This window comes from Streptomyces sp. NBC_00690, assembly GCF_036226685.1.
Lineage (GTDB): Bacteria > Actinomycetota > Actinomycetes > Streptomycetales > Streptomycetaceae > Streptomyces.
In genome coordinates this window covers 4542893-4600563 of sequence record NZ_CP109009.1, presented here as the reverse complement: position 1 = coordinate 4600563, position 57671 = coordinate 4542893, and the positions used below count along the sequence as shown (strand labels likewise).

Sequence of the window (57671 nt, the reverse complement as noted above, 5' to 3'; positions counted from 1 at the left end):
CTGTTCGTCAACGCGGGAATGGTCCCCTTCAAGCCCTATCTGACCGGAACGGCAGAGCCTCCCTGGCCGCGGGCGACGAGTGTGCAGAAGTGCATCCGCACCCTCGACATCGAGGAAGTCGGCAAGACCACCAGGCACGGTTCGTTCTTCCAGATGAACGGCAACTTCTCCTTCGGCGACTACTTCAAGGAACAGGCCATCGCCTACGCCTGGGAACTGTCGACGAAACCCCTCACCGACGGCGGGTACGGACTGGACCCCGACCGCATCTGGGTCACCGTGCACCACTCGGACGGCGATGCGCGCGGGCTGTGGCGGCAGCTCGCCGGGCTGCCCGACGAGCGGATCGTGGCCCGTGGCGACGAGGACAACTTCTGGTCCATGGGCGTCCCCGGCCCCTGCGGTCCCTGCTCGGAGCTGTACTACGACCGCGGCCCCGCACTCGGCCGTGAGGGCGGTCCTGAGGTCGACGAGGACCGGTACATGGAGTTCTGGAACCTTGTCTTCATGCAGTACGAACGCGGCGAGGGCCCCGGCAAGTCCGGCTATCCCATCCTCGGCGAACTGCCGCGCCGCAACATCGACACCGGCATGGGCCTGGAACGGATGGCGACCCTCCTCCAGGGCGTCGACAACCTCTACGAGATCGACGAGACCCGCCCGATCCTGAACCGGGCGGCGGAACTCGCGGGCGTACGGTACGGGGCCGATGAACAGGCCGATGTACGGCTGCGCGTGGTCGCCGATCACGTCCGCACCGCCCTGATGCTCCTCACCGACGGCACCACCCCAGGCAACGAGGGCCGGGGCTATGTCCTGCGCCGCATCCTGCGGCGGGCGGTGCGTTCGATGCGTCAGCTGGGTTACGAGGACCGGGCGCTGCCGGAACTGCTGCCGGCGGCCCGGGACTGCATGGCGGCGAGCTATCCCGAGGTCGCCGAGGTGTACGAGCGCAGCGCGGACCAGGCAGACGCGGAGGAGGACGCGTTCCGGGCCACCCTGCGACAGGGCACGACGGTGCTGGACACGGCGGTGGCGGCGGTGAAGGACAGCGGCGGGCGCTCACTGCCCGGCGCACAGGCGTTCCTGCTGCACGACACCTACGGGTTCCCCATCGACCTCACCCTGGAGATGGCGGCCGAGCAGGGCATCGAAGTCGACCGCGAGGGCTTCACGGCCTTGATGGCGGCCCAACGCGAACGGGCCCGCGCGGACGCCCGCGCCCGCAAGGGCGCCGCCCCGCTGGACACGGCGGCCCTCCGCGCCGTCCTGGACGAACACGGCCCCACCGACTGGCAGGCGTGGTCCACGCTGACCACGGACTCCCGGGTGCTGGCGGTGCTGGGGCCCGACGGCCCGGTGAAGGCGGCCAGGGCCGGTGCGGTGGTGACCGTACTCCTCGACCGCACCCCCTTCTACGCCGAGTCGGGCGGGCAGGAGAGCGACGCCGGCCGGCTGACGGGGGCCTCGGTCGAGGCGGACGTGCTGGACGTCCAACGTCCGTTGCCCGGTCTGGTCGCCCACCAGGTCCGAGTCACCGCGGGCGACCTCGCCCCGGGCGACACCCTGCGCGCGGCCGTCGACGCCGATTGGCGCCTGGGCGCCCGCCAAGCCCACTCGGGTACGCACGTGCTGCACGCCGCACTGCGCGAAGTCCTCGGCCCGACCGCGCTCCAGTCCGGCTCGTACAACCGCCCCGGCTATCTCCGTCTCGACTTCCCCTGGCGCGGCGGGCTGTCACCCCTCGTACGCGGTGACATCGAGGAGGCGGCCAACCGAGCGCTCAGGCGCGACCTGCCGGTGGGCGTGGAGTGGATGACCCTGCCGGAGGCCAAACGAAAGGGCGCGCTGGCGCTGTTCGACGAGACGTACGGGGAGAAGGTGCGGGTCGTCGAGATCGGCGGCGAGTGGTCGCGGGAGCTGTGCGGCGGTACCCATGTGGAACGGTCGTCACAGATCGGGGTGGTGTCGCTGACCGCGGAATCGTCGGTGGGGGCGGGGATGCGCCGGCTGGAAGCGGTGGTGGGCTTGGAGGGCTTCGACTATCTGGCCCGCGAACGCGACCTGGTCAGCCGCATCGCCGAACAGGTCCCGGGCCCGCGCGCCGAACTCCCGGACCGGATCGAGGCCATCCTGTCCCGTCTCAAGGCAGCGGACCGTGAGAACGCCCGCCTGAAGCGGGAGGCGGCACTGTCCCGCGCAACCGACCTGGCCGCATCCGCCGAGAACCTCTCCGGCACCCTGCTCGCCACCACCTTCATCGACGGCACGGCCTCGGACGCCCGCGACCTGTCGCAGGCGATCCGCGATGCCCTGCCGCGCACCGAACCGTCAGTGGCGGCGGTGGCGGCCCGTACGGAGGGCAAGGGCATCCTGGCGGTGGCTCTCAACACCCGCGCCCGCGAACTGGGCCTCTCGGCGGGCACTCTGGTGAAGGCGGCACTACGGGGTCGGGGCGGCGGCTCGGCGGAATCCGCCCAGGGGGGCGGGGTGCGGGCGGACGAACTGGACGCGGTGCTGGCGGTGTTGCGCACGGCGGTGACGGAGGGCACCTCGACGGACGAGTAAGGCGGGGCACCGGCTCTGGCCTCGCCGTCAAGGGTGAGGCCGGGGCCCGGGGCCGACTGCGCGCGGTGTGCGGGGGTCCAGCTGGACCGCGCAGGATGGTGGCGGGTCCCGGGTCAGTCCGTGTGGACGATGGAGACGACCGTGACCGTCAGGACCGTGACGCTCACCCAGTAGTCCGTCACCGTCCCCGCCAGTACCGCCCGGCGTTTGTCCAACAGGTCGTCCACCGGTCTGCCGTGGATGTACGGGGTGCCGGCGAGGTGGCTGATCTCCTGGCCGAAGCGGGCGCGGCGGTCGCAGCTCATCTTCTTCAGGGCGTCGAACGCCACATCCGTGTACGCGACGCGAAGTGTGCTCACTCGGTACCCACCCCACCCGGGCCGAAATACTCGGACACCTCTTCTGCGGAGATGAGGCCGGAGTGGTCGCCCCGGGCCAGGCGCTTGAAGATGGCTTCCTTGGCTGCGAGCAGGTCGGGGCGGGTCTTCTGGGCCCACTCGGCCATCAGTACGAACAGGTCCTCGGCGGCGGCGTCGCCGAGTTCGGTGTCGAACGTGATGCGCAGATCGGGCGGGAGTGCCGCCCGTACGCCGTTGATGGTCGCGGGCAGTTCGACCGGACTGCCGTCCAGGTAGGTGCTGAAGGTCCGACCCGACTTGATCTCGGCCATCTGTTCCTCGTTTCCATATGTCCTTGTGAAACTACCCCTCCTGCAACGTGCGTTACCGCGGACATCTCCACACATGGAGAAGAGGTTCGATCCCCAACAGCGGTTGCAGAGGGGGACGGTCAGTACCTCCAGCTCCGTGAGGGGCCGGACGTATGGGGCCGCGGCTCGCCGTTCGGACGGATCAGCGCGCACATGCCGTGCCGGAGTCGGCGAGCCGCCGCGGTGCTCGGTCCACGAGCCGGTGCAGATCCTCCACTCAGCCCCTGGGGTTTCCAGGGAGCGGGGCCAAGGTGAGCAGGCCGCAGCCGTACGCCTTCGATGGGCCGATGCCTCCGAGGAGTCGGGCCGTGAAGAGATCGGGGTCGACAACGCGTAGACGGCCCTCGAAGGTCGCCGTGTGGAAGGTGACCCGTGGGCCGCGGCCGTTCTTGGCGAAGGAGTGGCGGCTGCGGTCGGTGATGCGGACCTCCCGGGCCGAGGGGGCCGACTCGGGCCGGGCGTGGGCGTCGTCGGGCGGTGGTGGGAGGGTTCCGGGCGCCGGTGGGTCGGTACGGGCCTCGGGGACGGCGAAGCCCCAGCGCTCGGTGCGCGTCAGGAACCAGTCGAGTTGGGCCGCGGCCGTGCGGTGGGCCAGCCGGAAGCCACGTACCCGCTGATCGTCGGTCGCCGCTTCCAGGCGGGAGCGTTGCGCCGCGGTGGGATTCACCGGGGACGCGGAGTTCTGTACGGGGTTGGCCGTCAGGCGGAACGCGAACTCCCGGCCCGTCGCGATCTGGTCGAGCAGCGGTGCATAGTCGCGTACGGCCGCGTGTTCACCGTCGGCGTCCGGCCATCCCGCCTGTTCGACGATATGGGTCCAGTCGGGCTTGGAGCGGGTGAGGACGAAGAGGTACGGCCGGTGCGGGTCGTCGGCGTCGAGCCGCCACAGCAGTCGTTCCGCATCGGCGGCGCCCGGCACTCCTCCCATCACCGCGCCGTGCAGGGCGCGCGGGTTCGAGAGCAGTCGGCGGCTCTCCGCCCGGAGGGGATTGATCCTGATACGGGATAGATAGGTCATGGCAGGTCACCAGCCCAGCAGGGCGAACGGGTCATGGCCGGCGCTTGTGGCGCCGTCGTCCGTGGCGCCCTCGGGGTCGAGGTCGTCGGTGCGCGGGAAGCCGGTGGGGATGCTGAGCCAGCCATGCCGTACACGACGGCTGGTGAAGCGGCGGGCGCGAGGGTCGAAGGAGACGGGTGCGTCGTGCAGTACGTCATCGCCGTCCGGGTCTTCGACGGTGACCGAGCGGTCGACGCGTGCCGGGTAGAGGGAGCCACTGCTGCCCCGGTCTCGACCCCACTGCTTGGCGTACTGCTCACGGGCTCGCCGGGACGCCTGCCAAGGCTCCGCCCGAAGCGCTTCCTCCAACTCGGCCGCGCGCAATCCGAGGGAGATGGGCTGCGTCGGCGGGCAGGAGCGGCGGCCGAGGGCAAGGGGGAAGGCGGGCGCGCGCACCGCACCGTCCAGGCCGGTCAGTAGTTCGCGCGGGCCGGCGACGGCGGCGAGGAAGACGGCGTCCTGGAGGTAGTAGCGGGTGGTGACATGGGTGTTCTTCGCCGGTGCCGTCGGCTTCTGGATCCCCTTGGCGGTGACCCCGGCCTGGGGCAACGGGCGGCCCCGGTAGTCGCTGACCGTGTGGTAGTCGCGCAGCAGAGTGCCCGGCTGGTCCACGCGGACGCCGAGACGCAGCGGCAGCAGTTCGTCCAGAGGGTCTTCACGGGCGTATCCAGCGGCGGCGGCGAGTAGTCCGATCACACCGGACTTGGTGGGCTCGGCGCCCGTCTCCCGACGGTTGAAGGCGCTGCGTGAGCCCCACGCTTGAAGGGGCCCGGCCAATCTGAGGAGCAGGACCGCCGGGCGCTCGTGAGGACCGCTCATCGTGCGGCCCGCTGGGGGACTTGGGCGAGGTGGGACCGGACCCGGGACAGGAGTTCGGGGAAGGCGATCGCTTCGCCGAAGGCGCTCTCCAGCAGCTTCGCCGTGTCGTCGGACTCGTCGAAGGTGTGGCAGAGGGCGGTGAGCGCGGGGGTGTCGCCCCAGGCCCTGACGGCTCTGGCGTGCTCCTGGGCAAGGCTGCGAGCGGAGGCGGCGGCGATGCCCGAGGGGACGGCGATGGGCTCCTCGAAGGCGGAAACCAGGTTGACCGGCTGGTCGGTGCGTACGACGACGGCGACCAGGCTGGGCAGTGTGCGGTGGGCGAAGGAGTTGCCGTAGCCGGTGGGCATGGAGCGGGCGAAGGAGGTGAGGAACTCCCCCACGGCATTGATCGTCGCTTCCTCGTCGGAGAGGTTCGCGCGGAGCTGGTGGAGCCCCACCGACGCATAGCGGTAGAGGGTCGCGGAGTTGAAGCCGATGGTGCCGATCATGCCGGCGCCGGTCTCCTCCCCCTTCTTCTGCTCGTCGTCGACGGCGGTGAAGTAGTCGAACTCCAGCTCCACCGCATGGGTCGACAGGGCATGTGCCACCTGGGTCGCGGCGTCGACGTTCAGGGCGGGGATGTCGGCGACCATCCGACCGAAGAGGGCGACGTCCACGGGGTGCCCGGAGCTGAACTTCTCCTGCACCGGGAGCTTCTTGATCTCCTCGGCCAACGCGGTGTCGTCCAGCACTGCGAGTTTCGCGACCCGGTCGCGTACGAGGGAGGCCACGGCGGCGAGTTGGCGGCGGCCGTAGAAGAAGAGATAGGCGGTGTCGCCCTCCTTCTTGCCCGCGCTGATCTTCAGCGGTGCGAGCAGGGCGTTCGCGAGACGGGCCGCAGTCTGGGCATCGCAGGTGTCGCCGTCGGCGATCTGCTCGGCCAGCGCGGCGGCCACCCGACGGGTACGGGTCGCCAGGTCCTGCCGGGGCAGTCGCTCGGTGAAGTGGGTGCGGGTGGCACGCTTCCACGCCTGGGAGGAGACCCGGGAGCGACGGACCCCGCCGAAGTACGCCTCCTTCGGATTGCCCTGGTCATCACGGTTGAGATTGGCGGGCGGGACGGTCTGAAGGATGTGAATGTCGATGTAGGTACGGGACGCGGGGAGCGCCATGGGGTCCTCCGGGGTGTTCTCGGCTCGCATCACAGGGTCGATGGCGCGGATGTGGTGGCGACGCCCTCGCCGTTGCGTCCGGCGCCAGGTTGGTCCTGTGAGGAGGGACCCCAGGCGTGGTAGGCCAGCCCCCATTCGCGGCGCACGCGCTGCCGGTGTTCGGGGTGGCTCCAGCGCCAGACGTCCGACATCAACTGGTCGTAGTCGATGGGCTGTTGTACGGACCTGAGCTGGGTGATCAGTCCGCGCAGTCGATAGAGCAGGGCCGGGACGGCAGTGGTGTGCACGGCGGCGGCGACACGGCGGTCCACCGCCTCTTCGCTGAACCGGCCACTGCGATGGAGGGCGCGCAGTGCGGCACCTATGGTGATGCCTCGCCGGTGCATGGGGACGCTCTGACTCTGCTGGTGAAGACCGTAGAGGGCGAGTGCCGCGTGTTCCGCCTCCAGTTCGCGGGTGACCCGGCCGTCGACGGGTGAGGTGTAGTACCGCCAGAGGGCGGGGACGGTTGCGGCCGGGCGCCCCAGCCCGGAGCGGAGGGCGGCGAGGTCCTCACCGGCGGCGCGGAGCTCGGACCCGGTGAAGGCGTCCCTGCGCCAGTTGCCGTCTCCGGTCACATGCTGGTTCCAGTAGCGGCGGGCGACCCGGGCGGTTGTATCGGTATCGGCGCGGGCATTGGTGGGCACTGCGGTCGGTCCCCCTTCGATCGGTCTGACTTGTGGGTGGTTCTGGTTGTTCGGGAAGGTGTTGTTCGGGCACAGGTCGGTTGGCGGTCATGCCGGCTGGTCATGCCGGCTGGCTGTGCTGACACCGGGCCGGCGCTGGCCAGCTCTGGTGCACGGGTACGGGTACGAGTACAGGTACGGGCTTGGGCGGGGCGCCCGAGGCATGGCCGGGATTCAGACCCCCACCGCTGCCATCCCTGTCGAGCGCCCGGAAGGCGTTGGGGTCATTCGACACGGGGACGCGGATGACGTCCTTGCGCCGCTCTCCGCGGAAGGATCTTGTTCAGCTTGATGCGGAACGCCCGTTCAGCCGTGCTGAGACGGTGCACGATCTCCTTGCCCTCCTTGCCCTCCTTGCCTGCCTTCCGACCGGTGAAGAGTCCGGGGGAGGCGGTGGCGAAGACCTGCTCTGCGACTGTCCAGGTGAGCTGTCCGGCCTTCTGTTCCCATGCCGACCAGCCCGGCTCGAACCGGCCGGCCCCACCGTCTCCGAGTCCCGGTCCCTGCCCGTCGTACACGTCACCCTCGTTGTCACCCCCCTGCGCGGCGCGATCCGCGGCTTCGTCGGCCTTCCGTAGACCGACCAGTAGTCGGCGCACCACGGGATCGAGGGCGTGCAGCAAGGTGTCGCCTGGGCGCTGTCCCTTGTCCCAGGGGATCGGATCGCTACCGGCCGCACGCCGTAGATCAGCGGAGAGGTGGTTGACGGCTGTCGCAAGCTCCTCCGCTTGGTTCACGACCTGGAGCAGGACCTCACAGACCTCACCCTCCGGGTCCAGTGCGGCAAGCGGCAGGGGGAGTTCATCGAAGAAGACGTCCTCGATGACCGCCGACTGGTTGCCGTAGACGATCCCCGTCAGCTCGACCTGGAGGGGGTACGCGTTCGACATACGGTCCGCGGTCTCGGCGAGGTTGCCGAGGAGAGCGCTGGTACGGAACCCGGCGGTCTTGGTGGTCGCGTCCCGGTGCTCGGTGACACTGCCGAGGGCCAGCAGTGCGCCGAGACCACGCCAGGCGGCCTGCCCTGGGCGGTGCTGGCGTGGCCGTTCGAGCGCGGGGGACTTGGTGCTCTTCGGTGAGGCCGCCGCCTTCTTGGGTCGGGCCGGGATGCGCGGTGTGGTCCAGGTGGTGTGCGGCTCGATGTCAGGGGTCACGGTCAGTCGGTCGCCAGCGGCGACGATCACCCTGGTGACCCTGGTCCCATCAGGGGTCTCCTCCGGGACCAGCCTGATCCTGCGCGACTGCCACGTCCATAGATCCAGCAGCCCACGGGCCGGGCGGGTGTGCCACACGGCCGTGGCACAGGAGTCCTCCGCCCGGACGTCCCGGGACCGTCCGCGCCACTGCGGCTGATCGGTGGAGAGGAGCGCCTGCCCGAACGGGATGTTCAACAGCAGCGTTTCGTAGACCGTCCTTCCCCGGGGCAGTACGACACCGAGTTGTCCCAGCGGCCCCGTTGGATTGCCCGTCGTCTTGCCGGCCTTCATCAGCGGGTCGCCGACCGCGCCGGTCTTGATGGCCGCGGTGTCCCAGCAGTGGGTGTGCAGCAGCCAGCGGGCGGCCTGCGCCGGGGTCAACTCCAGTGGATCGCCCTCCGTGCGCGAGGAGAACAGCGGCACGTTGTTGCCCGTGGCCGCCGTCGCCACCAGCAGCGCCGAACCCTTGGTCTCGTCCTTGCCGGTCCTGAGGTCGGCGACCTGGCCGAAGGGGTGCTGGGCGTCGAAGAGGTCGAAGAGGTGCCGGTGTTCGTCGAGGTAGTCGTTCAGTTTGGCGCGCTGTACCGGGGTGAAGGCCGCCGCCTCGAACAAGGCGGCCCATTCGCCCGCCTTCGTGGGCCTGCCCAACGCGTCGACAACGATGGGCAGAAGCACTTGCCGGTAGAGCGCAGGCTTCTGTGTGGGCAGGTCGACGACGAGGTCCTGGAACCGATCGGCCTCCAGCAGCAGCCGGCGTACTCCGATGTCCTCGACCGCCTCGGAGCCGCCGCACACGGCTCCATCACCATGGCGCACGGGCAGCCATGGCTCATCCAGCAGATTGAACAACTTGGTTCCCCCCAAGCACTGCCTCTCCCTGTGAGGCGGCAGTAACTCTACTCATTCACAAGGGATTTGGCAGGAAGTTTGCATATTGTCGTAAAGTCCCGCTCACCGTGCGGGTGTACCCGCTATGGGCCGTTCCTCGACCAGGCCCAGCATGTGGTCGTAGCGGAGTATTCGGTCGGCGAGGGGTGCCGAGCGGTGTTCCGCGTCAAGGACGAGGGCGGGGCTATAGCGCAGGCGGGGATGGCTGAGCCAGCCGGGCAGCGGGGGCAGTCGTACGGCCGCGTCCGTGTAGCGGGGCGGCAGACGGACCGTACCGCCGAGGACATCGTCGAGTTGTTCGTCGGACACCTCGCCGTTCACGGTCAGGGCGCGGCCGGAAAGCGTGCGGTAGGTCTCGCCGTCCCGGACGACGAGGATCACCTCCGTACTGGGTGCACCGTCGCGGACCACGGCATCGAGATCGGTGTCCCGGCCGCCCCCGGGTACCGATGCGTAGTGCAGGCCCGCGAGGGTCTCGCCCTCGCGGTCACCGGCCCGGGTGAGGAGGAAGCCCGCGGCCTTCGCGGCCCGCTTGCGCTGCTCGGTCTCCCACTCCGCCCGGAACTCCTGTGCCGCGGTCCGCCATGAAGGCAGGATCAGGGAATCGTCCGGCCCTGACTCGATGCTCGTGGTGTCCGCTGCCGCTTCGGCGTTCTGCACGTCTTGGATGAGCCTCGGAGGGAGGTCGTAACAGTCGGCGACGAGCGTGGGCACCTGCGAAGGGATGCTCCAAGGAACGGCACGGCCGACAGCATCGAAGACCTGGGCGGCCGTGCGGAGCAGCAGATGCCGTCCGTAGATGAACTCGGACCCGCCATGGAACCGCGGCAAGGACTCCTTACTACTCAGGTCGTGTTCAAACCCGGTGATCACCACACGCGGATCGCTGAGGCGTTCGGGTCGACTGGTGCCGTTGTGTCGGTGGAGGCGGCCGATGCGCTGTAGAAGGAGGTCCATGGGGGCGAGATCGCTGATGAGCAGATCGGCATCCACATCGAAGGACTGCTCGGCGAGCTGGGTCGCCACGACGATCAACCGCCGAGGACGTGAGGTCTCGACGGCCGAGTCACCGGGCGCACCGAGCAGCCGCAGACAGGCCGCGGTGCGATCGGCTCGGGCGTCGACGGCGAGTCGTGCGTGCAGCAACAGCACATCGTCACCGAAGTGGTCGCGCAGTGCGGTGTGAAGGGTTTGGGCGCGCTCGACGGTGTTGCGGATGACAAGCGCACAGCCTCCGGCTCCGACCTCACTCCGGAGGAGTTCCACGACGGCGGCGTTGGCGTCCGCCAGCGCAGCCTGGCGGTCCTCGACGGAGGTCTGTGGGGTGGGGATGCGCTCGGGCAGCAGCTCTACGGCAACCTTCAGATCGTCGCGCCAACCCGTCCCGCTGTCCACGTCATAGCGCGGTCCCGAACCGTCCGGGGCCGTCCAGACCGCGGTGACGGATGGATAGCCGAGCGGGTCGGGCAGAGCCTCGGCGGTGAACTCCTCGCGGGTCGACGCCCCGGCGAGATAGGCGTCGACGAGCTCACGGCGCTGCGCAGGCGGGAGGGTCGCCGACAGCAGGACGACGGGGGTGCCGGCCTGCCCGAGCCACCGCAGCCCCTCCCTGAGGAACTGGGACATATAGACATCGGCGGCATGGACCTCGTCCAGGACGACGACCTTGCCGGCCAGTCCGGCCATGCGCAGCATCACATGCTTGGTGCGGGTGGCGGCGAACAGCAACTGGTCGATGGTGCCCACGACGAAGGGGCAGAGCAGTCCGCGTTTGGCCCCGAGGAACCACTCGGCAGGACCGCGTGGCCGGGGACATCCCTCGGCCGTCGGGGTGCGGCCGTCCGGGTCGTCGTCATGACAGTCGCCGTACTCGTCGACCCCGAAACGGGCGTCCGGGTCGCCCGAAGCGCCCTCCAACAGCTCGCGCCACTCCTTGTTGAACATCCGCTTGCCGTGCAGCAGCGCAACCCGGTCGGCGAGATCGGCGTCGATGGCCCTGGTCCAGGCGCGTACGTTGCTGAACATCGGGTCGCTGGTGGCCTGGGTGGGCATCCCGACAAAGACGCCGTCAGCGCCGAACCTGGCGGCGAGGATCTCGGCGGCCATCAGCGCCGCCTTCGTCTTGCCCTCCCCCATGGGCGCCTCAACGATCAGCAGCCCCGGAGCCTCCATACGACGGGCCGCATCCATGACGAGGATCTGCGACGGTCGGGCACCATGGCCGAACCGTTCGGCAAACACCTCGGGCCCGGGAAGGGTGAGTTGGCCCCAGCCACCGGACAGGCGCAACGACTTCCAGGCATCGGCCGCTCGCTGCCGCGCATGGTCAAAGGTCAGGCGCTCAAAGTCGTCAACGCCCTGGAAGTGGTGTTCGTCGCTGGCGATCCAATCGGCCATGACGATCAGGCCGCTGAGGTGGAGCTGATCGGCACGTGATGGCATGTGCTGCGGTTGCACCGCGGCGAGATCCTGGAACCCCAACTGCTCGGTGAAGTGCCGTAGTAACGCGGACTGCACCGCGGGCCAGGGATCGCGCCCCACGAGGTCGCGGGAGTTCGGCTTGGTGGCGTGCAGCCCGGGGAACGCGCCGTGATGTCCTGCGACGAGCGGCCACACCCACTCGATGTGCTCCTCCTGCCACCCACCGACGGGCAACAGCCGCCACAACAGATGTGCTCCGGCCCGGTCGTGTCGCCAGCGGCTGCTGTCGACCACATGCCTGTTCCACTGGAGCCCCGCAGCCCGAACAGCCTGCGCGCCCTTGGGCCACAGTCGCTGGAACGCGGGAGTGGCCTTACCGATGTCATGAACCCCGCAGAGCCAACTGAAGAACGCCCGTCCACTGCCCTTCCCGCCGCCGCTCGCGGTGTGATCGAGCATGCGCCGGGTGGCGGGGGCGAGATAGGTGTCCCAGAGCTGTTCGGCAACGGCAGCGGTGTCAAGAAGGTGCGACAGCAGAGGATTGGCCGTCCCCCCGGCCTTCTCCTCGGACTTGCCCCAGAGGAGGTGGAGGTAGCGGTCGGGGTCGGGGACGATCGCGCCAACGGGAAGGGTGTGCGCGGCGCTGGGGCGACTACCGGGTAGGACGGGGTCGCTGCCTTCCGTGCCCTTGAAGTTCGATCCAGACATGTCGCCCCCTTCACCCTCGGTAGGTTGATTCCGGAGCCTAAGACGCAACACTGACAGCCGACGGGAGTTGACCGTTCTTGTTCACTTGGATGCCAGGTGAGATCGATGGGGACGGATGGACCCTGTCTTGAGCTGGCAGGCATGGAAGGGAAAAGCGACGATGAGCGGGGCCGGGGCAGCTGGGATACCGACCGAATGAAATGCTCCGAGATCGCTAGAATCACCGCAGGTCAGAAAGTGTGGTCCCCGTAGGCGCGGGGGTGGCCCCCGCAGTACGTCCGGTCACGGTGGCGCGCTCCCGTGGTCCCCGTAGGCGCGGGGGTGGCCCGGAGCCCTGGTGATCTGCTCCCACACTCCCGCAGTGGTCCCCGCAGGCGCGGGGGTGGTCCCATCGGCGCGATAACCCACACCATGTGCCAAGGGTGGTCCCCGCGATGCGGGGTTGATTCCGACCTCGGGGAGATGAGCGACGTCGACGCACCGTGGTCCCCGCGATCGCGGGGCTTGTGTCGGGCGGGCCGGCGGCAAGCTTCATCGGCGGGTCGAAATGCCCCTACACGAGGGCGAGTTCACCGCACCCTGCTCGCGTACCGGGCCGGTAACAAATCCCCATAGGCCCACCTCCGCGTCCCGTAGCACCGATATGTTCACCATCCCCCCATATTCTGAACACACCACCCGTACGAGGGGATCGGCGGATGAGCCAGCAGTACCCGGAGCCCGAGCGGACGCAGCCGGGCGGGCCTCAAGCGCCGTATCCGTATCCGTACCCGTATCAGCCACCGCCTCCCGTCAGGAAGCGCATGTCCCTGTGGGCGATCGTGGGCATCAGCGGGGGCAGTCTGTTCGCTTTTGTGACGCTTCTTGCGATCATCGGCTCCACGGCCGACGACGACAAGGGGACCGTGGCCAGTGAGGCCAAGGTCGTTGAGGCCACGGTGACGGTCACGGCCGCGGGGCCGACGGCGACCGTGACCGTCACCGCGAAGCCGGCCGAGCCGAAGAAGGCCGTGGCGCCCAAGCCCACGCCGTCCTCAGCTCCGCCCAAGCCGACCCCGCCGAAGCCGGCCGAGGCGCCGAAGAAGAAGTCGGCGCCCAAGGCCAAGCAGTACGGCGACGGCGACTACATCGTCGGCGAGGACATCCCTCCCGGCACCTACACCAGCAAGGGCGCGGCGCCCGGGCTGTTCGAGCTGTGCACGATCACGACCGAGCCCACATCGGACGCCAAGTTCCCGCAGTTCAAGACCGCGAACGCCAAGGAGCGGGTCATCATCATGCTGACCAAGGCGGATGGGGTCGTCACCGTTCAGGGCTGCGAACCGCTGACGCGACGCTGAGCCCGTAGCCGGGACAGGGGTCAAAGCCGGCACCGGGGCCCGGGGCAGCGCCCCCGGCTCACCTCGTCCAGACGTCCTCCACATAGCGGTTCGACGTCATCAGAGCGCTCAGCCACTCCTCCGCATCGGACGGACTCGCACCCGTACGGTCCTGATAGATCGTGCGGAAGGCGTCCCGTACCCCCGGGGCCATCGCGCGGCCGTCCCCGCAGACGCGGATGTGGGCGCCCGCTTCGAGCAGGGTCCAGATCTCGTCAGCCTCGCACGCGATGCGGTCCTGGACGAAGCGCATGCCGTCGCGTGGGGTTCCCGAGTGGACTGGGCGCATGCTGACCGCTCCCATGCTTTCGGCCGCTTCGAGTTCATCGCGGTGGAGGTAGTCGACGTCCGGGTGGTCGCAGCCGAAGTAGCAGAGCAGCGGCGCCCGATAGAGGGGGACGGCCGGTACGTTCGCACTGCCGGAGACCGCCAGCGCCCGGTCTGCGATCAGCGCGCGGAAGGGGGCCAGGCCCGTACCGGCGGCGATGGCGATCACCGGGGTCGTCGGGTCGGACGGTGGGCGGAAGGGCTCCTGGCAAGGGGCGATCCTGCCGTCCACGACATCCCCTGGTTCCTGGGCGGCCAGATAGGCGGCGCCTGCGCCGAGCCAAGTGCCCTGCCCGCCGCGGTGCGGTACGGGCGCCGCCGCCACCATCAACTCCACCGTGTCCGGGGCCTGCGCCGCGGACGAGGAGATGGAGTAGTGGCGCATCCGCATGAGGGCGAGGACGTCGAGCAGTTCGGGGAGCGTGGGACGGCAGGAGACGAAGCGTTCCAGCAGGTCAGGGATGGTTGCGGTGGACCCTTCGGGCAGGTGCTCCAGACCGATCCGATCGGGCGGGCAGGGGGTGAGCGCTGCCAGGGCCCTGATCTGGCGTCGGGTGGCGGGCTGGCCGAGTTCGACGAAGTGGGTGAGCAGCGCCCGTACGCTCAGGGGTTGGTCCACCGGTAGCGGTGGGTTCTCGATGGCCGATGACAGTTGGACGACGCGGTCGGGGTCGAGTCCCAGAAGTGCGGTCGTACGGTCCACCAGGGCGGCCGGATTGACCGGGCGTACCAGTAGGTGATCGCCGCTGCGGTACTCCGCGCCCTCCGGGAGGCGCAGGCGCAGAAAGCGCTTCGAGCGGCCCGTCGGGTGTGTCAGATCGCAGAGTTCGCCCGTGGCCAGGACCAGTAGTGGTTGGAGGTCGTCGGTCGGCGGGAGCGGGCCTTCCGGGCCGGACATGACCTCGATGGTGTAGCGCGTACCGGCCGGTGTGTCGTCCACTTCGCCGGGCAGGCCGTAGCGGTCGAGCAGGGTCGACCACACGTGCTCGCTCCAGCGGTCGGTTTCCGCTGCGACATCGGCCGAGACGTCGACGGCCGCCCGTGGTGCGATGGCGGTTCCACCTGCGGCGGCGAGGTGTTCGTCGATCAGGGTGGGGATGCGTTGGTAGGTCGCGGGCCAGTTGCGGTCGCCCACTCCGAGGACTGCGTACGGTACGGCGGGGAGCCCGGTCGGATCGTTGTTCTCCAGCCAGTTGACGAAGCGTGCCGCGTCATCGGTGGGGCGTCCGTTGTAGGAGGCGGCGACGATCAGCACCGGGGCTTCGGGGTCGAGTCGGCCGACGGCGTCGTCGAGTTTCTGCACGGTGGTGGTGAAGCCGTGGCGGGTGCCCTGCTGCGCGAGCCCGTCGGCAAGGCTCCGGCAGGTGCCGAGGTTGGAGCCGTAGAGCACGGTCAGGGTGGTGCCGCGCGCCCGCAACCCCGTCGTGGTGGGTGGCGCTTCCGGGGTCGTCGGGGCCTGGGTGGTGGTCGTCGCGGGTCGGCGTTCGTCGTTGGTCCGTCGTACCGGGGTCAAGGAGAAGCCGTCCGGCTTGAGCGTCAGCGTTTCCTTGATCTTGAGCTGGTAGTCGTCGTGGTCGCGCAGCCGATAGCGGTGGACGATCAGCCCGAGGATCAGTGTGGCCTCGTGGAGGGCGAATTGGCGTCCGATGCAGGAGCGTTCGCCGTTGCCGAAGGGCTTGTAGAGGTGGGCCGGGCGCTGTTCCATGCGTTCCGGTGTGAAGCGGCTCGGGTCGAAGAGTTCGGGGTTGTCCCCCCAGGCCGGGTCGCGGTGCAGCATCGGTGTGATCACGACCGCGTTCTGTCCGCGCCGCAGTGGATATCCCCGGCCGATGTGGGTGTCCTCCAGGGGTTCGAGGGAGAACGCGGGGGCGGTGGGCCATAGGCGCAGGCTCTCGTTCAGCACCTGGCGCAGATAGGTGAGCCGTCCGACGTCCTCGTACGAAGGGTGGGGGCCGGGGTCGTCGCCCCACAGCGCATCGGTTTCGGCCTGGGCCGCGGCGAGGACTTCGGGGTGTTTGAGCAGGTAATAGAGGGCGAAGGAGAGTGCACCGCTGGTGGTTTCGTGGCCGGCGATCAGAAAGGTGATCACCTGGTAGCGGATGTTGGTGTCGTCGAGGGTCTCGCCGGTGTCCTTGTCCGTCGCTTGGAGCATGAGGGACAGGAGGTCATCGGGTGCCGAGTCGTCGAGCGTCCGGCCGGTGAGCTCCCCGCGGCGGCGGCGCACGATGTCGTCGACGAGTTCGTTCATGGCGGTGATGTCGGCCTGGTGGCGCTTCTCGGATTTCGCGTAGAGGAAGTCGAGTCCGGGGATGTGTCCGAGTTTCTTCTGTGCGTGGGCGAGGGCACGGACCATCGTGGAGATGAAGGGGTGTTCCTCGTCGCCGCCGAAGCAGTCGAAGTCGTAGCCGAATCCGCACAGGCCGATGGTGTCCAGGGTCAGTCGGGTCATGTCATCGGCGACGTCGACCGGAGTGCCGGTACGTGCGTCCCAGTTGGCCAGAAGACGTTGTGCCGCGAGCAGCATCGTGGGGTGGTACGCCCGGAGGGCGTTGAAGGAGAACGCGGGCATCAGGATGTTGTGTGCCTTGCGCCAGTTCGGCTCGTGGTCGAGGGCGGTGAAGAGGCCGTCCCCGCCGAACTCCCGGACGGTCGCGAGGTCGTCCACCGACTTGCGGAACCTGGTCTCGTCACACAGTTCGGCGACGAGGTCGACGCCGGACACCATGAGGCTTTCGCGGCTGAATATCCGCAGGTTGTAGATCGGTCCGAGGGCTCGTGCCTCGTCCATGGCGAACTGGGTGAAGGAGTCGGTCGGCACCCGCAGCGCATGGCCGATGACCGGGATGGCCCCGCGTTCGGGTGCCGCTACCGGGGTCGTGGTCGGTCGGCGGAGTGTCGTCGAATTCATCGGTCTCTGCCCCTCGTGGTCCTCGTTGGTCCTCAGTGGTGGCAATGCGTGGCACGCACAGCGGCTCACGGCGGTTCACCACCCGCCCCGCATTCACCATACAACCGACTTTGTCAGGTGACAATGTCGAGTGACATGAACACTTGACCGTGTCGATATAGTGGCTGGTATGGCACATGTGACCGCCGCGGAACGGCGCCCTCAGCTCATCGCCGCCGCCATCGAACTCATGGCGCGGGAAGGCGTCGCGGCGGGCAGTACACGCGCCATCGCCGCCGAACTGGGCGTGGCACAGGCGACCGTGCACTACACCTTCGGCACCAAGGCGGACCTCTATCGCGCAGTGCTGGAGTCGCTGACCGAGGGGCTGATCAGCGGGGTGCAGGAGGGCGTGCGGAATGCCACCAGCCTGGAGGAGGCCCTCGGGGCCACGGCCGAGGTGTTCTGGGCGGACGTGTGCGAGCGGCCCGAGCTCAATCTGCTCTGGTTGGAGCTGATCGCCTTCGCGCTGCGGCGGCCGGAGCTATGCGAAGTGGTGCACAAGTACCAGCAGGACATCACGAACATCGCCGTCACCGCGCTCGTGGACACGGCACAGCGCACGGGGCTTCAGTACGCGACGCCGCCGAAGGAGTTGACCCGCTTCCTTCTGGCCGGGCTCGATGGACTGTGCATGGGTGTGCTGATGGAGGGCGGCAGCGGGGCGCCCGGCGCGCACACCCGCAGGGCGCTGGACCAACTGATCGCGGCAACCGTGGACCTGGCCCACGAGGGCACCGGCCGCGGGGCTTGATCAGGGCTGACGCCCTCGAACGGACTCCATGCCGACGGCCCGCTCTCAGCAGCAGAGCGGGCCGTCGGCCTTCAGGATTCACCGGCGGTGGAGCCGCGCGGCGAGGGACCAGTGATCTCAGGCGTCCACCGAACCGTCCGCCGCGCCTGCGGTGGTGGGGGTGGCGGAAGTGCTGCCGGACGGACCGGCGGGGTTTCCGCCGGACGGCTCCTTGGCCGCCCCGCCCGTCTCCTTGGCCGCCCCGCCCGTCGCGGACTCCGGGAGATCCTGCTGCCTGCCCGCATTGATCATGGTCAGGGTGATCACCAGGGCCACCACGAAGAGTGCGGCCCCCACCGTGAAGGCCGTGGTGTAACCGTGGGTCAGCGCATCGGCCGCCCGCGCCAACAGCGCCTGGTCACCTGCTGCCGCGCCCCGGTACAGCGATCCGGCCGCATCGGGCAGCCGGTCGTCGGCGGCGACCGTCGACACGGTGGTCAGTACGGCCAGCCCCAGCGCGCCGCCGACCTGCTGTGCGGTGTTCAGCAGCGCGGACGCGATGCCGGTGTCCTGCGGACGTACGCCACTGACCGCCCCGAGCGTCATGGGCACGAAGCCGGAGCCCAGTCCCAGACCGGTGATGAACATCGCCGGAGCGAGATGCGTCGCGTACGACGAGCCCGGCTCCAGGGCGCTGAACCAGAGCATGCCGACCGCGGCGACCAGGAGACCGGGGGCGGCTATCTGCCGTGCCGAGAAGCGGCTGATCAGCTTGGAGCCGAGGCCCGCTGCGATGGCCATGCCCATGCTGAACGCCAGATAGGCGAAGCCGGTCTTGACCGGGCTGTAGCCGAGGATCTGCTGCATGTAGAGGGTGAGGAAGTAGAAGGTGGCGAACATGCCGGAGCCCATGAACAGCATGGTCAGGAAGGCACCCGAGCGGCTGCGGTCCTTGAACAGGCGCAGCGGCATCATCGGGTACTCGGTCCGGGCCTGGAGCATCAGGAAGACCACGAGCAGCACGGCGGCAGCGGCGAAGGAACCCAGGGTGAGGGAGTCCGACCAGCCGTGCTCACCGCTGCGGGTGATGGCGTAGACGAGGGCGATCAACCCGCCGGTGCCGGTGATCGCGCCGGGGACGTCCAGGCTTCCGCGGTTGCGCTCGCCCTCGGCGAGGACACGGGTGCCGGCCAGGATCGCGATACCGATGGGGATGTTGACGAAGAAGACCCAGCGCCAGTCGAGATAGTCGGTGAGGATGCCGCCGAGCAGCAGACCCACCGTGGAGCCAAGACCGGCCATGGCGGCATAGACGCCCATGGCCTTGTTGCGGGGCTTGCCCTCGGGGAAGTTCGTCGCGATCAGGGAGAGCGCGGTGGGCGCTGCGATGGCCGCACCGACGCCCTGGAGGACGCGCGCCCCGATCAGCAGTTCTTCATTGGGTGCCACTCCTCCCAGGAGGGAGGCGAGGGTGAAGACGACGATGCCGACCTGGAACATCCTGCGGCGCCCGAAGAGATCACCGGCTCGGCCGCCGAGGAGCAGCAGACCGCCGAAGGCGAGGGCGTACGAGTTCACGATCCAGGCGAGCGTGGAGGCCGAGACGTCGAGATCGGCCTGGATGCTGGGCAGGGCGATGTTGGTGATGGTGCCGTCGAGGACGACCATCAGCTGCGCCGCGGCGATGACGATGAGCGCGAGCCCTAGGTGTGGATGGACGCCGGAGGGCGGTGCGGCCTTGTGGCCCGCGGCCGTGCTGTCGCTGGACATGGTTCTCCCGGTGGGTTCAGGGGGCGCCGCTGAAGCGCCACCAGGTAAAAGTAGACAGGTGTTTAGTTTTATTTCTCACCAGACGTTGAGAAAAGGTCACGACAGGACCTCGGGACGAGTACGGGAGGGATGCGGGAGGGCCCCGGGCAGCACGGAGGCCCACTACAGGGGTCTGTAGCGGGCCTCGATGGCGAAGGGGAACCAGGCCGCGGACGGTAGACGACGGACCGCGGACACGAGACGGAGCTCAGTTCTTGGTGTCGGGCCGTTCGCCCGATGTCTCGCCCGGATCGATCAGCGCCCGGAGCACCGGCACCGCCAACCGCAGCACGTCCTCCAGGTCCGCCCCGTCCAGGTCCGGCATCCGCAGCAGATGGCGATGGGTGGCGATGCCCATCATCATCGCGCCGATCAGGGCCGCACGGAGGCGGGAGTCCGGATCGTCGATTTGCGCCGCGATCGGGTCGATCGCCTGCGCGGTCACGCGCTCCCGCAGCAGTTCAGCGGCGTCCTCGCTGGTCAGACTGGTGCGCAGCAGTGCGGTCATCGGACTGTTGGGGTCCTTGGACCAGGCACCCAGCATGGTGCGTAGATAGTTCTCGACCGACTGCCCGGGGTCATCGGTGGTCAGCTCGGCCACCGGGATCTCCCAGTCGACGGTCTCCCGGAACAGTTCCTGCTTGGTGCCGAAGTACTGGATGACGGACGCCTTGTCGACGCCCGCCTGTTCGGCGATGGCCCGGATGGTGGCGCGCTCATAGCCGACCTCGGCGAACCGTCGACGGGCCGCCTGGAGGATGCGTCGCCGGGTGCGTTCGCCCTTGCTCTCTCCCGCCCGGGCGGGCACCGGCCCGTCGGTGGGGCTCTGCGACGCATCGGCGCTGGTCACACCGGTCTCCTCACGGTCCACGAACACACCTGTACTCCGGCCGAATGCTACAAGCGCCGCCTGTTCGGCTCGGTCGGCGATCAACCGGCGATCAGTCCGCGATCAGTCGGCTGGTGCCTCCGGCCCTGCGGTCACCGCGCTCGCGTTGGCGCCGGACCACGTACTTTCCGGGAGCGATGCCCGTAGCGCCGTGTTCGGGGTGGATGAGGTAGGCGACGGCCGTGGTCTCCAGCATGCCGATCGCCAGACCCCGCTCGTCCCTGATCTGGGAGGTCCACCGGCAGGTGCCGGGATCGGCCGTGAGGGTGTGCGGATTGCCGCCACCCGCGCTGCGCAGCAGTTCGATCCCGGTCCTTGGCACGTCCCGCCAGGTGATCCAGGAGTGTTCGGCCACGCTCGCCTCGACGAGAGCGTACGGAACGACGATCAGGTCGCCCTGGGCCTGGAGGCCGACGACGACGGGGATGGTGATCTCTCGTTCCAGATGGCCGAGGACATCGAGACCGGTGCGTGCGGTGAGTTCGGCGAGGGTCATGGTCATGTGCATCACCTTGGGTGTGTGGGTCAGTGGGTGTGGGGATCGGTGGGGGGCAGGCAACGGCCCGACGCAGCCCGACGGCTCGCGAACCGGGTGTCGTTGACGGCTCGCGAGGACGTCGCAGTGGTACACCAGCGGGCGGGCGTCAGGTGCGTCGTGCGAGTTGGGCGTACTGGGCCCCGGTGAGCCCGTACGACCAGCCCGCCGCGGCCACCGGATCGTCGAAGTAGGACGGCACGCCGAGTCCGTAGCGCCGTTGTCGACCATCGGGTTCCACCGAACCGTTGACGGCCAGCAGCACGCGCGAACGTCCCCAGACCTCGGGCGGTGCGTCGTAGAGCTGGAGTTGGGCGCCCGGGTTGCCCGGGTCGGGTGCGGTGGCGACCAACCGCAGCCCGGCCTGTTCGATGTAGTCGTCCCAGCCGAGGCGCTCGATGGCCGAGCGGCGGACCTCGATGCTGCGCGCACCGTGGATCAGCTCGACGGTGGGCCCGGTGATCACCCATTGCGGCACCACCGTGCCGTGGAGTACGTGGATGCCGGTGCCGTCCGCGAACCGTAGGGCGGGGCCGTCGTCGTGGTGGAGGCGTTGTTCACCGCGGGCACTGTTGGGCAGGGCTTCGAGGTGGATGCCGGTGGGGCGTTCCGCCATCACGCACAGCCCGGCGCGGGGCCACCACCATCCGGTGGACATGGCCAGATCCGTCCAGAGCGCCAGTTCGGCGGCGTCGTCGGGGAGGTAGACCGTGTGGCCGGCCCGCGCGTGCAGTGCGAAGCGGGCGACCCAGTGGGCGTCGTGCTGTCCGTGCCAGTTCAGTCCGGGGGTGCTGCCGGTGGGCGGCAGTAGGGCCATGCGCAAGGGCGCGCGGATCGAGGTGTGCACGGTGGTGCGCAGCGCTTCCCATTCGGCTCGGAAGGACCAGCGGGGGAGGATGCGCGCCTCCAGCCGTTCGCGGAGGTCGGCTTGGAGTGAGGCGAGACGGTTGGCGACCGGCGGGCGGCTGTCAGTGGTGGACGTCCGAGCCGTGTGTGCGGCGGGGGTGGACGGGTCGTCCCGGCGCCGGGGCAGGAGGGGGAGCGCCGCGGTGGGGGACGGCACCCAGACGAATCGCGGCGGTGGTGCGTCGATGAGGCGGTAGAGGGCGGTCACGGCCGCCTCTGCGCGGGGGCGGTCGGACGGCTGGGTGGAGACTCCGTGCGCGAGCCATTCCCGGCACAGGGTGTCGACGAGCGTCAAACGTTCTTCTGGGGTGAGGGGCGGCCGGTGCGGGCCGCGGGTCCGGGTGACGGACGGGGGTCGGGACATCGTCCCGTGGGCATGTGACACGGCGCTCACCGGAGGGTGGCGGTGTCCGCCTTTCCATGGGTCATGGGAGGGATCGTGGCAGCCCGGTCGGCGATCCGCAAGACTGTTCTACGGCTCCGTGGGGCGAACGGCAGGTGGCACACCGGCCGTCGCTCGTTGTGAGCGGCGGATGGGCACACCCACTGTCGCCCGGTGTCAGCCGGTGTGAGTCACTGGCGGGAGAGAAGCCGACCGGACGAGGTCGAGTCGAGGCAGTGGGAGAAGGTGGCAAGGGCATGGCAGCGTCCGAAGCGGCGGTTTCGCCTCTGATGTACGTCGCTCCGGTCTTGGCGATCGGAGTGATCGTCATGTTGTGGGCCTGGGCCAAGCGTTGGCGGCGGAAGGCGATGGCGGCGCAGCGGGAGAACGACTCGCTCAGCTGAGGCCGTCGTGCCGCGATCGGGTCTGCTCGGCTCGGTCAGTCGTGGTTGTGCGTCGATGTGGTGTCCGCGGGGGGTTCGGCGCGCCCGCCGTCCCGTCCGGTGATCACCACCGCGAGCAGCACGACGACCACCGCGACCGCAGCCGCCCGCCCCGCGAACCGTAGGCTCCAGCCGGTCGCCGACCCCTTGCGGTCCCCGAGGCCGCGGAGCCGCTCCGAGCGACGGGCCGGGCGGAGCAGTCGCATCAGGAAGAGTGCGGCGATGGGGAGTTGCAGCAGCCAGATCGTGGTGCGGAACCAGCCGTCGTACCAGACGTTCGTGCCGTAGAGCAGGGTGTGCCACACGCTCAGGACGTAGACGACCAGGACGAATCGGTGCATGACCCGCCAGGTCTTGGGGCCGATCCGGTGCCGGACGTAGAAGAGCAGGCCGAGCGGGATGGCGAGGTAGAGGGCTCCTTGGCCCACCGGGATCGCGATCCGGCCGGTGCCCGAGTCATAGCCGCCGGGTACGAACACCTCGACGAAGGCCGTACCCATGGCGCCGAGCAGGCCGTCCTTGTTGTGATTGACCAACTCTGCCCCGAACAACAGGGCGTGGGCGAAGATCAGGGCGATGGTGTTGAGGCTCGTGGTGCGGTGGAGTCGTTCCAGGGTGGGTGCGGAGAGGGGCAGTCGCCCTGGGCGGGGGCCGGACAGGAGTAGTCCGAGTACGACCGTCCCCCACGCCCAGAGCAACGCGGACCAGCCGAACGCCTGGCTGAGGAAGTACATCCAGAAGGCGCCCGCATCGGCCATGAACGGCATGACCGTCACCGTGGACGACGTCTTCGCCTCGATGCGTGCGTAGAGGATCGCGAAGACTGCGGCGGTGACGACCAGGGCGATCACACCGTCGACGAGACCGGCTCGGAGGTCGGAACGCAGGGTCACCGGTGCCGGGCGGCTGCGGTCGGCCGCACCGCTCGTCCGCCGGTCCGGCTCCTCGGGGTGGGATTCCGCTGGGGGAGCAGCATGTTCCGCACCTGCCTCGTTCGCCTGCATGCGCTGGGCTCCGCTCTCGTGGGCTGCTCGTCGGCTGCTCGTCGGCTGGTTTTCGCTGGAGCAGTCGGTGGTGCGCACGGAAAAGTTCCCCACCCGCGCATGTGACGTGCATCACTCGATATCGGTGTCCGGGTAAACCCATTGATCGTCCGATGTATCCGCATCGGTTGGGCTTCCCCGAGGCCCGGGGGGCACTGGCACGATGACCGCCATGGCAGCCGGACGCCTCCTCCGCCTCACACACACCGCGGTGCTGGCCGCTGTGTGCGTCGTGGTGTCCGGGCTCGGCCACGATCTGTCGTCCGGTGTCCCACCCTCCGTGGCCGGATATGCGTTAGCCCTGCCCCCGGTGTGCGCGGCGGCCTGGTGGCTGACCGGCAAGGCGCGCGGGGCAGCGTTCGTGATGGGCGCGAGCGCGGCCGGGCAGGCGTTCCTGCATGTGCTGTTCGGGATGGTGTCCCACGGCGGCGGGGGTCGGGGAGCCGACCACGGGCCTTCGAATGCGGTTGCCCATCACGCGGGGCACGGCTCGATGCACCCCGCCCACCACGGACCCGGTATGGCGCACCACACAGGCCATGGGGGATCCGCCCTCCCGGTCGAGCAGCCGCCCCATGGGCCGCTCTCGATGGAACTGGACTTCCTGAGCCGAGCTTTGGAGGGTTCGGCGCTGACGGGCGGGATGGCCCTGGCGCACTTGTTCGCCGGGGCCGTGTTCGGCTGGTGGTTGTGGCGCGGGGAACGGGCCCTGGTCCAACTCGCCTTCGCTCTCTCCCTGTTCGGCGCCCGCGGGCTGCGGTTCCTCCGGGCCGCGCTGTTGGGCGTACGACCCCCGCCCCCGCTGCCGCCCGCACACCCGGCCGACCGCCGCCCGATCCAGCTATCGGTCTCGGTGGAACTGCTGCGCACGCTCCCCCGGCGCGGTCCACCGCTCCTTCCGTCCTGAACTCGTCACCTCAACACCCTTACGGGCGCCACCTGTGCGGTTCCGCCCGGACGTGAAGGACGTTTTGTCATGCTTTCTCAATATCCTCGAACGGATAGCGCTGCCCTGAACCGGGACGCGGAGATCACTCGTTGGGCCCTGGCAGCGGGCCAAGGCGACCGTGAGGCCGCCGAACTCTTCGTCCAGGCCACCTATGACGACGTACGCCGGTTCGTCGCCCATCTCACGGCGGACGGGCGGGCGGCGGAGGACCTCACCCAGGAGACCTTCGAGCGGGCGCTGCCCAGTCTGCCGAGATTCGCCGGGCGGGCCTGTGCGCGCTCCTGGCTCCTCGCAATCGCCCGACGCGTGGTCGTCGACCGCTACCGCAGGGCTGCCGCACGACCCCGGATCGCGGACACCGACGACTGGCTCGGCGCCGCCGACCGTGCCCAACCGCGCCATCTGCCCGGCTTCGAGGAGTCGGTGGCGTTCAGGGATGCCCTGCGTGTGCTGGAGCCGGGCAGACGGCAGGCGTTCGTCCTGACGCGCTTACTCGGTCTGTCGTACGTCGAGGCCGCTGATCTGCTGGGCTGCCCGGTGGGGACCATACGGTCACGGGTGGCGCGAGCCCGTCGCGATCTGGCCCGGGTGTGGCTAGAGCAGCCAGGACCGGCCGTCCTGGCTGCGGCGTAGGAGATGCGCCGACAGGGGTGAGCCACCCCACCGGTTTCCTGCCGGATGACCTGTCTGACCAGGAGCGTCAGGCTGCGTCAGCCAGGCCCTCAGGGGGCGGCACTCGAAGACCTTCGCGAGTGCCGCCCCCCTCGGTCGTCCTCGACCCGACCCGGTCGGTGCGGCACCCGCGAGGGAGGAGTGCACGGATGCCGCAACCGCCCATCCGGCCAGCGTCTTTCCGGAGAAGGATGCTAGGGACCGAGGACCGTCTTCAGTACCGCGCGGACCGTCGTCGCGGCGCTCCACGCCCGGTGTTGTGCCAGTTCGGCCGTGGGCGCCTCGGCCAGCACCATGCCCGTGCAGCCGCGCTGGTCCGCCACGCTGGGCACCTCGTCGCCCGGCACGCGCACCGGGTACCACCGTGGTGGGCCGGGAAACGTCCGCAGTCCGTCCAGCCCGCTGAAGCCCTCCACCACACCGGGTCGGTCGGCGTAGACCAGGACGAAGGCGACCGCAGGGCCGGGCCGTGGCCCAGGCAGTGTGTCCATCAGCTTCGGCCGACGGCCCAACACCGCATCGACCAGTGCCTCATAGACATTGGTGCCCAGCGCGAGACAGAGAGCCTCACCGATCAGTGCGCCCCCGATGCGGCGGTTGATCTCCACGAGTTCCGGCCCCTGCGCGGTCTGGACGAACTCGATGTGCGCAAAGCCCTCCCGGTGTCCGACCGCGGCGAGCACGGCCGCCATCCGCTGTTCGACGGCGGCGAGCTCTGCGGTGGGTAGCGCCACGGGGAAGGCCGCGGCCTCCTCCCGGACGGCGGGAGTGCGCGAGGTGTGCCGGCTGGTGACACCGAGCAGCCGGGTTTCTCCGTCCCAGCTCAGGGTCTCCGCGCTGTACAGGGGCCCGGCGAGATACGGCTCGGCGAACAGTTCGCCGCGCAGCTCCATGGCGCCCGCCGCCACCAACGCCGCCCGTAGTTCCTGCTCGTCGTGGGCGATCCAGACGCCCCGCGACGAGGTGCCGGCGGAGTCCTTCAGCACCACGGGCGGCACGAGCGCCGGACACAGCGCGGCAAGGCCCGTCCGCCCGGCGCGGGCGGCGGCGATGACGGCATCGGGCACGGCGGTCGACGAACCGCGGCTCAATCCGACCCGGTGCAGTGCCTCCCGGACCCGGGCCTTGTTCCTCAGCAGCCGTACCGATGCCGGATCTGGCCCGGGGAGCCCCAGTTCGGCGGCGAGGTCGGCGGCCGGCACGCTCCAGGTATCCGTCGTGTTGATCAGCCCGGCGAGGTCGGGCAGTGCGGTCAGGACCTTGCGCACAGCATCCAGGTCGGTGGTGTCGACATCCACCACATCGAGTGCGGCGCCATCGGGGAGCGCGGTCAACTCATGGTGGTAGTAGCCGCGGTCTCCGGTGAGCAGACAGAGCCGGTGACCGGCGGCCGTGGCGGCCTCCACCGTTCTGGCCAGGCCGAAGGAGAGCGATTCGAGCGAGGCGATCGTCATCGTGCGTCCCCCGCGGTCCACAGGGTCTTCTCGGCCGTCCACGGGGCACCCGACCGGGTGCCCGCCGAGGTGGGTTTCGGTGCAGACCCATGGGGGTCGTGGGTCACCTGGGCACCAGACGGCGCCGGCCTGCCCGCCCATTCCATGACCGACCACGGCGGACGCAGTTGCTCCAGCGAGTCGATGCGTTCGGGTCGTAGCCCGGCCGGGTCCTGCGCCTCCTCATGGCGCCCGAAGACCCGTTCCGTATAGCGGTGGCCGGTGTCCGCGCCGAGCACCAGATATGTGGTGTTCCGCTCCTGTGCCTCTTCCCAACGCGCCACCAGGTGCGCGGCTCCGGTGGAGAGCCCGGCGAAGACCGCATGGCGACGCAGGAGTTCCACCGTGCCCGCCATCGCATGACGGAAGTCCAACCAGTGCACGGTGTCGTACAGCTCGTGCCGTACGTTCCCGAACGGGATGGAACTCCCGATCCCGGCGATGATCGCCTCGGGGTCGCTGAACCCCTCGCTGCCGAAGGTGACACTGCCGAAGGGCTGTACGCCCACCAGCCGTACGGTCCGCCCCCGCTCACGAAGTGCCGTGGTCAGCCCACCCGTGGAGGCACCGGTGCCGACCGCGCCGACGACCGTCAGATGCCCGTTCGGCAGTGCGGCGGACGCCCGCTGCGCGAACTCGCGATAGCCGGTGTGGTGCACGCCGTCGTGGTACTGCCGCATCCAGTGGACATCCGGCCGCCGCGCCAACAGGGCGTGCACCCGCCGCACCCGCCGTTCCTGGTCCAGTCGCAGGCTCTGCGACGGCGGCATCTGCTCCACCGTGGCCCCGAGCACTTCGAGTTGTGCGCGCATCACGGTGTCCACGGTCGTGGACGCCACGATGTGGCAGTGCAGTCCGTACCGGTGGCACGCCATCGCGAGCGCCAGGGCGTAGATCCCGCTGGAGCTGTCCACCAGGGTCTGGCCCGGTGTGATCCGCCCGGACTCCAGCAGGGCGCGCACCGCTCCGAGGGCCGCGTACACCTTCATGGTCTCGAAGCGCGCCAGGACGATCGATCCCGAGAGGCGGATGAACGCGGCGGATTTGAGTGCGTCCGTGATGTGCGCGTGCACTGGTACGGAGTCGAGCGGGACTGATTCGAGCGGTACGGCTGCGTCCGTCGCGACTGGGCCCGCATCGGCTGCGTCCGGCGGGGCCGGTCGGGGGATCGCCGGTGTCGTGGGGGGCATGCGGATGGGACCTCCTGGCTGTGAGTGTGGGGGGTCAGCGGGGGCGCTTGCCTTGGACGATCAGCCGACGGGCGCGTTGGTCGTAGGGCCCGCCGTCGAAGTCACCGAACACCTCCACCTCGGTGAATGCGGCTTCCCGGAAGTGCTGGTGCAGTTCGGCGGCGCTGTAGAGGGTGCAGTGGATGGACGCGGTGCGGGCGCGCTCTCCGCGGACGAGGGTCCAGTCGGTCCGCAGTCGCCGCCAGTCGTCGAGGACGGTGTCGCGCTGGACGACGTACGAGCCGTCCGGGAGGTCCACGACCTGGGGGCGTCCTATCCAGCCCGCGAGGACCTCCTTGCCCATGACGTCCACCAGCAGTCGCCCGCCGGGGGCGAGACTGCGCCGGGCGTTGTGCAGCACTCGCAGGTTGTCGGCCGGGTCGGCGAAGTAGCCGAAGGAGGTGAACAGGCTGAGGACGAGGTCGTACCCATCGGGTTCGACGTAGTCGAGCATGTCGGCCCTGACCAGCCGCACCGCGGCACCCGCCCGATCCACGGCCTCGCACGCCCTGGCCAGCATGGCGGCGCTGAGGTCGACACCGGTGACCTCGTAGCCGCGCTCGGCGAGCGGCCCCAGGAACAGTCCCGGACCGCAGCACAGATCCAGTACCCGGGTGCCGGGTGGATGGTCGAGCAGGGTGGATTCCCGTACGAGGGTGGCGGCGGACCGGCCGCGGTCCGGGGAGAACATGGCGGGCGCGAAGTCCACCCAGAGGGAGTCATCTCCGTACCACTCCCGGGCCGTGGCTCCTTGGCAGTCCGTACTCGTCATCGCATCGACCTCCCTGAGCGGAACGCATCACCCCAGTGGTCGTGCGATCACCGCCAGGAGTTCCCGACCACCCGCACAGCCGAAGTTCCCGACCCGTGAACGGCCTCGGCGATCCGCCGTCCGGCCCTTCGCACGTCACCCGTTCCCCCGCCCCGACGTGCCCCGCGCCAAGGACCGATCTTGAATGCGGAGTGTCCAAGGTGGTTTCTGTTGCGGACGCGCGAGCGTCGCCCCGGGCCGGGAGTACGCATGTCGATGCCGCACAGCCCCGACCGCGCGACCCCCACCGTGCACAAGGGCGTACTGCGTCGCGTCGGCGAGTGGTGCGCGCACCACGCCGTGGTGGTGATCGTGCTGTGGGTCGCGGCCCTCGCCGGGCTCCAGGTGCTCCACCACAGCTACGGCGGCGACTACTCGGACGACTTCTCGCTCCCCGGCACCCAGTCGCAGGACGGCGTCGACGTCCTCCAGGAGCACGAGCCGCAGGCCGGCGGATACAGCTCGCAGATCGTGCTGCACGACGAAGACCGGCCGCTGACCGCCGTGAGCAGCCAGATCGGCACGGTGGTGGCGAGCCTGTCGAAGCTGCCGGACGTGCTGTCCGCGCAGAATCCGCTGGCCGTACCGTCCACGGGCAGTGTCGGCCCCCTGTCGACCGACGGGAAGACCGCGTACATCACCATCCGCTTTGACGTGCAGCCGTCCACCCTGGGCGATTCCTATCTGCACGGGGTCGACTCCGCCGTTCAGCCGCTGCGGTCGGCGGGCGTCGATGTCGAGTACGGCGGGCCGCTCGGGGAACTCGCCCGTCCCGAACCCAACGACCGACTCAGCGAGGCCATCGGCTTCGGGGTGGCGATCGTCGTCCTGCTCATCGGGTTCGGCAGTGTGATCGCCGCCGCACTCCCGCTGGTCACCGCGTTGATCTGCGCCGTCTGCGGGTTGGCGCTGTTGGGACTGCTCGCCGCGACGACCACCTTCGCGACCGTCTCCCCCACCCTCGCCACCATGATCGGTATCGGGGTGGGCATCGACTACGCGTTGTTCCTGGTCACCCGGCACCGACAGAACCTGATGAACGGCGAGAATCCCGTCACCGCGGCCGGGATGGCCGCGGCGACCAGCGGCCATGCGGTGCTGCTCTCCGGCTGCACCGTGATCATCGCCCTGTCGGGGTTGTGGGTCTCCGGCATCAGCTTCATCGGCAAACTGGGACTGGCGGCGGCCGTCACCGTCGTCACCGCCGTGATCGGCGCGCTCACGCTCGTACCGGCGATCCTGGGCCTCGTCGGACGACACATCGACAAACTGCGCGTCCGCAGGCCCATCGCCGAAACGGACGCCGAGCCGGGCGAGCCGGCCCGCGGCGGCTGGCACCGGTACGCCCAGCGGGTGGAACGCCGGCCCTGGTGGTTCCTGACGGGCGGTGTGGTGCTGCTGCTGATCCTGTCGTTCCCCGTGTTCTTCATCCAACTCGGCCACATCGGCGACGGCGCCGACCCCAAGTCGTTCACGGACCGGCGCGCCTTCGATCTGATGTCGTCCGCCTTCGGCCCGGGCTCGAACGGCCCGCTGACGCTGGTGGTGGACCAGTCGGACGTGCCCCAGTCGGACCGGGCCGCGCTGGCGAGCCAACTGCAGAAGTCGCTGACGGGGGTGAAGGACGCAGCCACGATCACACCGCTCCAACCCACCGCGGACGGTGACGTACTGATCGGCACGGCCTACTCGGTCGCGGCACCGCAGGACGAGAAGACGACGGAGTTGACCAACCGGCTGGAGAGCGACGCCCTTCCGGCCGGGGTGTCGGGCACGGACGCCCAGACCTATGTGACCGGTACGACCGCGGCCCAGGTCGACTTCCTCGACATCGTCTCGGCCCGCCTCCCGCTGATCATCGCGGTCGTCGTGGGACTCGCGTTCCTGGTCATCCTGGTCGTCTTCCGAGGACTGTTGGTCGCGCTGAAGGCCGCGGTGCTCAATGTGCTGTCGATCGCCGCCTCCTACGGGGTGGTCGTGGCGGTGTTCCAGTGGGGTTGGGGCGGCCCGGCGCTGGGCGTCTCGGGCGATGTGCCCATCGAGAGCTATGTCCCGATGATGATGTTCGCCATCGTCTTCGGGCTGAGCATGGACTACGAGATCTTCCTGCTCTCCCGCATCCATGAAGCCTGGCTGGTCACGGGCGACCCCAAGGCAAGCGTGGCCCATGCTCTGGAAATCACCGCCCGGGTCATCACCTGCGCCGCACTGATCATGGTGAGTGTGTTCGCGGCATTCATCATCAGCGACAACATCGTCGTGAAGATGCTGGGTCTGGGGCTGGCGGCGAGCGTCCTGATCGACGCCACGGTCGTACGGCTGCTGCTGGTGCCCGCGGTGATGACCCTGTTCGGCAAAGCGGCCTGGTGGACGCCGCGCTGGCTGGATCGGATCATGCCGAACCTCCATGCGGAGGGGACGACGTCGGACAGCGAACGCACCGCGGCGGACACCGGGAAGTGATCGGCGGCTCGCCGGGCTCGGGCCCTCGTCGCCGGCTACGGCACTCGTTGCTGGCCAGGTCGTGTCTTCGAAGGCGTTCGGAGCTCAATCCGCAGGTGAGGCAGGCTGGGCCCGGAGCAGTTCGAAGACGCTGGAGAAGCTGTCCTGCCCATGGCCGTCGGCCGCCCGCCGGTCAAGCAGCGCTTTCAGCGGGGCGTGCACATCGGCAGCGATGCCCCGGCTGTCACTGAGGTCGACAAGGCCGTCGACCGCGGCCCGGTTCAAGTCGATCGTGGAGACGCCTTCCGCGTACGCCCCCGACCCGGCCTCCCGTGCCAACTCGGGCAGGAACTCGGCCATGCCGTGGAGCCATCGCGCGGCGAGCGGGGCGAGGACCTGCGGCGGGGTGCCCACCGAGTCAAGCACTGCCGCCGCGTGCAGGAAACCGGCCAGAGCCGCGTATCCGACACCGAGCACGGCGAGATCGTGGATCTCTGCCGTACCGGGATCCGCGCCGAAGTGGTGCGCGGGTGCCATCACCTCCAACTCGGTCCGGTAGGTGGCGAAGGCATCAGGGGAACCGCTGTAGAGGAAGAATCCGATCGGGGTCGCAACGGTCTGGGGAAGGGCCATCATGGCGCCGTCGAGATAGCTTGCGCCGTGTCCGACGGCCCAGGCCGACAGTTCCCGGGCCCGCTCCGGGGTGCTGTTGGCGAGGTTGACCAGGGTTCGACCGCGCAGCGCGGCGGTGGCCGGGCCGAGTGCCTGCCGTACCGCGTCGTGGTCGAGAAGCGGGGCGATCACCAACGGGCTGGCGGCCACGGCTTCCGTGACGGTGTCCGCGAGAACCGCGCCGCGGGCGACGAGCGGTTCGGCCCTCGCCGTCGTGCGGTTCCACACGGTCACCGTGTACCCGGCGTCGAGGAAGGCGACGGCGATCGGTGTGCCCATCCGGCCGAGCCCGATGACCGTCACGGCCGGCCCAGTCGGCCCCCCTGTCAGCCCAGTCAACTCATTCAGCTCGGTCGGCTCAGACATTTCGCTCTCCCGTCGCGATCGTTGCCACGACACTCGCAATGCCGCTCTGGCCATGCCCGCCCGCCGCGGCCCGGTTCAGCAGTGTTTGGAACAGTTCAGGCACATCGGTGCCGATGCCCTGCGCCCTGCTGGTGTGCAGAAGGTGTTCCATCGCCGCCCGGTGCACCTCAACGGTGCCGTCGTCGTCGGGGAAGCCACCGTCCTCGATCTGACGGGCGTGATCGACCATCAGCGAGGTGACGAACGGCATGTGCCCCTTCGCGACCGCCGCGAAGGCCGTGGGGTCGACATCGGCCGCACCCACCAGCGCAACGGAGTGGTAGAAACCGGCCAACGCGCCCCACACCAGACCGAACAGGGCAGTGTCGTACACGGGGGCCAGCGTCGGGTTGCTGCCGAGGTACACGGCGTTGCCCAGGCTCGCCAACACCTGTCGCTGGGTGGCAAAGGCTTCCTGCGAGCCGCTGAAGACGAACAGCGCCTCGGGGCGGCCGACCAGTCGGGTGCCGCTCATGGCTGCGCCGTCGAGATAGCCGGCACCGTGCGCAGCAGCCCAGTCGGCCGTCCTGGTTGCGTCCTCGGGAGTGCCGGAGGTGAGGTTCACCAACACTCGGTCGCGCAGGCCGTGCACCACCGGCCCGAGCAGGTCTTGGACGGTCGCGTAGTCCGGCAGGCAGACCACGACCAGTTCGCTCGCGGCCAGCGCCGCTGCCACGCTGTCCGCCCGGACCGCCCCCTGCTCGACGAGTGCGTCGGCCTTCGCCTCGGTGCGGTTCCACACGGTCGTGGTGTGGCCGGCGCCGAGGAACGCCTGGGCGAGCCGGGTTCCCAACTGCCCCAGACCGATCACGGACACCGTGGAACGCTCGTGGTTTTCGTTCTCCAGCACGGTCATCTCTGACTCCTGGTTCCTTCTTCGGCTGACTGCACCGAGCCGGTCCTTCCGGCTGACATCACCTTCGCCGCCCGTACTGTCGGACCCCTGTCGGACCGCTGTCGGTCCGCGGACGACCGATGAAACGTCTGCGGGCGGCGTACGGGCGGTCGGTGGACGGCGTACGGACGAGCTGCGGGCGGACTGCGCACGTTCGCGCTTCCGCAGGGCCCGGCTACCGTTCCGGCATGCGCTTCTCCGTGCTCGGTCCACTCACCGTCTCCACGACGGCCGGCGATCCGGTCGACATCCCCGAGGCCAAGGTCCGCGCACTGCTGGCGGCCCTGCTCATCCATGCGGGACGGACGGTCTCGACCGACCGACTGGTGGACGACCTATGGGGCGAGCGGGTGCCCCGCAACCCGGTGGGCGCCCTCCAGACCAAGGTCTCCCGACTGCGCAGCGCCCTTGCACAGGGCGAGCCTGGCGCGGGAAGGCTGGTGGAATCGAGAGCACCGGGATATCTGCTGCGGACGGGCCCGGGCGAGGTGGACTCCCACCGTTTCATCGAGCTGACCGCAGCCGCCTATGCCATCGAGGATCCCCGGACCCGGGCGGACCTGCTGACGGATGCCCTGGCCCTATGGCGGGGTGACCCCTTCGCCGACCTGAAGGATGTCGGGTTCCTCGACGCTGCGGTCAGCAATCTGGAGGAGCAGCGGCTCACCGGGTGGGAAGCGCTCGCCGAGGCCCGGTTGGAGCTGGGCGAACACCATGCGCTCGCGGATGAGCTCGGTGAGCTGGCGCTCCGGCACCCCCTGCGGGAGCGGCTGCGCGCCGTACACATCAGGGCGCTCTACCAATCGGGCCGGCAGTCCGAAGCACTGGCCGCCTACGCCGGGGTGCGGAAGTTACTAGCCGATGAGTTGGGCGTGGATCCCGGTCCGGAGCTGGTCGCCCTCCACCAGGCGATCCTCGAACACGATGGGGCACTGGAGACGGCGGCCGTCGCCCGCAGACGGAACGAAAACGCCCTGCCGGCCCCGCTCACGGCGCTCATCGGCAGGGAAGGAGCGGTGCCAGCGATCTGCCAACTGCTCGCCGCGCACAGGCTGGTGACGCTCATCGGCCCCGGTGGGGTCGGCAAGACGCGGCTGGCCGAAGCCGTCGCCGGCCAACTCGCCGACAGCTATCCCGACGGTGTACGGATGGTCGGCCTCGCCGGTTCCCTGGAGGTGGCCGAGCAACTGAGTGCGGCCCTCGGGGTGCGTGAGGAGGGTGCGGCAGGGCTGGAGGACGCCTTGCGACCCCGCCGGATGCTGTTGCTGCTCGACAACTGCGAACACGTCATCGACTCGGCCGCGGACGTCATACGGAGAATCCTGACCGCAGCTCCCGGGCTGACCGTACTCGCCACCAGCAGGGAACCGATCGGGCTGGCCGGAGAGGCCGTGTGGACGGTGCCGCCGCTGGCACAGACCGACGCCGAGCGGCTGTTCGTCCAGCGCGCCACGGCCGCCACACCCGGATTCGCCCTGGCCGAGCACGACGCCGATGCCGTTGCGGAGATCTGCCGCCGCCTCGACCGCATCCCTCTCGCACTGGAACTGGCCGCGACCCGGGTCCGTGCACTGGGCGTTCATGAGCTGGCCGCCCGGCTGGACGACAGGTTCCGACTGCTGGCCGGTGGCCACCGCGGCACACCCGCGCGGCAACGAACACTGCGCGCGGTGATCGACTGGAGTTGGGAGCTGCTGGGCGACGACGAGCGGATCGTCCTGCGCCGGATGTCCGTCTTCGCCGACGGTTGCACCCTCGAAGCGGCCGAAGCAGTGTGCGGTGATCAACAGGACGTGCTGACCCCGCTGATCCGGCTGGTGGACCGTTCCCTGGTCACGGTGGCGGACGGGCCCCGCTATCGACTACCGGAGTCCATCGCCGCGTACGCCCTGGAACGGCTGACGGAAGCCGGCGAGTTCGAGGCGGTCGGACAACGCCACCACTGCGTCTACGCCGAACTGATCGAGCGGGCCGCGCCCCGGCTCCACGGCGCGGAACAGCGGCGCTGGCTGTCGAGCCTCGACCGGGAGAGCGCCAATCTGCGCACCGCACTGGAGTGGGCGGTGCGTCGGAAGGACACGGCCGGAGCAGCGCGCATCTCCCTCGCCTCGACCTGGTACTGGTTTCTGCGCGGCCGGCTGAGCGAGGCCGTTCGTTCGCTCGGTGAGACGCTGCGGATCACCGGGAGGGGCCAGGACAACGTACGGTCGCGAGCCGCCCTGTGGCACGCGGGCTTCGCCCTGCTGGCCGGAGGGGTCCGCAGCGAACGGGCACCCCTGCCAGCGGCGAGCGCCGACGGCGGGGCACGGGCCGTGTGGTTCCTCGGCTACGCCTCCCTCACCGCGGGGGAGGACCTGGCCCGCAGCGAGGTGCTGGTGGACCGTGCGCTGACCGACTTGATTCCGTCGGACGACCGTTGGGGCATCGCCGCCGCGCTCAGCACCCGGGCCACTCATGCGCTGCTGAGGGGTGATCTCACTGCGTCCCGGAGCAGCGCGGCGAAGGCCCACGCGATCTTCGAGGATTGCGCAGACGCCTGGGGGCGGCTTCAGACCGCGTACCCGCTGGCGGCGCTGGCCGCGATCAGTGGTGACTACGCCAGGGCCGCGCAGTTGCATGAACAGGGGCTGCATCTGGCCCAGGAGTTGGAGTTCTGGCCGGAGGCCGCGGACCGGCTCACCGGGCTCGGTCGGGTGGCCCTTCTGACGGGGGACTTCCCCCGCGCGGCCGAACTCCATCACGAGGCCATGGCTCTCGCCGCGGAACATGGCTACGCGGCCGGCGAGATCCACGGCGAGATCGGCCTTGCCCTCGGGGCCCGCAGGACGGGCGACTTCGAACTCGCCGAGACGCACCTTCGCCGGACACTCGCCTGGCATCGCGAAGTCGAGTTCGGGCCCGGCCCCGCACTCCTTCTCGCCGAACTCGGCTTCCTCGCCGAGCAGCGCGGCGATGCGACCGCGGCCCTATCCCTCCACACCCAGGGACTCGCCGTCGCCCGCGACAGTGGCGACCCGCGGGCCATCGCCCTCGCATGGGAGGGCCTCGCGGGCGCCCGTGCACTCGGCGGTGAGCCTGCGGAAGCCGCCCGGCTGCTGGGCCTGGCGGCCCGCGCACGCGCACACACCGACGCTCCGCTGCCCGAGGCAGAGCGCGGTGATGTGGACCGCATCACGGCCCGGGTCGTCGATGCGATGGGGCAGGAGGCATTCGCCGCGGAGTTCTCCATGACGTTCGCTGTGGAGTTCTCCATGACGTCCTCCGTGGGTCACTGCGTCGATGGCAACACACGCTTCGCTCGACCCGACAGAGTTACGCAAGATCAATCACAACATCGCGCGAGAACTGTGAGGTCAGAGACTTGAGCGCACCCATTCACTGGCAGAAATCGACGTTCTCAGGGGCACAGGGGGAGGATTGCGTGGAGATAGCCGAGCACGCCAACACCATCCTCATCCGTGAGAGCGAAACCCCGAGCGCGGTCATCACCACCGACCGCGACAAACTGGCCGCCTTCATCCAAGGCGTCAAGGCAGGCGAGTTCGACCACTTCCTCGACTGACGCCACCACACCGCCGTGGTCACCGGCACAGCGGTTGGTGAGCATCACCATCACGTACGGGTCGGGCGTGCCCGGTGCAGCGGGAATCGCCGCACCGGGCACGCCGCTTCGGCGGGAGCGCTACTGAACGCTTCCGTCGATCAACTCCGGGGCGATCTCGGTGATCCCCAGGGTGGAGATTCCGCTCTTGCCACCGGGCATCAGGAGCGAGGAGCTCGTGGAGCGTGCGAGGAGGTCCGCAAGGCCGTCGCCGTTCAGGTCCCGCAGTCGAACCGACGAACCAAGGTCGTCGTCCTGCCGGGCGGATCCGGGGACCCCTGCCGTGGAGCGAGTGATGAACTGCGAGCCCGTGCCGGACAATCCGCCCTTGCCGCCACGAAGCACGTGGAGGGCTCCGGCGAACGTATGGCCGCCCACGGTTTCACCATAGGCACTGAACGCAAGGTCGGAATGGCCGTCGCGGTCGATGTCGCCCGCGGAGAGCGAGGTACCGAACCGATCCATCCGGCCGGGGGTGCCCGTGATGCCTGACGTGGACTGTGTGATGCGTGTTGCGGAACCGGGCCCGCTGGCGCCGCCCTTCCACACGGTGACCGAACCGGAGTTGTTCGCGTCCCACGGATTCCCCACGGCTATGTCGCCGTAGCCGTCCTTGTCAAAGTCCGCAATGACTCCGTTGAGGCTGACATTGTTGTCGGCACCGAGCCGCTGGGACTTACCAGGAGTGATCTTCGTGCCTCCCTTGAGGAACCACGCCTCGCTGACCCGCACCTTGGGATCCGACGAGAAGCCCAGTACGACCAGGTCCGTGGCCTTGTCCTTGGTGACCGCGCCCGCCATCAGCCCGGTGTCCCACAGGGTCGGATGGTCCGGGCTCGTCACCTTTTCGCTGATCGCCTGTCGGGTGAACGTGCCCTGATAGATATGGGTCCTGCTCCGCCCGATCACGGCGAGTTCCGGTCTGCCGTCGCCGTTGAAGTCACCCGCAGCGAGCGATCCGCCGAACTCGGCGAATCGCCCCACGGCCACTTTGTTGGGAACGGTCGTACCACCGGCAAGCCCGTTCTTGGAGCCCCACAGGACGGTCACTGCGCCTTGGGCCTGGTGTTCACCGATGTCCTCGGAGGGAGCCGACACAGCAAGGTCGCCGTAGCCGTCAGCGTTGAAGTCTGCCGCTGCACGCCGCTTGCCGAACTCGTCGTCCGTCTCGCCCGTGCCGGGAACCCCTGGGCTGGACTGGCTGATCACCTGCGTCTTGGTACCGGGCCCCTTCGCGGTGCCGAAGATGACCTTCACCGCGCCACCACGCGGAGTGTTCATCGTTTCGATCGCGGCGAAATCGCGGTAGCCGTCGCCGTTGAAGTCGTCCGGGTACTTGGCCGGCTTGGTCGCGGCACTCGCCGCTCCCGCCGTCACGGCCAGCAATCCACCCGTCAGGGCGACGGAAACAGCGGTGGCAAGGGTGAGCCGAAGGTGTCTGTGCATGAACGGCTGAGTCTCCTGTGCGGTGCGGGACCCGACCAGGCCCCGGGGATTTCGAACGAGGGAGCACACGTCTTGATGCGACCAAGACCCACCACCCGAACGAATGGTTGTACGTGCCGCGCACCCTTGAGATGTCGGTCTTCCGCACGCGCGAACCCGCTCACCTCTCCCCTGGAGATCAGATGACCGGAGGACGGCCCAATCGGGTCATCCGCCACACCGTCCGCCATCGGATCGGGCGGCGCGGTGGGCAGGGAGTCCGAACTCCTTCGAAGAACCCGGCCCACCACGAGACAAGGCCAGCCAGGGGTGGTCGACGAGCCACGGTGTAGAGCGCCCACGTCGCGAGGTACACCGGAATCAGAGCGGCCGGCAGATGGCGTTTGGCCAGCCACACTCGATTCCGTCCCGTGTTCCGGTAGTAGGCGCCGTGCCGGGAGGGCTCGGTACGGGGGTGGCGTAGCAGGAGATCCGCCCGGTAGTGGATCTCCCAGCCGGCGTCCAGAGCCCGCCATGCGAAGTCGGTTTCCTCGTGCGCGTAGAAAAACCGTCCCGGGAATTCGCCGACCTCGTCGATCACGCTCATCCGAATGGCGTGCCCGCCTCCCAGGAAGGTCGTGACCTCACCCGAGCGCGTCGGATCGGAGGCACCCAGGCGGGGAACGTGCCTGCGTTGCGTCAGACCGTCCTCGTCCACGATCCGAAAGCTCACCACTCCAAGGCGTGGATTCGCGACGAAGGACTCCCGGACCAGTTCCAGGGTGTCGGTCCGAGGAAGCAGACCGTCGTCGTCCAGGACCACCACGACATCAACACCGCCGTGCTCACGAAGCCATCGAACCCCGGCGTTCCGGCCGGCGGGAATCCCCACGTTCTCCGGGAGCTCCACGCCCGTCACAGCGGCCGGAAGCTCGGGAAGCCCCGCTCCCTGGCCGAGCACCACGACCTTGGCGGGCTCTCCGTCCTGAGCCTCGACCGACTCCAGCAGGGCCAGGAGATCAGGGTTGCGATCCCCCATCGTCAGTACCACCACACCCAACGTGACGCCCATTGCACCTGATCTCATCGAAGACTCTCCGGTCTCACTAGCCTGATGGGAAGGCAAGTTCAGCGGCACGTTGTGCCAGTTCAGCCGCTCCGGGAACGCCGCGCTTCTCGTACACGACCATGGCCGAGCGCACCCGGGACACCTCTTTCCTGCTTCTGACGGAGTCCACGCCGGTCATGAGGTCCAAGGACCGATTCCACCAGATCACGGCCTCCTCGTGCCGACGCTGGGCCGCGACAGACTTCGCCAGGTTGGCCATGGTCAGACCACGAACCCGCTGATACGTCTGCGCCGTACGCCCCTCAAGGGCCGCGCGATAGTGCCGTTCGGCCGCCCTGTGGTCCTTCATCTCGGTCAAGGTCTTGCCCATGTGCGATGCGACGGTGGACGCGACAGGACCAGAAGCGGCGGCGTAGGAGGGAACAGCATCGGCAGAGGCACCCATCGCGTCCTCCGCGCTGAGTAATGCGGCAGAAGCCTTCTCCGGCATGCGATTGGCTCCATAGGCGCGGGCCGCGGTCACCAGCAACAGTGCTTCCGTCCTGCGGTCCACCCGCCCCCGGGCCCGGGCCATCGAGGCTTCGGCCAGCTCCACGCTGTGCGCCATATGGCGCAGGTCAAGAGCCTGGTGGGTGAGCGCGCGCATCATCCAGGCCGCATGGCCGTGCGGGTCAGCCTCACATGCCAGTTGGTAGCCGAGCAGGTAGAACTGTTGGGCAGCGCCTTCCCTGCCGAGATCGTGGTGTTTCCACCCGACGAGACAAGCCAACTCAGCCGCTGCGCCGAAGGCCGCTCTACGCACGGACTCCGACGGGAAGATCGCCCGGAGCATAGGCACCACTGTGTCACTCAGATAGACCGCCACGGTTGAGAGACCATGCCCTCCCCCGAGTTTGTCATCCGCGCTCCGGAACGTCTCGGTGACCGCCCGGACCGTAAAGATCTCCTCGGTCCCTACCCGGCCAACACTTCTCACCGCGCGAAGAGTGGTGGTGACAGCGTCGTGATCGTAGGCCAGGGGCAAAGACGCGGCTGCGGTGGCGAATGCGGAGTTGAGGAAGTTCCGACGACGGAGGATCACATATCTTCCAAGGTCGGCAGCAGTGGCCAGCGGGTCAGGTCCCAGATGCTCCTTGGTTCCCCCGCAACCCAGCCCGATTTCGCCCGTAGTCACCCTGCGCTTGGCCTTTCGGGTGAGGGCTTCAGCAAGATAGGCGGCCGTCTTGCCCGCTGGAGTGCCTCCTGCGACCCAGGAATGGATGGCCGACCTGGACGTGTGCAGAGGTTCCCCAGCCTCTGCCGCGACGGTTCGGACCTCCCTGGCCAGAGCCTCGTAGGTACACCCAGCCTCTTCGATGACGGCCGCCAATTGCCGGTTGGGGTTCTTGCTCGCCATCATCCGGACGCTCCCCCTGTCGCGATCTTGAACGGATTGAACAGATTGGCCACCGCCCTAAGGTACTCACTCTCCGCGCACAGTTGTTGACTATGCATAACGGCGCACCAATTGGTGCAGTCGGCGTGAGCGGGCCCAGATTCCCCTCGCAACAGCCATCGACACCGGCAGGAAACGGAGACATCGTGAATTCGAGGCAGACGCCCACACCCTGGGGTACGAGCAGGATGGGTCCGTACGCGGCCACCGTCACGGTCCCGGAGTTCACGCCCGTGATCGACCCCGATACTCAGATCGCCGTGATCGTGGACGAACAGGGGCGCAGGGTCGAACTCGGCGACCACGGTACGAGCACGAGTGGTCTCACACCCACGGCAACCAGCCCCGGCGACGGGTCTCAACCAGGCACGGCAACCGACTCCGACAGCACCGAGTCCTACGACCAGGATCAATCAGGTGATGGGTGACCAACGCGGATCGGTGCTCGTACTGACCAACAAATATGACGTGACCGCAGACTTGGTGTTGCGGATACTCGCCGAGCGACACGTTCGGGTGGTCCGACTCGACCCCGGCGCCGACCTCCCCACTGATGCCTCCCTGACCACCACCTATCGCACGGGCTCCCAGCGGGGCACTCTGCGCACGGCAAGCCGCGAACTCGACCTGACTGCGGTTCGCTCGGTATGGGTGCGCAGGGCATCGCCGTACAAAGGGCCTGGCGAACTGCCCGAACAAGAGCGGCGGTTCGCTGCCGATCAGCTGCTGTGGGGGGCAGGTGGCATCCTGGCGTCCCTGCCCGGGGCGCACTACCTCAACCACCCCTGGGACAACCGAGCGTCCGAGCACAAACCGGCCCAGCTCGCCACCGCGCAGCGGGTCGGCTTCCAGATACCCGACACATTGATCACGAACGACGTACAGGAAGCGCGGGCGTTCACAACCCTCTACACCGGCGGTGTGGTCTACAAGCCTCTGTGGGGCAGCCGGTACTCGGTGGCCGGCAAGCCCCAGGCTGTATGGGTCCGGGAGGTGAGCGAGCCGGAGATCACCGCGGGAGTGGCGACGTGTCCCCACATGTTCCAAGCCCGGGTCGACAAGGTCCACGACGTGCGCGTGACGGCCGTGGGCCAGCACCTGTTCGGGCTCCGGATCAACAGCCCCGAACTCGACTGGCGCCACCGACAGGACCTCATGCGGTGCACACCGATCGCCGTGCCCGAGGCGGTTGCGTTGTCTATCGCTGCCTATCTCCGTGCCTCTCGTCTGGTGTACGGCGCCTTTGACTTCGCAGTGACCGATGGCGGGGTCTGGTACTTCCTGGAGTGCAATCCCAACGGGCAGTGGGCATGGCAGCCGCCCCTCATCACCGACGCTGTTGCCCGTGCCATCTCTGACCAACTACAGAACGGGTCCGACACATGAGCACATCCGTTCAGCTGCGTGCCACCTTGGCGGACGCTCTCACCGAGGACGGCACGCTCACCGACTCCCGCTGGCGCAGCGCCGTCGAGGCCATTCCTCGGGAACTGTTCGCGGGGGCCTACTTTCAGGAGGTTCCCGGGGGTGCGACGACCCACTATCGGCCGGTCCGCCAGGGGGATGCAGGGTGGTTGGAGGGCATCTACACCGACCAGACGCTGATCACCCAGCTCGACGGTCGCATCCGTCCCGACGACGTTGCGGATGGAACAGCCTCCGGTTCTCCTTCGTCATCCTCCACGCTCCCGTCACTCGTACTGCGGATGTGGCAGCAACTCGACGTCCGATGTGGACAGCGCGTCTTGGAAGTCGGTACGGGAACGGGGTACTCGACCGCCCTGGGCGCGCACCGCATCGGGGACGGCAACCTCACCAGCATCGAGTACGACCCGGTGGTGGGTACCGCCGCACACTCCGCCATCAAAGCCGCCGGATACACCCCTCGGCTGATCATCGGGGACGGCCTGCGGGGAGACCCCGAGGGGGGAGCGTACGACCGTCTGATCGCGACCTGCTCGGTCCGGTACATCCCCGTGCCGTGGCTCCACCAGGTGAAACCGGGCGGGAAGATCCTGGTCACGCTCTCGGGGTGGAGCTACGCGTCCGGATTGGCGCTGCTCACCGTGACCGGCCCTGGCGCAGCCACCGGACGATTCCTCCCCGGGTACACCAGTTTCATGATCGCCCGGCCGCATGATCGTCCACCGCGGCCGGCGCTAGCACTGTTGCCGGGTGAGGAGCGCGTGAGCCTGATCGACCCTACGGTCGTCGGTACGTGGACGGGAAGTTGGGTCGCCCAGCTCGCCGCGCCTTCGGCAGAGCGGCTGGGGATGGGGACGGAACAGATCCTGCTGGACGTGTCCACCGGTTCGCAGGCGCGGACGGCTTCCGGGACCGATGCGGACTGGGTCGTTGTGCAGCGCGGGCCGGTGCCGTTGTGGGATCGGGTCGAGCAGGCAGTACAGAGTTGGCAGGCGGCCGGGGCGCCGCATCAGGAGGGCTTCGGCATCACGGTCTCGGACGCCCGGCAGCGGGTGTGGATCGGCAGCGAGGACGGTCCGGGTTGGGATCTGCCGATCTGAGGCCGAGCTCGGCCTAGGGTCGCATCAGGCAACGCCTGCCCTACTGGCGAGGGATCGTGGATTGCGGGCGACCCTCTGAGCGGAAGAGTTACCGTCAGGTGGTGGAGTCAAAGAGCACGGCGCCCTCTTGCCCGTCCTGCAACCAGTCGATGACCTGCACTGCAATGGTCCTCTCACAGCGGGAGGACGACGGAAAGCGGGTCTGCCGAGGCGTGTGGCAGTGTGGGGATCGGCACCTGTGGTGGGGCTGGAGCGATCGCCCAGGCGAGGGGTTGGAGATCTGCCCCTATCCGCACTTCGGTACCTAACTGGGTTTGCCGTAAGGGGTGTCAGGCGCTGCCGACCCTCGCGATGATGTCGCGTAGGCACTTGTCCTGGTGGGTCTGTTTCGCCAGATGATGAAGCCGACTGAGCAGCAGCCCCCACGCCTCCTGCTTCCTGGCCCTGTGGGAGGGACAAGAGGGGGACGTGGGTCCGCGTCGCTCGACGAGGTCGACCGGAGCGGGGCGCGTTGGATACGCGGTTATCGCCCGTCAACGAAGCAGGGTTGGGGCCGTGCCTCTCGTCGTTGGGTCTTTTCGACCAAGGGTCCCGAGCGGTCCCTCCGTGGCAGAGGACTCGGCTCGGTGGTCCCGTTGGGTCACACCTCGAAGCGGACGGCCTCCATGGCGCGGGCCTGGCCCGTGGTGCCGACCGTGGTGGACTCGCCCCATGCCTTCCAGCCCTGCCAGCCGAGGTTCGCCACGTGCGCGTTCCCTCTCACCAGTCTGGTGCTGGTGATGGCCACTTCGACTGCTTCGATCGCACGGTTCTGGCCAGTGGTACCGACCGTCAGCGCCTGACCGTCGGGGCGACACTGCCAGGTCTGCCAGCCGACGCCGGCCACATGTGCGCGAGCGCACACGCCGCCCACGCCTGCGGTGGCGATGGTGAGCGCCTCCAGGTTTCGTGCCTGGCCGACGGTTCCCGCGATCGTTCCGTTGCACGCGGTGAAGTTCTGCCAGCCGACGTTCTGCACGTGGGCCTGGTAGCAGATGCTGCCGAACGCGGCGGCGGAACTCTTGGCGCTGGCGACCACATTGGGGGTGGTACCGGCCGCTGAGGCCGTACCGGCACCGGTGACAGTGCCCGCGGCAGCGATCGCCAGGGCACTGAGGATTACGGAAAGACGCTTGCGCATGTAAACGCACCTTGGGGTTGGTGGTACGGAAGGGGGATGCGCGGAGGGGGCCGCGCATCGGCTCGCCGTCCGGTTGAGCTCCGGACGGTGGCGTGACTTATGGTCCGGGCATATGCGGGAGAGCGTCAATGGTGCCCCCTATTGCTCAAGTGAACCCATGGCGCGAATGTGGCCTGTGTGACAGGTGTGAACATCCAACCCCACTCGCCGCACTCGACATAACTAAACGGTGCCAGGCAGAGGCCACCTGAACAGGCATTCTTCGTGAGAGCCCGCTCATGGGTAGAGGTGAGGACCTTGTCGACATTGAGCAAGGATCGCAACACCCCATAGGCCGAGTCTGCTTTGCGCCCATCGATGCCCACACTCGACGGAGGCTGTTACTCCGGTTAACGGCAACGCGGCAAGTCGCGCCCGCCCCTTCAGCTGTAGTTGAAACTTGGCTGATTGCAAACGCTAAGTCTCGTCATGCAGAGTGGCTCCCCTCGGGTGATCCACAGAGTGGTGTGTCAACTTCACGCGGCTGGAGCCGGCTTGGCCTTGGACTCCGACAGCTGAGCGAAGTCGAGCTCCACATGATGAGGTGGATCAAGACGGCTGATCCGGCCGACAATGGGCGCCGGGGTCCGCTCCACGATCCGCGCGTTGCCACCACGCAACCGCCTCAGCCGTATCGCTCGACGAGCGCATTGCCGATCGAGGCCAGTTGGTCCCGCACACCCGGCGGGCCAGTCACCTCGATCCATTCGACCAGCCCGGCAAGCTCGCCGGCGAGCGCGTACTCGTTGTAGCCGCGGATCACGACCTCGATGCGACCGTCGGCCGCAGAGCCTCCCACCACAAGCCGACCGCCGAGCACCATCCGGAGCTTGCCCATCCCGTGGGGCACGCATACCGCCTCAAGTTCGAGGGGCGTTCGCCTGCGGTCGATCTCGTCAGCGATCTCCCGCCAGCTCTCGGCGAGGTCGAAGTCCTCGGGTCGGTGTACGGGATCGTCGGTCGGGTCGGCGGACGACACGCGGTCGATCCGGAAGGTGCGCCGGCCGGCCTCGGTGTGGGAGACGAGGTACCACGACGGACCTTTGGCGACGATGCCCAGCGGATGGACGGTTCGCTCGGATTCGTCTCCTTTGCCGTCGACGTAGCGAATCCGCACCTGGACCCCGCGGATCACCGCGTCCTGGAGGTCGTCGAGGAAGCGAGGTGATCGGCGCTCGATCCGATCCGACCCCCATCGTTGTGGGTCCATGACCAACGACGACGCTGCTGCCTCGGCCTGCGCCCGGAAGGGCTCCGGCAGGGCCTGGACCAGCTTGCGCAGGGCTGCTTTCACGGCCGGCGTCGCAGCCGAGGCCGGGCCGGCGACCAGGAACAGGGCGCGGGCCTCACTCGCGGTCAACCCGGACAGGTCGGTGCGGGCGCCGCCCACGAGGCGCCAGCCGCCGCCCCGGCCCTGCATCGAGTACACGGGCACCCCGGCCATGGCCAGGGCGTCAAGGTCGCGGCGGGCGGTGCGCTCGGAGATCTCCAACTCCTGGGCGACCTCTGCTGCTGTCACCTGCTCGCGCCGTTGGAGCAGGAGGAGGATGGCCACCAGCCGGTCGGTTCGCATACCGACAACATTTCACATAAAACCGGTCATGGGTTGACCGGTTTCGGTCGGCAGGATGGCGACATAACCTCACCGGCGAGTCCCACTGCCCACGACCGCATCGGCCCTCGGCCTGTCAGCGGTACGGCGGCACCGTCTTCGGGAATTTTCGTCGGCTGAGTCTGATAGTGCCGAAAGAAAGAGGAAATGAAATGTTCGATCCAGCCGATTTCCCCAAGGCCACCCTCATTCCAGTCAACGGTGTGGAACTTGAGGTCTTTGAAGCAGGCCAACAGAATGCCGGAAAACCCATTGTGCTCTGTCACGGCTGGCCGGAGCACGCCTTTTCCTGGCGCTATCAGGTGCCCGCCCTCGTTGCTGCCGGCTACCACGTCATCGTGCCGAACCAGCGGGGCTATGGCAATTCATCCCGTCCCGCCGAAGTGACGGAGTACGACATTGAACACCTGTCGGGTGATCTCGTTGTGCTTCTCGATCACTACGGGTACGAGGATGCCACCTTCGTCGGTCATGACTGGGGTGCCATGGTCGTCTGGGGACTGACCCTGCTGCATCCGGACCGTGTGAACAAAGTGATCAACCTGAGCCTGCCCTACCAGGAGCGGGGAGAACGGCCCTGGATCGAATTCATGGAACTCGTGCTTGGCGGGGACTTCTACTTCGTCCACTTCAACCGGCAGCCAGGCGTCGCGGACGCCGTGTTCGACGAGAACACCTTCCAGTTCCTTCGCAACATGTACCGGAAGAACGAGCCCCCCAAGGAGCCTCAGCCGGGCATGGCGCTGATCGATCTCGCCAGAGCGGAAGCGCCACTCGGCGATCCCGTCATGAGCGATCGCGAACTGGGCGTTTTCGTCTCCGCCTTCCAATCGACGGGGTTCACGGGCAGCGTGAATTGGTACAGAAACCTTGACCGCAACTGGCACTTGCTGGCGGACGTGGACCCGATCATCCAGCAGCCCACGCTCATGATCTACGGCGACCGGGATCTGGTCCAGAAGTCCGAAAAGCTGGCAGAGTTCGTGCCCAATGTGGAAGTGACTAATCTGGATTGTGGTCATTGGATTCAGCAGGAAAGGCCGGAAGAGACGAACCAGCTGATCACCAAATGGCTGGAACAGCAGGATGCCAACTAATATTCGGTGATCCGGTTCGTGTCACCTGACATTCCGAACGGGTCGGAGGGAATTCCCTCCGGCCCGTTGTTGCCGTTGGTCCGGGCGTCTCGTCAACTGATGTGCAGTGGGCGCGGATCCCAGCCGCTGCTTCCGGACCGGGGCGGGGGTGGGCTCTCACAACCGTCTGTCAGAGGCTGCTGGCAGCATCGCCGGTATGAACATCACCCGCACCACGCCTCCACGACCGTTCGACGTCACCGAGCTCTTTCCGCAACTGGCGCCGCTCGCCCGCCCGGCGACCCGGTTGCACCCCCGCTCCGGGTCGCCTTCGCCTCACGACAGTTCGATCGGTGGGCCGCTTCTGTGGCCCGCCGGGCAGCGGTGGCCGTACTGCGACAAGTGGCATGACGGACCCGTCAGCCCGTTGTTGCCCGTGGCCCAGCTGTACACGCGTGACGTACCCCTGTTGAGACCACCTCACCGGCCGGGCGGACATCACGATGTGCTCCAGGTGCTGTGGTGCCCCTTCGAGCACCCGCCCGAGTCCAAGCCTCCGACCCAACTGTTCTGGCGAACCGCCGCGGACGTCACCGACATCCTGGTCACACCGCCCAAGCCGTCCGAAGCGGAGTACGACGGCTACCTACCGGAGCCCTGTGTGCTCGCGCCCGAGCAGATCATCGAGTACCCCAACTTCCTGGATTTGGACGAGGAGTTGCAGCAGCGTCTGAGCGACTGGAGCAACTGGCAGGCGGGCGGCGTCGCGGTGGACGATTCCTATGAGATCGCCCCGCAGGAGTTCTACATGGACGAACTGTCCACCGCCCCCGGCTGGAAGGTCGGTGGCTGGCCCCCGTGGGGCCTCACCGATCCCATCGCCCGGTTCTGCATCGTCTGTGGCGCCGCGATGAGCCCGTTGTTGACGATCGCCTCGGACGAATGGAACAGCGGACAGGAGGGTTGGATCCCGTACGAGGATCAAGGCCACGCCTCGCTCGACGACAACAGCGCGGCGAACCCGCCCGGGGTCCAGGTCGCGGATGCCAACCATCTCCAGCTCTACGTCTGCTCGGCCGACCTCGGCCCCGGTCATCCGCACACCGACCTGGTCCAGTGACCCATCGCTGAAGTCCTGCGGACATCTCGTACACCGCGTAAGCCGCCGTGCACCGCGATACGGGTGAGATGCGCCCCCACCACAACACCGCGCAGGCCCCGACCCTCGTACGAGACGGTGGGCCGGGGCAGCGGTCGGTCTACCTGCTGGGTACGGAGTCGTCGTGGGCGGGCTCGGCTGCCGACGGGGCCTCGGCAGGTCCCGACGCCTTGGACGCGGGCAGGGTGAGCAGGGCCGCGAGCGGGGCCAGTACCAGGATCAGGAAGCCGCCCGAGAGGGCCAGCAGGTCATAGCCGCCGCCCGCGAACACCAGGCCGGAGGCCATGCCCCCGGTGGCGGCGGCGACGGCGAGTCCCACGTCCACGGTGCCTTGCGTCGCGGCGCGGGTCGCCGGCGGAAGAGCGTCGGTGACCAGGGCCGTACCGCTGACGAAGCCCATGCTCCAGCCGAGCCCCAACAGGATCAGTGCCACTGACATGGCCACCATGGAGTGACCGGGGGCCAGGGCGGCCACCAGGGCCGCGGCGAACATGGTCACGGTGCCGAGCGCGGCCGTGAAGGGACGGCCGATGCGGTCGGCGAGGATGCCCGAGATCGGCGACGACAGATACATCGCGCCCAGGTGGAGGCCGATGACCATGCCCGCGCTCTGGGTGCTGTGACCGTGGTCCGACATATGGATCGGGGTCATCGTCATGATCGCGATCATCACGATCTGACTGAGGACCATCACCGTCACACCCGTGATCAGGATGCGGCGCTCCGCCGACGAGATCGTGGCGCCGGGAGCCGGCACATCCGCCTCTGCGGGGTCTGCCAGCCGCTCGGCCTCCGCTTCGGCCGCAAGAGCTCGGGAGACCAGGAGCGGATCGGGTCGCAGGAAGATCCAGACGAACACCGCCGCGGAGCCGAAGGCGAGGGCGGCGAGCAGGAAGGGGCCCGACAGCCGCGGCAGTCCCCAGTCGTCCGCAAGGTCGCCCGTCACCCCGACGAGATTGGGGCCGGCGATGGTGCCGGCCGCCAGGGCGAACAGGACGGTGCTGACCGCGCGGGCCCGCCTCTCGGGCGATGCGAGGTCGGCACCGGCGTAGCGGACGAGCATGATCGTCGCCGTGCCTATGCCGTACACCAACAGGCCGACGCAGAGCAGGAGGATGCTGTCCAGCGCGGTGGCGAGGACCACGCCCAGGCTGCCGATCGTCCCTGCGACATAGCCCACGGTGAGACCGGGCCTCCTGCCCCAGCGTTGGCAGGCGCGCCCGACCGCGACCGCTCCGACGGCCGCGCCGGCCGTGAACAGGGCACTGGGGATGCCGGCAAGCCCGGTGGAGCCGAACATCTCCTCGGCGAGCAGGGCGCCGATGGTGATTCCTGCGGCGAGGCCCGCCCCGCTGAGGATCTGGGAGATCACCAGGACGGTGAGGATCCGGCGTTGCGCGGGATGTTCCGTGGGGCCCGTCGGCACATGCCCGTTGGCGCTGGTCGGGGACGTCATTACTCGCTCCTCGCGTTCCCCCGGCGCTTGCGGTGGCCCCGGGGGCTTGGGGTGGCCCCGGGGCACGGGGAGGGCAGCGCTTGCGCGCTACGCCGCCGACGCTGCGGGCTCCAGGGCCGAGATCTCCTCCAACGACATGTCCATGCGCTGGCGAAGGAAGCGGACGATCGTCCAGTGTGGCAGCGCACCCTCGTCGAAGGGGCCGAATTCCTTGCAGTACAGCGGAATCCAGCGCAGCGCCTCCTCGATGGACTGCTCGCGGCCGGGCTCCTGGGCGTAGTCCTCGTAGCCGATGCTGCGGTGGTGGATGAAGAACCGGCCGGGCAACTTCTCCTCGCACAGCTCCACGTATTCGCGCGTCTGGAGGATGAGGTAGTGCCAGATCTCGTCGATGTGCTGCTCAACGGGCAGGAAGAGGCCGCTGAGTTCGGTCCGGTAGCGAGAAATCAGATAGAGGTAACGCATACATTCGATCACTTGGCGTTCGACCTCTTCGGTCGAGCCGCCGGTGTCCTTCACGAAGTATTCGACGACTTCGGTGTGAAGAGTGTCGCCGAGGAGGTTCGTGAGGTCGGCTTCGGTGACCAGTTGCGTTGTCTGCATGACTCTCCAGAGAGGGGATTCGGCGTTCGGCCGTGAGCACGATGACCGTGTGTCCGGCGTCGCTCGCTGGTGTATTGCTTGGGTAGGGACCCGGAGGGTGCACGGCCTGCCGTTGGGCTGGGGCCGGCAGTTGGCGTGTGGAGGGTCCGTGGGCAATCCGGATTCCGGCTCTCGATACCGTTTCCTGACTCAGGGGAAGTGCTCCGAAGGTGGGAGTCAAGAGTCAGGGGTTTCGAGAGCCGGATCGGAAACCTGGGGGGAGCTAGGAATCCCTCTTGAGCCAGGCGTACTTGCCCGATATCCCGATCGGAATGTGCGTGCGGTGTTCGGTGCCGCAATGGAATCCGGTGAGTTCGCCGATGAACTTCTCCAGACCCGCGCTCTCCGAGGGTTCGAGAGGGACCCCGTCGAAGGTGGTGTACAGCAGTTGGAAGCTCCCGTTGCCCTCGTCGCGCAGTTGGTAGAGGAAGACCTCCGGGGCCGCGGTGGCGACGGCGTCGTCGAGGTCGCCCTGGGAGACCAGGCCGTGCGGGGTGGGCAGGAGTTCCTTCTCCCGACCGCAGAAGCGGGTGACCTTCGTGGGGTCGGTGGAGCCGTCGATGGTGCGGACGCAGTCCCCTGAGCGGTAGCGGATGAGCGGCATGTGGGGGCTGCGCAGACTGGTCACGATGAGGCTGTGGATGTGGCTGCCCGGTGCGACGGGGACCAACTCCAGGCTCATCCGCTCCAGATGGGGGTAGTAGCGGCCCGTGTGGTCGCTGTAGTACAGGTAGCCCAGCTCGGTGCTGCCGAACAGGTCGACGACCGGGCAGTCCATGTGGTCTTCGAGATAGGCACGGACGTTGGCCGGCGTGTACTCGTAGGCCGTGATCACGCTGGCGGGCTGCGGGAAGGTGTCCCACAGGCCCCATTCGCGGGCCTTGCGAATGAGATGCGCCAGGTGGTAGCCGGAGCAGTCGAGGTGGTAGCGCCCCAGGGGGTGGGCCTGCTGCTCGGTGCGGATCTCGGCGATCATCCGCTCGACGTCCTCGCGGAGCCAGAGATCGGGGTCGAGCCGGAGGTTCAGATAGACGGTTCTCTCGTCGAGCCGCCGGTCGTCGAGGGCCGGTACGCCCTCGGGGCCGGTTCCCTGCTTCTTGGCGTTGACGCGGGCCACGTGTTCCGTGGCGAGGAGCGTGGTGATCGAGACGCGGCGGCACCCTTCTTCCCAGGTGTCCGCGATGTCGGGGTGTTCGCTCCAGAGCCGGTAGTACGTCTTCAGCAGGAAGTAGGGCGGCCGAATGATCTGCATGCGGGCGTGATTGGTGCCGGTGGAGAGGACGAACTCCGCTTCTCCCGCCTCCAGCGCCTTGGCCAACCGTGGGGTCATCCAGTTGTCCGGGAAGCCGTCGGCTATCTCCGGCTTCTCCAGGATGGGGAAGAATCCCTGCTCAATCGACTTTCGATAGATGGGAATGTCCCGTATCTCATCGATGATGTCGGAGCTCGGCTGACCGTCCACGTCTGACCTCAATCGGCTCTAAAAGGGCTCAACACTAGGGGGATATGGCTCACTCGGGATGTCGGGGAACTCTCGGGGAGCTCGATGAACTCGGCCCGCTCCAGCACCTCGGTACGTTCCGCGCAAGGGTTCTGCTGCGAAGCTTCCGGTTGGCTGGTCAAGAGCTCGGAGAAATCGACGGGCAATGCCTGGTTACGTAAATGTTTCGGGGTGGGTCGGGCGGCGAACGAAGAATCGCCGCCCGACCCACGCCTACCCGAAGGCTATCCGTTAGGAAATACAGCCGGCCTTCGGTGCAGCGCTGACACAACCCGACTTGGGCGCGGAGCTCACGCAACCCGACTTGGCGCTGACACAACCCGACTTGTCAGCCGCAGCCGAGTTCGCGGAGTTCCACGCGCGCCAGTTCTCTTCCTGGGCCAGCTTCTTGATGAGGCGTTCCATAACGGACCTCCAGTGTGATCGGGTGAGCGGCGGTGGCCGCTCTTCCGGTTTCCTGGAAGCTATGAGTAACCAATGCCTGTGTCAATGGATTCTCAAATGAGAGAACACTCATGGATTTCGCTGACCTGCGAGAAGCGGAATCACTTTTCAGACAGTACCGTCACAGGGCATATGCCGTGTGTGTCGTAAATTCCCATCCGGCTTGTCCACTATCGACGTTCTGGGCCGTCGATTCCGGATACGGATGCATTCCGCGGCAGCCGAATACCGGGCGAAGGGGTCATGACGCGACAAGCTGAAGGAACGATCCGGGCCAGCGCCGGCGCAAAAGGCGGGGAGCCTACCCAGGGTTGCCCCACACCATCCATCCGCATCCCATCGGCGGCCGTGCAGGAGCGCCGGAACTCCTCCTCCTCGTGACTCTCCGCGTGCGTTTAGGCGCTCTGGATCACCGTCGATCCATCGCAGCGATGGGCCGCACAGAACGGGCACAGGCACCGGCGCAGGGCAGCGCACGCGCTGCCACAGGTCGGATAGGGCAACTCCTACGGTCGTGAGCGCTCCTGGTCGGGCCAGCCCATCAACCGGGCTCCGATCACCGCCGTTTGGAGTGTGTAGCGGTGTACCGGATCGCCCGGGTCCGCTCCGGTCAGTTGACGGATGCGGTCCAGCCGATAGGTCATCGCCCGGACGCTCAGGGAGAGCCGACGGGCCGCTTCAGCCGCCACACATCCGGTGTCGAAGTACGCGGTCAGGGTGTCCAGCAGCGGGCGGGCGCCGCCCCGGGCCTGGCTCAGCGGCCCCAGCACGCTTTCCACCAGGTCCTTCATCGCCTGTCGGTCGCGGGTGAGCACCGGGTACACCAACAGGTCCGCCGCCCGTAGCACCGGATCCGGCAGGTCCATGGTTGCCGCCAACTCCAGTGCGTTCAGGGCCTCCTCGTAGGAGTGGACGACTCCGCCCGCGCCCGGGTGCGGCCGGCCGATTGCCACCCGCCCGCCGTCCGTCGCCGCATACGCCTGCTTGGCGAAGAAGCCGAGAACCTCGTCCTGATCGGCCGGTGCGATGCAGATCAGCCGGCCGTCCTTGGTGGTGAGGAGGATGCTGCGGTGCCCGAACCGGGCGATCAGGGCGGACTCCACCTGGCGTGCCACCGGGAAGCCGTCGTCGTACGGCTCGGGGCCCTGCGCCACCGCCACCGCATGGGCGTGGGAGAGGAGCAGTCCGAAGCGTTCGGCGCGCTGGGCGAGGCGTCCGAGGTCGCTGCGGCCGTAGAGCAGATCGTCGATGAACTCGCGCCGCGCCGCTTCCTCCTGGCGGACGGCGAGGCGCTGGGCCCGCTCATGACCGGCCGCGAACGCGTCCACCGCCTGCTCGACTGCGGCAAGGAGATGTTCCGCCGCCTGGTTCGAGAGTTCGGGCCGGACGGCCTGGGCCACGGTGAGTTGGGCGCGGACCAGCAGTCGTAGCCCGATGCCTGCTTCGGCCGCCCGTTCACCTCGGCCGCGCAACGACTCCAGTTCATCGCGGCTCAACCGACGCCCGGTGGCACACGCGTTGGCGAGGATCTGGGCATACCCCTCAAGATGATCCTCGTATATCTCCTGGTCCGCCATGCTCAACTCCCCCTCTTGACGCTTTCCTAACGCTCGCTGGGCAAGGGTGCCATGTGCACCTACCGGCCCGCGACCGGCATTAAGACGGCGTAAAGATTGCCGGTCAACGGCAATGCGAACAGGCGTGCCACCGGACAAGAATCAGCTCCATGACCGGCGGGGAACCAGCTCCATGCCGGACAGCGGAAATGGGGATTCCGCCTGAGTGCCCACAGAACGTGGGATCGACGGGGGCGGGACGACGAAGGTGCCGGGCACGGCCCGGGTGGAGGGGGATCAGTGATGGGCGAGTTCTTGGACCATGTGTTCCGCTTCCCGACGATGTTGTTCACCGCCGCCCTCGTCGTCGTCATCTGCTTCTGGCTCATGGCGTTGGTGGGAGCGGTCGGCCATGACTCCTTCGACACCGACCTGGACAGTGACGCATTGGGGCTGGGCGGAGTGCCCGTCGCCGTCTCCGCCTCCTTGGTGATCGCACTCTCCTGGACGCTCAGCCTCATCGGTTCGGTTCTCCTGACCAGACTCAGCGTCTCCGGGGGCCTGCACCACCTCCTCGCCGCCGTCCTCCTGCCCGTGGCCGTCCTCGGCGCATGGCGACTGACCCGATGGGTCATCCGACCGCTCGCCGCCCTCTTCCCGGACGAACCCGGGCCGTCCCGCATCGACTTCGTCGGCCGCACCTGCACCATCCGCACCAGGCGTGTCGACGAGGGCTTCGGACAGGCCGAGGTCACCGCGTCGGACGGCTCCACGGCACTGGTCCAGGTGCGCCGCAGCGGCCTCGACGTCACGGCCGCACTCGCCCTCGGCAGTACGGGTCTGCTGTACGCCTACGACGAGGTCGGCGAGTTCTTCTGGGTCGCGCCCTACTGAACCGGGCGGCACCCCAGCACCCCACCGCCGTACGCATCGCACCCGGCACCGGCATCCAGGACCAGCATCCGGCACCGGTATCCGGGACCGGTATCCAGCGCTGACACCCGGCGCCGGCATCCGGCGTCCGGGACCGACACACCGCGCTCGCAATGCGCAGAAACCGACACCGGTGGACCCGCTCCCTCGGCTCGCCCCGCCAGTCGGGCGCCGATCGATCGCAGACCCGGCGGGGCCCACACCCCCGCCGGCCTCGCCCCTTCCGCTTCCATCCCGGGCTACGGCCCGCCCGCTCCCACCCGAGGAATTTAATGGACGCCATCACCGTGGGCATCGGCCTACTCATCGCCGTGGTCGTGCTGATCGCCATCGCGATGCTCTTCGTCGTCGGCAGACTCTTCCGCAAGGTGGAGCAGGGCAAAGCGCTGATCGTCTCGAAGATGCGCACCGTCGACGTCACCTTCACCGGTCAGGTCGTGCTGCCCGTCCTACACAAGGCCGAGGTCATGGACATCTCGGTGAAGACCATCGAGATCTCCCGCACCGGCCGGGACGGGCTGATCTGCCAGGACAACATCCGTGCCGACATCCGCATCTCGTTCTTCGTACGCGTCAACAAGACCGTGGAGGACGTCATCAAGGTCGCCCAGGCGATCGGCACGGCCCGCGCCAGCGACCAGGCGACCTTGCAGGAACTGTTCAACGCCAAGTTCTCCGAAGCGCTGAAGACCGTCGGCAAGCAATTGGACTTCACCGACCTCTACACCAAGCGCGATGAGTTCCGGGACCGGATCATCCAGGTCATCGGCACCGACCTCAACGGCTACAGCCTCGAAGACGCGGCCATCGACTACCTGGAGCAGACCCCGCTGGCCCAGCTCGACAGCAACAACATCCTCGACGCCCAGGGCATCCGGAAGATCACCGAGCTCACCGCGGTCGAGCACGTGCGCACCAACGAGTTCCAGCGCAACGAGGAGAAGGAGATCACCCGGCAGAACGTCGACGCCCGGGAAGCAATCCTGGAGCTGGAGCGTCGACAGGCCGACGCGGAGATCAAGCAGCGCCGCGAGATCGACACCGTACGGGCCCGGGAGGAAGCCGAGACGGCCCGGGTGGTGGAGGAGGAGCGCCTGCGTGCGCAGAGCGCGTTCCTCAAGACCGAGGAGCAGTTGGGCATCCAGCGGGAGAACCAGAACCGTGAGGTCGCCGTCGCCGCGAAGAACCGCGAGCGGGTGATCGCGGTGGAGAGCGAGCGGATCGAGAAGGACCGGCTGCTGGAGGTCATCGCCCGGGAGCGGGAGACCGAGCTCAACCGCATCGCCGCCGAGAAGGAGTTGGAGGCGGAGCGCCGCGAGATCGCCGAGGTGATCAGGGAGCGGATCGCGGTGGATCGTACGGTCGCCGAGCAGGAGGAGTCCATCAAGCGGCTGCGGGCGGTCGAGCAGGCCGAGCGCGAGCGGCAGTCCCTGGTGATCGCGGCCGAGGCCGAGGCGCAGGAGAAACTGGTCAAGGACATCAAGGCGGCCGAGGCCGCCGAGCAGGCGGCCGTGCACCGGGCAGCCGAGGAGCTCACCCTCGCCGAGGCCCGTACCAAGACGGCCGACCTGGACGCCCGCGCCAAGATCCGACTGGCCGAGGGCATCCAGGCGGAGGCTGCGGCGGAGGGTCTCGCGGCCGTCCGGGTGCGCGAGATGGAGGCGTCCGCCATCGAGAAGACGGGCCGGGCCGAGGCCGATGCCATGGCAGCCCGGATGAAGGCGGAGGCGGACGGCACGGTGGCGCAGCTCACCGCGGAGGCGGACGGCAGCCGGGCCAAGGCCCTGGCCGACGCCACCGCGATCGGCGAGAAGCTGAAGGCGGAGGCCGCCGGTCTGACGGACAAGGCCGCGGCGATGGCGGCGCTGGACGAGGCGTCGCGGGCCCACGAGGAGTACCGACTGCGGCTGGCGGCGGAGAAGGACATCCGGCTCGCCGGGCTCGATGTGCAGCGGCAGATCGCCGAGGCGCAGGCCACGATCCTGGCGACCGGTCTGGAGAACGCCGACATCGACATCGTCGGCGGTGACTCGATCTTCTTCGACCGACTAGTGCAGTCGATCTCGCTGGGCAAGGGCCTGGACGGTTTCGTCCAGCACTCTCAGACGGCCCAGACCCTCGCCGGCCCCTGGCTGGACGGTTCGTCGTCCTTCACCGACGACATGACGGCGGTCCTCGGTTCGGTGTCCACATCCGATGTGCAGAACCTGACGGTCTCGGCACTGCTGATGCAGCTGATGAAGGGCGGCGGCGAGCACAGCGGCCAGCTGCGCCAGCTCCTGGACGCGGCCCAGCAGTTGGGGCTCGGGGAGACTTCCTTGGCCTCGCTGACCGGGCAGCGCCCGATGAACGGGGTCGTCAAGACCTGACCGCCCGGCCGTGTCCGGTAGGAGCCGGATGCGGTCCGGGGTCGGGAGGGGAGCAGCTGCCGCGCGGGGGGCGGCAGCTGCTCCGCCATTCCCCGCGTTCCGTCGGCCGCGTTGTCGACCGCCGCCGTGTTGTGAGGAGCTGAACCAGATGGAGATCGGGATGGACACGACGGATGTGCAGGGCGCGGGCGGCGCACGGGGGACGGCCCGCGCGGGCCGGGAGACGGCCACCAGCGGTGCCACCAGCGGTACGGACACGAGCCGCACGCGCAGTACGGCCAGTGGTACGGGCGGCACCAACGGCAGTAAGGCGGCATCCGGTCAGGACCAGGGCGCCGACGGCTCGCCCGAAGTCCAGCTGGAGTCCGCCACCTACGATCTGCTGCGCGATCGGCTCCGCGGTCACGCGACCGAGCTCGCCCGTCGCGCCGAGGCGCTCAACACCG

General features: G+C 68.5%; 45 protein-coding genes (2 of these 45 running past the window's edge). 17 read left to right on the top strand and 28 right to left on the bottom strand.

The window, feature by feature from the left end; all coding sequences use genetic code 11:
* Positions 1 to 2568: the 3' portion of an alanine--tRNA ligase gene (gene alaS, locus OID54_RS20120; protein ID WP_329021445.1), read on the top strand. It extends 102 nt beyond the left edge of the window; the window shows 2568 of its 2670 coding nt (coding positions 103-2670); its start codon lies beyond the left edge, outside the window; it ends in the stop codon at positions 2566 to 2568.
* 113 nt (positions 2569 to 2681) lie between these two features.
* On the opposite strand, the gene OID54_RS20115 is transcribed toward alaS, so the two are convergent.
* The 8 genes from OID54_RS20115 to cas3 form a co-directional block, all read right to left on the bottom strand.
* Positions 2682 to 2927 (bottom strand): hypothetical protein, encoded by a 246-nt coding sequence (locus tag OID54_RS20115; RefSeq protein WP_329021444.1) that lies wholly within the window; start codon positions 2925 to 2927, stop codon positions 2682 to 2684.
* The gene (locus tag OID54_RS20110; RefSeq protein WP_329021443.1) at positions 2924 to 3238 is read right to left on the bottom strand and encodes a hypothetical protein; all 315 of its coding nucleotides are present in this window, start codon (positions 3236 to 3238) and stop codon (positions 2924 to 2926) included. The genes OID54_RS20115 and OID54_RS20110 overlap by 4 nt, the downstream gene beginning before the upstream one ends.
* A gap of 256 nt (positions 3239 to 3494) precedes the next feature.
* Complete coding sequence (gene cas6e, locus OID54_RS20105) at positions 3495 to 4295, bottom strand: type I-E CRISPR-associated protein Cas6/Cse3/CasE (RefSeq protein WP_329021442.1); 801 nt, start codon at positions 4293 to 4295, stop codon at positions 3495 to 3497.
* A gap of 6 nt (positions 4296 to 4301) precedes the next feature.
* Complete coding sequence (gene cas5e / locus OID54_RS20100) at positions 4302 to 5153, bottom strand: type I-E CRISPR-associated protein Cas5/CasD (protein WP_329021441.1); 852 nt, start codon at positions 5151 to 5153, stop codon at positions 4302 to 4304.
* Positions 5150 to 6334 carry a type I-E CRISPR-associated protein Cas7/Cse4/CasC gene (cas7e, locus tag OID54_RS20095; RefSeq protein WP_329021440.1) on the bottom strand — a complete coding sequence of 395 codons (1185 nt, stop codon included), beginning with the start codon at positions 6332 to 6334 and terminating at the stop codon, positions 5150 to 5152. Before cas7e ends, cas5e begins: the two co-directional genes overlap by 4 nt.
* Positions 6334 to 6990 carry a type I-E CRISPR-associated protein Cse2/CasB gene (gene casB / locus OID54_RS20090; protein WP_329021439.1) on the bottom strand — a complete coding sequence of 219 codons (657 nt, stop codon included), beginning with the start codon at positions 6988 to 6990 and terminating at the stop codon, positions 6334 to 6336. Before casB ends, cas7e begins: the two co-directional genes overlap by 1 nt.
* A gap of 263 nt (positions 6991 to 7253) precedes the next feature.
* The gene (gene casA, locus OID54_RS20085; protein WP_329021438.1) at positions 7254 to 9089 is read right to left on the bottom strand and encodes a type I-E CRISPR-associated protein Cse1/CasA; all 1836 of its coding nucleotides are present in this window, start codon (positions 9087 to 9089) and stop codon (positions 7254 to 7256) included.
* Between the two features lie 87 nt (positions 9090 to 9176).
* Positions 9177 to 12242 carry a CRISPR-associated helicase Cas3' gene (cas3, locus tag OID54_RS20080; protein ID WP_329021437.1) on the bottom strand — a complete coding sequence of 1022 codons (3066 nt, stop codon included), beginning with the start codon at positions 12240 to 12242 and terminating at the stop codon, positions 9177 to 9179.
* A gap of 803 nt (positions 12243 to 13045) precedes the next feature.
* Between cas3 and OID54_RS20075 the strand changes: the two genes are divergently transcribed.
* A complete protein-coding gene (locus tag OID54_RS20075; RefSeq protein WP_329021436.1) occupies positions 13046 to 13582 on the top strand; it encodes a hypothetical protein in 537 nt (178 codons plus the stop codon).
* A 58-nt stretch (positions 13583 to 13640) separates the two neighbouring features.
* On the opposite strand, the gene OID54_RS20070 is transcribed toward OID54_RS20075, so the two are convergent.
* Complete coding sequence (locus OID54_RS20070; protein ID WP_329021435.1) at positions 13641 to 16856, bottom strand: cytochrome P450; 3216 nt, start codon at positions 16854 to 16856, stop codon at positions 13641 to 13643.
* 169 nt (positions 16857 to 17025) lie between these two features.
* On the opposite strand from OID54_RS20070, the gene OID54_RS20065 reads away from it, so the two are divergent.
* Complete coding sequence (locus OID54_RS20065; RefSeq protein WP_329021433.1) at positions 17026 to 17649, top strand: TetR/AcrR family transcriptional regulator; 624 nt, start codon at positions 17026 to 17028, stop codon at positions 17647 to 17649.
* A 117-nt stretch (positions 17650 to 17766) separates the two neighbouring features.
* On the opposite strand, the gene OID54_RS20060 is transcribed toward OID54_RS20065, so the two are convergent.
* From OID54_RS20060 to OID54_RS20045, 4 genes are all read right to left on the bottom strand, one after another.
* Entirely contained in the window at positions 17767 to 19398 is a 1632-nt protein-coding gene (locus tag OID54_RS20060; protein ID WP_329021432.1) for an MFS transporter, read from the bottom strand.
* A gap of 247 nt (positions 19399 to 19645) precedes the next feature.
* Complete coding sequence (locus OID54_RS20055; RefSeq protein WP_329021431.1) at positions 19646 to 20308, bottom strand: TetR/AcrR family transcriptional regulator; 663 nt, start codon at positions 20306 to 20308, stop codon at positions 19646 to 19648.
* A gap of 70 nt (positions 20309 to 20378) precedes the next feature.
* A complete protein-coding gene (locus tag OID54_RS20050; RefSeq protein ID WP_329021430.1) occupies positions 20379 to 20828 on the bottom strand; it encodes a hypothetical protein in 450 nt (149 codons plus the stop codon).
* Between the two features lie 142 nt (positions 20829 to 20970).
* The gene (locus tag OID54_RS20045; protein ID WP_329021429.1) at positions 20971 to 22062 is read right to left on the bottom strand and encodes a DUF6745 domain-containing protein; all 1092 of its coding nucleotides are present in this window, start codon (positions 22060 to 22062) and stop codon (positions 20971 to 20973) included.
* Positions 22063 to 22406: 344 nt separating this feature from the next.
* On the opposite strand from OID54_RS20045, the gene OID54_RS20040 reads away from it, so the two are divergent.
* Positions 22407 to 22553, top strand: a complete 147-nt coding sequence (locus OID54_RS20040) for a hypothetical protein (RefSeq protein ID WP_329021428.1) — start codon at positions 22407 to 22409, stop codon at positions 22551 to 22553.
* A gap of 35 nt (positions 22554 to 22588) precedes the next feature.
* Here OID54_RS20040 and OID54_RS20035 read toward each other — a convergent pair whose 3' ends face one another.
* On the bottom strand, positions 22589 to 23596 hold the full coding sequence (locus OID54_RS20035; protein ID WP_329027653.1) for a ferric reductase-like transmembrane domain-containing protein: 1008 nt from the start codon (positions 23594 to 23596) through the stop codon (positions 22589 to 22591).
* A 211-nt stretch (positions 23597 to 23807) separates the two neighbouring features.
* On the opposite strand from OID54_RS20035, the gene OID54_RS20030 reads away from it, so the two are divergent.
* Positions 23808 to 24542 (top strand): hypothetical protein, encoded by a 735-nt coding sequence (locus tag OID54_RS20030; RefSeq protein WP_329021427.1) that lies wholly within the window; start codon positions 23808 to 23810, stop codon positions 24540 to 24542.
* Positions 24543 to 24611: 69 nt separating this feature from the next.
* Positions 24612 to 25217 (top strand): sigma-70 family RNA polymerase sigma factor, encoded by a 606-nt coding sequence (locus tag OID54_RS20025; RefSeq protein WP_329021426.1) that lies wholly within the window; start codon positions 24612 to 24614, stop codon positions 25215 to 25217.
* Between the two features lie 233 nt (positions 25218 to 25450).
* Here OID54_RS20025 and OID54_RS20020 read toward each other — a convergent pair whose 3' ends face one another.
* Genes OID54_RS20020 through OID54_RS20010 form a run of 3 tightly spaced genes read right to left on the bottom strand, consistent with a single transcriptional unit; the run spans position 25451 to position 28750 of the window.
* Complete coding sequence (locus OID54_RS20020; RefSeq protein ID WP_329021425.1) at positions 25451 to 26710, bottom strand: ATP-grasp domain-containing protein; 1260 nt, start codon at positions 26708 to 26710, stop codon at positions 25451 to 25453.
* Positions 26707 to 27939, bottom strand: a complete 1233-nt coding sequence (locus OID54_RS20015; protein WP_329021424.1) for a pyridoxal-phosphate dependent enzyme — start codon at positions 27937 to 27939, stop codon at positions 26707 to 26709. Before OID54_RS20015 ends, OID54_RS20020 begins: the two co-directional genes overlap by 4 nt.
* 34 nt (positions 27940 to 27973) lie before the next feature.
* Positions 27974 to 28750, bottom strand: a complete 777-nt coding sequence (locus OID54_RS20010; protein WP_329021423.1) for a class I SAM-dependent methyltransferase — start codon at positions 28748 to 28750, stop codon at positions 27974 to 27976.
* Between the two features lie 255 nt (positions 28751 to 29005).
* Here OID54_RS20010 and OID54_RS20005 point away from each other — a divergent pair, with 255 nt between their 5' ends.
* Positions 29006 to 31252 (top strand): MMPL family transporter, encoded by a 2247-nt coding sequence (locus tag OID54_RS20005; protein WP_443055784.1) that lies wholly within the window; start codon positions 29006 to 29008, stop codon positions 31250 to 31252.
* Positions 31253 to 31336: 84 nt separating this feature from the next.
* On the opposite strand, the gene OID54_RS20000 is transcribed toward OID54_RS20005, so the two are convergent.
* Complete coding sequence (locus tag OID54_RS20000; RefSeq protein ID WP_329021420.1) at positions 31337 to 32269, bottom strand: NAD(P)-dependent oxidoreductase; 933 nt, start codon at positions 32267 to 32269, stop codon at positions 31337 to 31339.
* On the bottom strand, positions 32262 to 33164 hold the full coding sequence (locus OID54_RS19995) for an NAD(P)-dependent oxidoreductase (protein ID WP_329021419.1): 903 nt from the start codon (positions 33162 to 33164) through the stop codon (positions 32262 to 32264). Before OID54_RS19995 ends, OID54_RS20000 begins: the two co-directional genes overlap by 8 nt.
* A 227-nt stretch (positions 33165 to 33391) precedes the next feature.
* Here OID54_RS19995 and OID54_RS19990 point away from each other — a divergent pair, with 227 nt between their 5' ends.
* Both OID54_RS19990 and OID54_RS19985 read left to right on the top strand, forming a co-directional pair.
* Positions 33392 to 36568 carry a BTAD domain-containing putative transcriptional regulator gene (locus tag OID54_RS19990; RefSeq protein WP_329021418.1) on the top strand — a complete coding sequence of 1059 codons (3177 nt, stop codon included), beginning with the start codon at positions 33392 to 33394 and terminating at the stop codon, positions 36566 to 36568.
* Positions 36565 to 36765, top strand: a complete 201-nt coding sequence (locus OID54_RS19985) for a DUF397 domain-containing protein (protein WP_329021417.1) — start codon at positions 36565 to 36567, stop codon at positions 36763 to 36765. Before OID54_RS19990 ends, OID54_RS19985 begins: the two co-directional genes overlap by 4 nt.
* Positions 36766 to 36885: 120 nt before the next feature.
* Here the strand turns inward: OID54_RS19985 and OID54_RS19980 are convergent, their stop codons facing one another.
* From OID54_RS19980 to OID54_RS19970, 3 genes are all read right to left on the bottom strand, one after another.
* Entirely contained in the window at positions 36886 to 38250 is a 1365-nt protein-coding gene (locus OID54_RS19980; protein WP_329021416.1) for an FG-GAP and VCBS repeat-containing protein, read from the bottom strand.
* A 178-nt stretch (positions 38251 to 38428) separates the two neighbouring features.
* Positions 38429 to 39316, bottom strand: coding sequence for a glycosyltransferase family 2 protein (locus OID54_RS19975; RefSeq protein WP_329021415.1), 888 nt, complete (start codon positions 39314 to 39316; stop codon positions 38429 to 38431).
* 19 nt (positions 39317 to 39335) lie between these two features.
* Positions 39336 to 40697, bottom strand: coding sequence for a tetratricopeptide repeat protein (locus tag OID54_RS19970; RefSeq protein ID WP_329021414.1), 1362 nt, complete (start codon positions 40695 to 40697; stop codon positions 39336 to 39338).
* Positions 40698 to 40921: 224 nt separating this feature from the next.
* On the opposite strand from OID54_RS19970, the gene tgmA reads away from it, so the two are divergent.
* From tgmA to tgmC, 3 genes are read left to right on the top strand one after another with little or no spacing between them, the layout of a single operon-like run.
* Positions 40922 to 41161: a putative ATP-grasp-modified RiPP gene (tgmA, locus tag OID54_RS19965; RefSeq protein ID WP_329027651.1), complete on the top strand. Its 240-nt coding sequence runs from the start codon at positions 40922 to 40924 to the stop codon at positions 41159 to 41161.
* Complete coding sequence (gene tgmB / locus OID54_RS19960) at positions 41154 to 42119, top strand: ATP-grasp ribosomal peptide maturase (protein ID WP_329021413.1); 966 nt, start codon at positions 41154 to 41156, stop codon at positions 42117 to 42119. The genes tgmA and tgmB overlap by 8 nt, the downstream gene beginning before the upstream one ends.
* Entirely contained in the window at positions 42116 to 43258 is a 1143-nt protein-coding gene (gene tgmC / locus OID54_RS19955) for an ATP-grasp peptide maturase system methyltransferase (protein ID WP_329021412.1), read from the top strand. Before tgmB ends, tgmC begins: the two co-directional genes overlap by 4 nt.
* Before the next feature lie 640 nt (positions 43259 to 43898).
* On the opposite strand, the gene OID54_RS19950 is transcribed toward tgmC, so the two are convergent.
* Together OID54_RS19950 and OID54_RS19945 are read right to left on the bottom strand one after the other, a co-directional pair.
* A complete protein-coding gene (locus OID54_RS19950) occupies positions 43899 to 44438 on the bottom strand; it encodes a hypothetical protein (protein WP_329021411.1) in 540 nt (179 codons plus the stop codon).
* A gap of 664 nt (positions 44439 to 45102) precedes the next feature.
* Positions 45103 to 46050, bottom strand: coding sequence for a helix-turn-helix transcriptional regulator (locus tag OID54_RS19945; RefSeq protein ID WP_329021410.1), 948 nt, complete (start codon positions 46048 to 46050; stop codon positions 45103 to 45105).
* Between the two features lie 191 nt (positions 46051 to 46241).
* Between OID54_RS19945 and OID54_RS19940 the strand changes: the two genes are divergently transcribed.
* Both OID54_RS19940 and OID54_RS19935 read left to right on the top strand, forming a co-directional pair.
* Entirely contained in the window at positions 46242 to 47186 is a 945-nt protein-coding gene (locus OID54_RS19940) for an alpha/beta fold hydrolase (RefSeq protein ID WP_329021409.1), read from the top strand.
* A gap of 196 nt (positions 47187 to 47382) precedes the next feature.
* The gene (locus OID54_RS19935) at positions 47383 to 48285 is read left to right on the top strand and encodes a hypothetical protein (protein ID WP_329021407.1); all 903 of its coding nucleotides are present in this window, start codon (positions 47383 to 47385) and stop codon (positions 48283 to 48285) included.
* A 139-nt stretch (positions 48286 to 48424) separates the two neighbouring features.
* Here OID54_RS19935 and OID54_RS19930 read toward each other — a convergent pair whose 3' ends face one another.
* The 4 genes from OID54_RS19930 to OID54_RS19915 all read right to left on the bottom strand — a co-directional run bounded on the left by OID54_RS19930 (position 48425) and on the right by OID54_RS19915 (position 53944).
* On the bottom strand, positions 48425 to 49780 hold the full coding sequence (locus OID54_RS19930; protein ID WP_329021406.1) for an MFS transporter: 1356 nt from the start codon (positions 49778 to 49780) through the stop codon (positions 48425 to 48427).
* An 87-nt stretch (positions 49781 to 49867) separates the two neighbouring features.
* Positions 49868 to 50383: a hypothetical protein gene (locus OID54_RS19925; RefSeq protein ID WP_329021405.1), complete on the bottom strand. Its 516-nt coding sequence runs from the start codon at positions 50381 to 50383 to the stop codon at positions 49868 to 49870.
* A gap of 262 nt (positions 50384 to 50645) precedes the next feature.
* The gene (locus OID54_RS19920) at positions 50646 to 51884 is read right to left on the bottom strand and encodes a hypothetical protein (protein WP_329021404.1); all 1239 of its coding nucleotides are present in this window, start codon (positions 51882 to 51884) and stop codon (positions 50646 to 50648) included.
* Between the two features lie 989 nt (positions 51885 to 52873).
* Positions 52874 to 53944 carry a PucR family transcriptional regulator gene (locus tag OID54_RS19915; RefSeq protein ID WP_329021403.1) on the bottom strand — a complete coding sequence of 357 codons (1071 nt, stop codon included), beginning with the start codon at positions 53942 to 53944 and terminating at the stop codon, positions 52874 to 52876.
* 282 nt (positions 53945 to 54226) lie between these two features.
* On the opposite strand from OID54_RS19915, the gene OID54_RS19910 reads away from it, so the two are divergent.
* The 3 genes from OID54_RS19910 to OID54_RS19900 all read left to right on the top strand — a co-directional run.
* Positions 54227 to 54817 carry a hypothetical protein gene (locus OID54_RS19910; protein WP_329021402.1) on the top strand — a complete coding sequence of 197 codons (591 nt, stop codon included), beginning with the start codon at positions 54227 to 54229 and terminating at the stop codon, positions 54815 to 54817.
* Between the two features lie 311 nt (positions 54818 to 55128).
* Entirely contained in the window at positions 55129 to 57225 is a 2097-nt protein-coding gene (locus OID54_RS19905; RefSeq protein WP_329021401.1) for an SPFH domain-containing protein, read from the top strand.
* 148 nt (positions 57226 to 57373) lie between these two features.
* On the top strand, positions 57374 to 57671 hold the start of the coding sequence (locus OID54_RS19900) for a DNA repair ATPase (protein ID WP_329021400.1). 4727 nt of this gene lie beyond the right edge of the window; only the first 298 of its 5025 coding nucleotides appear in the window; it begins with the start codon at positions 57374 to 57376; its stop codon lies off the right edge, out of view.

Coding starts and splice junctions, on each gene's coding strand:
- OID54_RS20070 (WP_329021435.1), bottom strand. CDS start 16,856: ATGAATTCGACGACACTCCGCCGACCGACCACGACCCCGGTAGCGGCA.
- OID54_RS20000 (WP_329021420.1), bottom strand. CDS start 32,269: ATGTCTGAGCCGACCGAGCTGAATGAGTTGACTGGGCTGACAGGGGGG.
- OID54_RS20005 (WP_443055784.1), top strand. CDS start 29,006: ATGCCGCACAGCCCCGACCGCGCGACCCCCACCGTGCACAAGGGCGTA.
- OID54_RS20035 (WP_329027653.1), bottom strand. CDS start 23,596: ATGCAGGCGAACGAGGCAGGTGCGGAACATGCTGCTCCCCCAGCGGAA.
- tgmC (WP_329021412.1), top strand. CDS start 42,116: ATGAGCACATCCGTTCAGCTGCGTGCCACCTTGGCGGACGCTCTCACC.
- tgmB (WP_329021413.1), top strand. CDS start 41,154: ATGGGTGACCAACGCGGATCGGTGCTCGTACTGACCAACAAATATGAC.
- cas6e (WP_329021442.1), bottom strand. CDS start 4,295: ATGACCTATCTATCCCGTATCAGGATCAATCCCCTCCGGGCGGAGAGC.
- OID54_RS20025 (WP_329021426.1), top strand. CDS start 24,612: ATGCTTTCTCAATATCCTCGAACGGATAGCGCTGCCCTGAACCGGGAC.
- OID54_RS19925 (WP_329021405.1), bottom strand. CDS start 50,383: ATGCAGACAACGCAACTGGTCACCGAAGCCGACCTCACGAACCTCCTC.
- OID54_RS19980 (WP_329021416.1), bottom strand. CDS start 38,250: ATGCACAGACACCTTCGGCTCACCCTTGCCACCGCTGTTTCCGTCGCC.
- OID54_RS19970 (WP_329021414.1), bottom strand. CDS start 40,697: ATGATGGCGAGCAAGAACCCCAACCGGCAATTGGCGGCCGTCATCGAA.
- OID54_RS19930 (WP_329021406.1), bottom strand. CDS start 49,780: ATGACGTCCCCGACCAGCGCCAACGGGCATGTGCCGACGGGCCCCACG.
- cas5e (WP_329021441.1), bottom strand. CDS start 5,153: ATGAGCGGTCCTCACGAGCGCCCGGCGGTCCTGCTCCTCAGATTGGCC.
- OID54_RS19995 (WP_329021419.1), bottom strand. CDS start 33,164: ATGACCGTGCTGGAGAACGAAAACCACGAGCGTTCCACGGTGTCCGTG.
- OID54_RS19950 (WP_329021411.1), bottom strand. CDS start 44,438: ATGCGCAAGCGTCTTTCCGTAATCCTCAGTGCCCTGGCGATCGCTGCC.
- OID54_RS20065 (WP_329021433.1), top strand. CDS start 17,026: ATGGCACATGTGACCGCCGCGGAACGGCGCCCTCAGCTCATCGCCGCC.
- OID54_RS19905 (WP_329021401.1), top strand. CDS start 55,129: ATGGACGCCATCACCGTGGGCATCGGCCTACTCATCGCCGTGGTCGTG.
- OID54_RS20030 (WP_329021427.1), top strand. CDS start 23,808: ATGGCAGCCGGACGCCTCCTCCGCCTCACACACACCGCGGTGCTGGCC.
- OID54_RS20040 (WP_329021428.1), top strand. CDS start 22,407: ATGGCAGCGTCCGAAGCGGCGGTTTCGCCTCTGATGTACGTCGCTCCG.
- OID54_RS20050 (WP_329021430.1), bottom strand. CDS start 20,828: ATGACCATGACCCTCGCCGAACTCACCGCACGCACCGGTCTCGATGTC.
- OID54_RS20015 (WP_329021424.1), bottom strand. CDS start 27,939: ATGCCCCCCACGACACCGGCGATCCCCCGACCGGCCCCGCCGGACGCA.
- OID54_RS19990 (WP_329021418.1), top strand. CDS start 33,392: ATGCGCTTCTCCGTGCTCGGTCCACTCACCGTCTCCACGACGGCCGGC.
- OID54_RS20010 (WP_329021423.1), bottom strand. CDS start 28,750: ATGACGAGTACGGACTGCCAAGGAGCCACGGCCCGGGAGTGGTACGGA.
- OID54_RS20075 (WP_329021436.1), top strand. CDS start 13,046: ATGTCCCTGTGGGCGATCGTGGGCATCAGCGGGGGCAGTCTGTTCGCT.
- OID54_RS19910 (WP_329021402.1), top strand. CDS start 54,227: ATGGGCGAGTTCTTGGACCATGTGTTCCGCTTCCCGACGATGTTGTTC.
- OID54_RS19940 (WP_329021409.1), top strand. CDS start 46,242: ATGTTCGATCCAGCCGATTTCCCCAAGGCCACCCTCATTCCAGTCAAC.
- OID54_RS19945 (WP_329021410.1), bottom strand. CDS start 46,050: ATGCGAACCGACCGGCTGGTGGCCATCCTCCTCCTGCTCCAACGGCGC.
- OID54_RS20020 (WP_329021425.1), bottom strand. CDS start 26,710: ATGACGATCGCCTCGCTCGAATCGCTCTCCTTCGGCCTGGCCAGAACG.
- cas3 (WP_329021437.1), bottom strand. CDS start 12,242: ATGTCTGGATCGAACTTCAAGGGCACGGAAGGCAGCGACCCCGTCCTA.
- OID54_RS20060 (WP_329021432.1), bottom strand. CDS start 19,398: ATGTCCAGCGACAGCACGGCCGCGGGCCACAAGGCCGCACCGCCCTCC.
- tgmA (WP_329027651.1), top strand. CDS start 40,922: ATGGGTCCGTACGCGGCCACCGTCACGGTCCCGGAGTTCACGCCCGTG.
- OID54_RS19935 (WP_329021407.1), top strand. CDS start 47,383: ATGAACATCACCCGCACCACGCCTCCACGACCGTTCGACGTCACCGAG.
- OID54_RS19915 (WP_329021403.1), bottom strand. CDS start 53,944: ATGGCGGACCAGGAGATATACGAGGATCATCTTGAGGGGTATGCCCAG.
- OID54_RS19975 (WP_329021415.1), bottom strand. CDS start 39,316: ATGAGATCAGGTGCAATGGGCGTCACGTTGGGTGTGGTGGTACTGACG.
- OID54_RS20110 (WP_329021443.1), bottom strand. CDS start 3,238: ATGGCCGAGATCAAGTCGGGTCGGACCTTCAGCACCTACCTGGACGGC.
- cas7e (WP_329021440.1), bottom strand. CDS start 6,334: ATGCGAGCCGAGAACACCCCGGAGGACCCCATGGCGCTCCCCGCGTCC.